This is a genomic window from Bacillus sp. JJ1609, from assembly GCF_036967045.1.
Lineage (GTDB): Bacteria > Bacillota > Bacilli > Bacillales > Cytobacillaceae > Mesobacillus.
The window spans coordinates 1580-58046 of the sequence record NZ_JBALSS010000047.1; the positions used below are offsets into that span (position 1 = coordinate 1580).

The 56467-nt window shown below is 42.9% G+C and carries 72 protein-coding genes and 1 other annotated feature (1 of these 73 only partly in view); of the genes, 4 read left to right on the plus strand and 68 right to left on the minus strand.

Annotated elements, in window-relative coordinates; genetic code table 11:
• Positions 1 to 97 precede the first annotated feature (97 nt).
• A complete protein-coding gene (locus V7654_RS23085) occupies positions 98 to 763 on the minus strand; it encodes a KinB-signaling pathway activation protein (RefSeq protein WP_335433219.1) in 666 nt (221 codons plus the stop codon).
• Positions 764 to 909: 146 nt separating this feature from the next.
• Between V7654_RS23085 and gerD the strand changes: the two genes are divergently transcribed.
• On the plus strand, positions 910 to 1551 hold the full coding sequence (gene gerD / locus V7654_RS23090) for a spore germination lipoprotein GerD (RefSeq protein ID WP_335433221.1): 642 nt from the start codon (positions 910 to 912) through the stop codon (positions 1549 to 1551).
• A gap of 88 nt (positions 1552 to 1639) precedes the next feature.
• Here gerD and V7654_RS23095 read toward each other — a convergent pair whose 3' ends face one another.
• From V7654_RS23095 to V7654_RS23105, 3 genes are all read right to left on the minus strand, one after another.
• Positions 1640 to 2692: a P-loop NTPase gene (locus tag V7654_RS23095; RefSeq protein WP_335433222.1), complete on the minus strand. Its 1053-nt coding sequence runs from the start codon at positions 2690 to 2692 to the stop codon at positions 1640 to 1642.
• 157 nt (positions 2693 to 2849) lie between these two features.
• Complete coding sequence (gene cwlD, locus V7654_RS23100) at positions 2850 to 3566, minus strand: N-acetylmuramoyl-L-alanine amidase CwlD (RefSeq protein WP_335433223.1); 717 nt, start codon at positions 3564 to 3566, stop codon at positions 2850 to 2852.
• A gap of 81 nt (positions 3567 to 3647) precedes the next feature.
• Positions 3648 to 4091, minus strand: coding sequence for a YbaK family protein (locus V7654_RS23105; RefSeq protein ID WP_335433224.1), 444 nt, complete (start codon positions 4089 to 4091; stop codon positions 3648 to 3650).
• 281 nt (positions 4092 to 4372) lie between these two features.
• On the opposite strand from V7654_RS23105, the gene V7654_RS23110 reads away from it, so the two are divergent.
• The 3 genes from V7654_RS23110 (at position 4373) to V7654_RS23120 (ending at position 7076) form a co-directional block, all read left to right on the plus strand.
• Complete coding sequence (locus V7654_RS23110) at positions 4373 to 5338, plus strand: S8 family peptidase (protein WP_335433226.1); 966 nt, start codon at positions 4373 to 4375, stop codon at positions 5336 to 5338.
• Positions 5335 to 6138 carry an endonuclease I family protein gene (locus tag V7654_RS23115; protein ID WP_335433227.1) on the plus strand — a complete coding sequence of 268 codons (804 nt, stop codon included), beginning with the start codon at positions 5335 to 5337 and terminating at the stop codon, positions 6136 to 6138. Before V7654_RS23110 ends, V7654_RS23115 begins: the two co-directional genes overlap by 4 nt.
• Positions 6139 to 6365: 227 nt before the next feature.
• Positions 6366 to 7076: a hypothetical protein gene (locus V7654_RS23120; protein ID WP_335433228.1), complete on the plus strand. Its 711-nt coding sequence runs from the start codon at positions 6366 to 6368 to the stop codon at positions 7074 to 7076.
• A gap of 67 nt (positions 7077 to 7143) precedes the next feature.
• Here V7654_RS23120 and V7654_RS23125 read toward each other — a convergent pair whose 3' ends face one another.
• From V7654_RS23125 to radA, 64 genes are all read right to left on the minus strand, one after another.
• Positions 7144 to 7509: a hypothetical protein gene (locus V7654_RS23125; protein WP_335433229.1), complete on the minus strand. Its 366-nt coding sequence runs from the start codon at positions 7507 to 7509 to the stop codon at positions 7144 to 7146.
• Between the two features lie 275 nt (positions 7510 to 7784).
• Complete coding sequence (gene rpsI, locus V7654_RS23130; RefSeq protein WP_207503058.1) at positions 7785 to 8177, minus strand: 30S ribosomal protein S9; 393 nt, start codon at positions 8175 to 8177, stop codon at positions 7785 to 7787.
• Between the two features lie 20 nt (positions 8178 to 8197).
• The gene (gene rplM, locus V7654_RS23135) at positions 8198 to 8635 is read right to left on the minus strand and encodes a 50S ribosomal protein L13 (RefSeq protein WP_207503059.1); all 438 of its coding nucleotides are present in this window, start codon (positions 8633 to 8635) and stop codon (positions 8198 to 8200) included.
• Positions 8636 to 8812: 177 nt separating this feature from the next.
• The gene (truA, locus tag V7654_RS23140; RefSeq protein WP_335433230.1) at positions 8813 to 9577 is read right to left on the minus strand and encodes a tRNA pseudouridine(38-40) synthase TruA; all 765 of its coding nucleotides are present in this window, start codon (positions 9575 to 9577) and stop codon (positions 8813 to 8815) included.
• Between the two features lie 9 nt (positions 9578 to 9586).
• Positions 9587 to 10384, minus strand: coding sequence for an energy-coupling factor transporter transmembrane component T family protein (locus tag V7654_RS23145; RefSeq protein ID WP_335433232.1), 798 nt, complete (start codon positions 10382 to 10384; stop codon positions 9587 to 9589).
• Positions 10381 to 11250, minus strand: a complete 870-nt coding sequence (locus V7654_RS23150) for an energy-coupling factor ABC transporter ATP-binding protein (RefSeq protein WP_335433234.1) — start codon at positions 11248 to 11250, stop codon at positions 10381 to 10383. The genes V7654_RS23145 and V7654_RS23150 overlap by 4 nt, the downstream gene beginning before the upstream one ends.
• A complete protein-coding gene (locus V7654_RS23155) occupies positions 11226 to 12065 on the minus strand; it encodes an energy-coupling factor ABC transporter ATP-binding protein (RefSeq protein WP_335433235.1) in 840 nt (279 codons plus the stop codon). Before V7654_RS23155 ends, V7654_RS23150 begins: the two co-directional genes overlap by 25 nt.
• A gap of 408 nt (positions 12066 to 12473) precedes the next feature.
• Entirely contained in the window at positions 12474 to 12836 is a 363-nt protein-coding gene (gene rplQ / locus V7654_RS23160) for a 50S ribosomal protein L17 (RefSeq protein ID WP_335433236.1), read from the minus strand.
• 79 nt (positions 12837 to 12915) lie between these two features.
• Positions 12916 to 13860, minus strand: coding sequence for a DNA-directed RNA polymerase subunit alpha (locus V7654_RS23165; protein ID WP_335433237.1), 945 nt, complete (start codon positions 13858 to 13860; stop codon positions 12916 to 12918).
• Between the two features lie 175 nt (positions 13861 to 14035).
• Positions 14036 to 14425: a 30S ribosomal protein S11 gene (gene rpsK, locus V7654_RS23170; RefSeq protein WP_335433238.1), complete on the minus strand. Its 390-nt coding sequence runs from the start codon at positions 14423 to 14425 to the stop codon at positions 14036 to 14038.
• Between the two features lie 24 nt (positions 14426 to 14449).
• Complete coding sequence (gene rpsM / locus V7654_RS23175) at positions 14450 to 14815, minus strand: 30S ribosomal protein S13 (RefSeq protein WP_335433239.1); 366 nt, start codon at positions 14813 to 14815, stop codon at positions 14450 to 14452.
• 23 nt (positions 14816 to 14838) lie between these two features.
• A complete protein-coding gene (gene rpmJ, locus V7654_RS23180) occupies positions 14839 to 14952 on the minus strand; it encodes a 50S ribosomal protein L36 (protein WP_003156543.1) in 114 nt (37 codons plus the stop codon).
• Between the two features lie 34 nt (positions 14953 to 14986).
• On the minus strand, positions 14987 to 15205 hold the full coding sequence (gene infA / locus V7654_RS23185) for a translation initiation factor IF-1 (RefSeq protein WP_075980338.1): 219 nt from the start codon (positions 15203 to 15205) through the stop codon (positions 14987 to 14989).
• A 231-nt stretch (positions 15206 to 15436) separates the two neighbouring features.
• A complete protein-coding gene (map, locus tag V7654_RS23190) occupies positions 15437 to 16183 on the minus strand; it encodes a type I methionyl aminopeptidase (protein WP_335433240.1) in 747 nt (248 codons plus the stop codon).
• A complete protein-coding gene (locus V7654_RS23195; protein WP_335433242.1) occupies positions 16183 to 16833 on the minus strand; it encodes an adenylate kinase in 651 nt (216 codons plus the stop codon). Before V7654_RS23195 ends, map begins: the two co-directional genes overlap by 1 nt.
• A gap of 58 nt (positions 16834 to 16891) precedes the next feature.
• Complete coding sequence (secY, locus tag V7654_RS23200) at positions 16892 to 18187, minus strand: preprotein translocase subunit SecY (RefSeq protein WP_335433243.1); 1296 nt, start codon at positions 18185 to 18187, stop codon at positions 16892 to 16894.
• Positions 18187 to 18627, minus strand: a complete 441-nt coding sequence (rplO, locus tag V7654_RS23205; RefSeq protein ID WP_207503069.1) for a 50S ribosomal protein L15 — start codon at positions 18625 to 18627, stop codon at positions 18187 to 18189. The genes secY and rplO overlap by 1 nt, the downstream gene beginning before the upstream one ends.
• 33 nt (positions 18628 to 18660) lie before the next feature.
• Positions 18661 to 18843: a 50S ribosomal protein L30 gene (gene rpmD / locus V7654_RS23210; RefSeq protein WP_207503070.1), complete on the minus strand. Its 183-nt coding sequence runs from the start codon at positions 18841 to 18843 to the stop codon at positions 18661 to 18663.
• Between the two features lie 13 nt (positions 18844 to 18856).
• Entirely contained in the window at positions 18857 to 19357 is a 501-nt protein-coding gene (gene rpsE, locus V7654_RS23215) for a 30S ribosomal protein S5 (protein WP_207503071.1), read from the minus strand.
• 24 nt (positions 19358 to 19381) lie between these two features.
• A complete protein-coding gene (gene rplR, locus V7654_RS23220) occupies positions 19382 to 19741 on the minus strand; it encodes a 50S ribosomal protein L18 (protein ID WP_335433244.1) in 360 nt (119 codons plus the stop codon).
• Positions 19742 to 19773: 32 nt separating this feature from the next.
• Positions 19774 to 20310: a 50S ribosomal protein L6 gene (gene rplF / locus V7654_RS23225; RefSeq protein ID WP_335433245.1), complete on the minus strand. Its 537-nt coding sequence runs from the start codon at positions 20308 to 20310 to the stop codon at positions 19774 to 19776.
• Between the two features lie 31 nt (positions 20311 to 20341).
• A complete protein-coding gene (gene rpsH / locus V7654_RS23230) occupies positions 20342 to 20740 on the minus strand; it encodes a 30S ribosomal protein S8 (RefSeq protein ID WP_335433247.1) in 399 nt (132 codons plus the stop codon).
• A 30-nt stretch (positions 20741 to 20770) separates the two neighbouring features.
• Complete coding sequence (rpsN, locus tag V7654_RS23235; RefSeq protein WP_009499044.1) at positions 20771 to 20956, minus strand: 30S ribosomal protein S14; 186 nt, start codon at positions 20954 to 20956, stop codon at positions 20771 to 20773.
• A gap of 25 nt (positions 20957 to 20981) precedes the next feature.
• Positions 20982 to 21521, minus strand: coding sequence for a 50S ribosomal protein L5 (gene rplE / locus V7654_RS23240; protein ID WP_207503074.1), 540 nt, complete (start codon positions 21519 to 21521; stop codon positions 20982 to 20984).
• A 26-nt stretch (positions 21522 to 21547) separates the two neighbouring features.
• Positions 21548 to 21859, minus strand: coding sequence for a 50S ribosomal protein L24 (gene rplX / locus V7654_RS23245; RefSeq protein ID WP_335433249.1), 312 nt, complete (start codon positions 21857 to 21859; stop codon positions 21548 to 21550).
• Positions 21860 to 21893: 34 nt separating this feature from the next.
• Positions 21894 to 22262 carry a 50S ribosomal protein L14 gene (rplN, locus tag V7654_RS23250; RefSeq protein ID WP_335433251.1) on the minus strand — a complete coding sequence of 123 codons (369 nt, stop codon included), beginning with the start codon at positions 22260 to 22262 and terminating at the stop codon, positions 21894 to 21896.
• 40 nt (positions 22263 to 22302) lie between these two features.
• Positions 22303 to 22566: a 30S ribosomal protein S17 gene (gene rpsQ, locus V7654_RS23255; protein WP_023626421.1), complete on the minus strand. Its 264-nt coding sequence runs from the start codon at positions 22564 to 22566 to the stop codon at positions 22303 to 22305.
• 19 nt (positions 22567 to 22585) lie between these two features.
• A complete protein-coding gene (rpmC, locus tag V7654_RS23260; RefSeq protein ID WP_023626422.1) occupies positions 22586 to 22786 on the minus strand; it encodes a 50S ribosomal protein L29 in 201 nt (66 codons plus the stop codon).
• Positions 22776 to 23210, minus strand: a complete 435-nt coding sequence (gene rplP, locus V7654_RS23265) for a 50S ribosomal protein L16 (RefSeq protein ID WP_207503077.1) — start codon at positions 23208 to 23210, stop codon at positions 22776 to 22778. The genes rpmC and rplP overlap by 11 nt, the downstream gene beginning before the upstream one ends.
• Position 23211: 1 nt before the next feature.
• A complete protein-coding gene (gene rpsC, locus V7654_RS23270; protein ID WP_207503078.1) occupies positions 23212 to 23868 on the minus strand; it encodes a 30S ribosomal protein S3 in 657 nt (218 codons plus the stop codon).
• 3 nt (positions 23869 to 23871) lie between these two features.
• On the minus strand, positions 23872 to 24213 hold the full coding sequence (gene rplV / locus V7654_RS23275; protein ID WP_023626425.1) for a 50S ribosomal protein L22: 342 nt from the start codon (positions 24211 to 24213) through the stop codon (positions 23872 to 23874).
• An 18-nt stretch (positions 24214 to 24231) separates the two neighbouring features.
• Positions 24232 to 24510: a 30S ribosomal protein S19 gene (gene rpsS, locus V7654_RS23280; RefSeq protein ID WP_044393904.1), complete on the minus strand. Its 279-nt coding sequence runs from the start codon at positions 24508 to 24510 to the stop codon at positions 24232 to 24234.
• A gap of 57 nt (positions 24511 to 24567) precedes the next feature.
• Positions 24568 to 25398: a 50S ribosomal protein L2 gene (rplB, locus tag V7654_RS23285; protein WP_335433253.1), complete on the minus strand. Its 831-nt coding sequence runs from the start codon at positions 25396 to 25398 to the stop codon at positions 24568 to 24570.
• 28 nt (positions 25399 to 25426) lie between these two features.
• On the minus strand, positions 25427 to 25714 hold the full coding sequence (rplW, locus tag V7654_RS23290) for a 50S ribosomal protein L23 (protein WP_335433291.1): 288 nt from the start codon (positions 25712 to 25714) through the stop codon (positions 25427 to 25429).
• A complete protein-coding gene (rplD, locus tag V7654_RS23295; protein WP_335433255.1) occupies positions 25711 to 26334 on the minus strand; it encodes a 50S ribosomal protein L4 in 624 nt (207 codons plus the stop codon). Before rplD ends, rplW begins: the two co-directional genes overlap by 4 nt.
• A gap of 26 nt (positions 26335 to 26360) precedes the next feature.
• A complete protein-coding gene (gene rplC, locus V7654_RS23300; protein ID WP_335433256.1) occupies positions 26361 to 26990 on the minus strand; it encodes a 50S ribosomal protein L3 in 630 nt (209 codons plus the stop codon).
• 36 nt (positions 26991 to 27026) lie between these two features.
• Positions 27027 to 27335 (minus strand): 30S ribosomal protein S10, encoded by a 309-nt coding sequence (gene rpsJ / locus V7654_RS23305; protein ID WP_207503082.1) that lies wholly within the window; start codon positions 27333 to 27335, stop codon positions 27027 to 27029.
• A 911-nt stretch (positions 27336 to 28246) separates the two neighbouring features.
• Entirely contained in the window at positions 28247 to 29434 is a 1188-nt protein-coding gene (gene tuf / locus V7654_RS23310; RefSeq protein WP_335433257.1) for an elongation factor Tu, read from the minus strand.
• 124 nt (positions 29435 to 29558) lie between these two features.
• The gene (gene fusA, locus V7654_RS23315) at positions 29559 to 31637 is read right to left on the minus strand and encodes an elongation factor G (protein WP_335433258.1); all 2079 of its coding nucleotides are present in this window, start codon (positions 31635 to 31637) and stop codon (positions 29559 to 29561) included.
• A 48-nt stretch (positions 31638 to 31685) separates the two neighbouring features.
• Positions 31686 to 32156: a 30S ribosomal protein S7 gene (gene rpsG, locus V7654_RS23320; protein WP_335433260.1), complete on the minus strand. Its 471-nt coding sequence runs from the start codon at positions 32154 to 32156 to the stop codon at positions 31686 to 31688.
• Between the two features lie 40 nt (positions 32157 to 32196).
• Positions 32197 to 32619, minus strand: coding sequence for a 30S ribosomal protein S12 (gene rpsL / locus V7654_RS23325; RefSeq protein WP_023626436.1), 423 nt, complete (start codon positions 32617 to 32619; stop codon positions 32197 to 32199).
• A 102-nt stretch (positions 32620 to 32721) separates the two neighbouring features.
• Positions 32722 to 32970, minus strand: a complete 249-nt coding sequence (locus V7654_RS23330) for a 50S ribosomal protein L7ae-like protein (protein WP_335433262.1) — start codon at positions 32968 to 32970, stop codon at positions 32722 to 32724.
• 173 nt (positions 32971 to 33143) lie between these two features.
• Positions 33144 to 36746: a DNA-directed RNA polymerase subunit beta' gene (gene rpoC, locus V7654_RS23335; protein ID WP_335433264.1), complete on the minus strand. Its 3603-nt coding sequence runs from the start codon at positions 36744 to 36746 to the stop codon at positions 33144 to 33146.
• A gap of 113 nt (positions 36747 to 36859) precedes the next feature.
• Entirely contained in the window at positions 36860 to 40420 is a 3561-nt protein-coding gene (rpoB, locus tag V7654_RS23340; protein ID WP_335433292.1) for a DNA-directed RNA polymerase subunit beta, read from the minus strand.
• A gap of 246 nt (positions 40421 to 40666) precedes the next feature.
• Positions 40667 to 41269: a class I SAM-dependent methyltransferase gene (locus V7654_RS23345; RefSeq protein ID WP_335433265.1), complete on the minus strand. Its 603-nt coding sequence runs from the start codon at positions 41267 to 41269 to the stop codon at positions 40667 to 40669.
• Between the two features lie 207 nt (positions 41270 to 41476).
• Positions 41477 to 41839 carry a 50S ribosomal protein L7/L12 gene (rplL, locus tag V7654_RS23350; protein ID WP_335433266.1) on the minus strand — a complete coding sequence of 121 codons (363 nt, stop codon included), beginning with the start codon at positions 41837 to 41839 and terminating at the stop codon, positions 41477 to 41479.
• Positions 41840 to 41896: 57 nt separating this feature from the next.
• Complete coding sequence (gene rplJ, locus V7654_RS23355; RefSeq protein ID WP_335433267.1) at positions 41897 to 42397, minus strand: 50S ribosomal protein L10; 501 nt, start codon at positions 42395 to 42397, stop codon at positions 41897 to 41899.
• A gap of 32 nt (positions 42398 to 42429) precedes the next feature.
• Positions 42430 to 42567: a sequence feature (ribosomal protein L10 leader region), on the minus strand.
• A 51-nt stretch (positions 42568 to 42618) separates the two neighbouring features.
• Complete coding sequence (gene rplA, locus V7654_RS23360; protein WP_207503090.1) at positions 42619 to 43311, minus strand: 50S ribosomal protein L1; 693 nt, start codon at positions 43309 to 43311, stop codon at positions 42619 to 42621.
• 169 nt (positions 43312 to 43480) lie between these two features.
• Positions 43481 to 43906, minus strand: a complete 426-nt coding sequence (gene rplK, locus V7654_RS23365; protein WP_023626445.1) for a 50S ribosomal protein L11 — start codon at positions 43904 to 43906, stop codon at positions 43481 to 43483.
• Positions 43907 to 44078: 172 nt separating this feature from the next.
• Positions 44079 to 44612 (minus strand): transcription termination/antitermination protein NusG, encoded by a 534-nt coding sequence (nusG, locus tag V7654_RS23370; protein WP_335433268.1) that lies wholly within the window; start codon positions 44610 to 44612, stop codon positions 44079 to 44081.
• A gap of 214 nt (positions 44613 to 44826) precedes the next feature.
• A complete protein-coding gene (gene secE, locus V7654_RS23375) occupies positions 44827 to 45009 on the minus strand; it encodes a preprotein translocase subunit SecE (RefSeq protein WP_207503091.1) in 183 nt (60 codons plus the stop codon).
• A gap of 54 nt (positions 45010 to 45063) precedes the next feature.
• Positions 45064 to 45213, minus strand: a complete 150-nt coding sequence (gene rpmG, locus V7654_RS23380; RefSeq protein ID WP_207503092.1) for a 50S ribosomal protein L33 — start codon at positions 45211 to 45213, stop codon at positions 45064 to 45066.
• Between the two features lie 185 nt (positions 45214 to 45398).
• Positions 45399 to 46049, minus strand: a complete 651-nt coding sequence (sigH, locus tag V7654_RS23385; protein WP_335433269.1) for an RNA polymerase sporulation sigma factor SigH — start codon at positions 46047 to 46049, stop codon at positions 45399 to 45401.
• A 69-nt stretch (positions 46050 to 46118) separates the two neighbouring features.
• Positions 46119 to 46628, minus strand: a complete 510-nt coding sequence (locus V7654_RS23390; RefSeq protein WP_335433270.1) for an NYN domain-containing protein — start codon at positions 46626 to 46628, stop codon at positions 46119 to 46121.
• A 2-nt stretch (positions 46629 to 46630) separates the two neighbouring features.
• The gene (gene rlmB, locus V7654_RS23395) at positions 46631 to 47383 is read right to left on the minus strand and encodes a 23S rRNA (guanosine(2251)-2'-O)-methyltransferase RlmB (protein WP_335433293.1); all 753 of its coding nucleotides are present in this window, start codon (positions 47381 to 47383) and stop codon (positions 46631 to 46633) included.
• A 243-nt stretch (positions 47384 to 47626) separates the two neighbouring features.
• Positions 47627 to 48031, minus strand: a complete 405-nt coding sequence (locus V7654_RS23400; protein ID WP_335433271.1) for a Mini-ribonuclease 3 — start codon at positions 48029 to 48031, stop codon at positions 47627 to 47629.
• A 3-nt stretch (positions 48032 to 48034) separates the two neighbouring features.
• On the minus strand, positions 48035 to 49432 hold the full coding sequence (cysS, locus tag V7654_RS23405; RefSeq protein WP_335433272.1) for a cysteine--tRNA ligase: 1398 nt from the start codon (positions 49430 to 49432) through the stop codon (positions 48035 to 48037).
• On the minus strand, positions 49422 to 50072 hold the full coding sequence (gene cysE, locus V7654_RS23410) for a serine O-acetyltransferase (RefSeq protein ID WP_335433294.1): 651 nt from the start codon (positions 50070 to 50072) through the stop codon (positions 49422 to 49424). Before cysE ends, cysS begins: the two co-directional genes overlap by 11 nt.
• Before the next feature lie 427 nt (positions 50073 to 50499).
• Positions 50500 to 51957 (minus strand): glutamate--tRNA ligase, encoded by a 1458-nt coding sequence (gene gltX, locus V7654_RS23415; protein WP_335433273.1) that lies wholly within the window; start codon positions 51955 to 51957, stop codon positions 50500 to 50502.
• 80 nt (positions 51958 to 52037) lie between these two features.
• The gene (gene ispF, locus V7654_RS23420; RefSeq protein WP_335433274.1) at positions 52038 to 52514 is read right to left on the minus strand and encodes a 2-C-methyl-D-erythritol 2,4-cyclodiphosphate synthase; all 477 of its coding nucleotides are present in this window, start codon (positions 52512 to 52514) and stop codon (positions 52038 to 52040) included.
• A gap of 53 nt (positions 52515 to 52567) precedes the next feature.
• Positions 52568 to 53266, minus strand: a complete 699-nt coding sequence (gene ispD, locus V7654_RS23425; RefSeq protein ID WP_335433276.1) for a 2-C-methyl-D-erythritol 4-phosphate cytidylyltransferase — start codon at positions 53264 to 53266, stop codon at positions 52568 to 52570.
• A 157-nt stretch (positions 53267 to 53423) separates the two neighbouring features.
• Entirely contained in the window at positions 53424 to 54512 is a 1089-nt protein-coding gene (locus tag V7654_RS23430; RefSeq protein ID WP_335433278.1) for a PIN/TRAM domain-containing protein, read from the minus strand.
• A gap of 448 nt (positions 54513 to 54960) precedes the next feature.
• Positions 54961 to 56034 (minus strand): DNA integrity scanning diadenylate cyclase DisA, encoded by a 1074-nt coding sequence (disA, locus tag V7654_RS23435; protein WP_335433280.1) that lies wholly within the window; start codon positions 56032 to 56034, stop codon positions 54961 to 54963.
• Positions 56035 to 56038: 4 nt separating this feature from the next.
• Positions 56039 to 56467: the 3' end of a DNA repair protein RadA gene (gene radA, locus V7654_RS23440; RefSeq protein WP_335433282.1), read on the minus strand. The gene runs 951 nt beyond the window's last position; only the last 429 of its 1380 coding nucleotides appear in the window; its start codon lies beyond the right edge, outside the window; its stop codon occupies positions 56039 to 56041.

Consider the following 56467-nt stretch of genomic DNA (forward strand, 5'->3'; position numbering starts at 1 on the left):
AACGGAAATCAACAGACCCCTTTTACATTCCAACCAAAATAAAAAACTGTAGACAAGATCGATATCATCGAATTTGGCTACAGTCTGAACCGTCCAATTAAGCATTGGACGGTTTTTTTTGTGCTTTTTTATTCGCTTTTATGTTCCTATCAAGGGCTTTGCGCTCCTCAATCGATTTTTGATTTAACTTGTGAAGAACCAGCAGCTGATATGCGTTACAAATTAACAACGGGAAAAGCATAAGGTATAGCCAGCTATGTTCGTTAACCCGCAAAACCGGAACCCACTCTATCACTGTTACAACCACCATGAAAAATAATGCTGGGATAAATGCATCTTTGTTCGTTTGTTTTGCTTTTAGAAAAGCTGTAACAAGGCCTGCAATCAAAACAATCCCTGCAAGTCCCAAGTATGGCAGGATGCTTTCCCCTTTTTCTGCAAATGAATTAAAACGAAAATATACAAGATCAAATAATACAAAGGCAATCAAAATAAACTGCACCGCATTCCAAAGAGATCTAAAAATGCCAAGTCCAAAGCGGTGAACCGTCAAGTAAGCAAAGAACCCCATTTGGCTAAGTATGCTAAATATAAGTCCTACACCCATAAGCCATAATAAGATTGAAAGGAACTCCATAATGCTAAAATCATTTAATAACTGCTGGAACTCACTCCAGCGGACAATAAAACCAACCACGCCCGTTGTCACAGCTCCTATAACAAGGGTGGTAAGAAATAAGTTAACCCAATTACGGCTTGTCAAAATTTTTTCCCCCATAAAAAAAATAAACTGCACTACTTAATTGTACCAATGCATGTATGAAAAATCTAGGTGCCCGCTTGGTGTATAACATTTTGCCTTATAACTCATTCTAAGATTAGGGCTGTCTATGTGAAAGGGGAATGAATATGAAGAAGATGATGAAAATTGTACTCCCCGCTACCTTTTTACTTTTAGCTGCCGGCTGTGCTCCAACAGAGTCAGGCGGGGGACAAGTTGATTACGAAGAAACAAAGAAGATGGTAGTCGACATCCTTAAAACTGATGATGGCAAAAAAGCTATCCAGGAAGTGATGGGCGACGATGGCATGAAACAAAAATTAATAATGGACCAGCCGGTCGTAACCGATACAATCGAAAAGACATTAACATCTGAAAAAGGAATGGATTTTTGGAAGAAGTCCTTTGAGGATCCGAAATTCGCCGAAAGTGTCGCAAAAAGCATGAAGAAAGAAAATGAAAAACTGTTGAAAGACCTGATGAAGGATCCTGAATATAAAGGCATGATGATTGAGGTTATGAAGGATCCGGAACTGGAAAAAGAATTGACTACTCTTCTAAAGAGCAAAGAGTATCGTGAACACTTACAAAAAGTCATGTCTGAAACCTTTGAGAGCCCGCTTTTCAAGGCAAAACTGCAGGCCCTGATTGTAAAAGCAGCTGAGGAACTCCCAACTCAGAAACCTGAAGGCGGCGGAGATGGTGGCGGTAATAGCGGTGGCGGCGGAGGATCCAGCGATTCTGGCGGTGGATCTTCTGGAGGACAGTAATTCTCAGTGAATTTCACTAAAGCAGCAAAATTTAAAAAGCCTCTCCCTAATTGAACGGGAGAGGCTTCTTTTTGCGAAAGAAAACAGACTACTTGTCGAGCATATGGATGATTTCTTGGGCGATGTTCGTATAAATTGCGCCAATTTGATCATCCTCCTGGTAGATTGAAGGAGCAAAATCCTCTTCGTTCCAGGTTGGCTGGCCTAAAGGCAGCCTTCCTAAAAGCTTAGTATTTAGCTCATCAGCTAGTTTATCCCCGCCGCCTTGGCCAAAGACATACTCTTTTTCCTCAGTCAGCTTGCTTTCAAAGTAAGACATATTTTCAATAACGCCAAGGATTTCATGTTCAGTTCTTAATGCCATAGCACCTGCTCGGGCAGCAACGAATGCTGCTGTCGGATGCGGTGTTGTAACAATAATTTCTTTGCAAGTTGGCAGCATAGTATGTACATCTAATGCTACATCCCCCGTACCTGGTGGCAAATCAAGCAGCAGGTAATCAAGCTCTCCCCATTCAACCTCATTGAAGAAGCTGTTCAGCATTTTTCCGAGCATTGGCCCACGCCAGATAATCGGTGCATTGTCTTCAACAAAGAATCCCATAGAGATTACTTTTACTCCATGTCTTTCTACTGGGATAATCCTTTCTCCTCTAACAACCGGACGCTTCGTGATGCCCATCATGTCCGGAACACTGAATCCGTAAATATCAGCGTCAACTAGTCCAACTTTTTTGCCAAGACGTGCAAGTGAAACGGCAAGGTTTACAGATACAGTCGACTTACCTACTCCACCTTTACCACTTGCGATGGCAATGAACGTCGTTTTGCTATTTGGTGAAAGCAAGCCTTCCTCCTCAGGTGACGCTGTCTGGAATTTCGAAAGAACCTCCGCAGGAAGTTCAGTGAATCTTAATCCAACTGTTTCTGCCCCTGCTTCTTTTAAAAGGTTAACGATTTGCGTCTGGAGTTGCAGCTGTTCCGCTGTACCCGTTTTAGCAATCCCAATTTTAACGCTTACATGATTCTTCTCTTCTTTGATCTTAATTTCTTCGATCGCATTTATTTCTCCGAGTGTTTTATGTAAAAATGGTTCCTTAAGGTCTTTTAAAAGTTCACGTACCTTAGCTTCAGATAACATAATGACACCCTCCTCTATAAATTTTAATTCACTCACAGTATAACACATTAGAATAATTACTAAGTGTTAAACCTATCACACATTTCTGAAATATTGTTACCTGATTTTTTCAGGATAAAACCTTCCCACATAAAAAAGAAGGATCACTGACCCTTCTTTAGTTGTTCCAGAATTTTTGTTCATCGGTAAAATAGCGAAGCATTCCCTCATAGATCGAGGCTGCGACCTTTTCCTGGTAAGCCTCTTGTCTGAGGTTCGCTTCTTCCTCAGGATTGGACAGGAACCCAATCTCTAGTAACACCCCAGGTTTATTTGTATGTTTTAACAAATAGATATCATTTGCTGGCTTCGCTTTACGGTCTGTATTTTCCAGATTCCGGCGCAATTCATCCTGAATCAATTTTGCCGCCCTTTTGTTTTCTTTAAAATGGGTAGAGTAAAACGTTTGGGCCCCCTTCCATCTCGGAGAAGGGATCGCATTCAAGTGGATGGTCGCAAAAAAGTCTGCCTCTGATTCATTAATCAAATCAAGCCGCCTTTTTAAATCCTGGACCTTTCTCTTGCTATATCCCTTTAGGCCTGTATCGGCAAGGTCAACATCAGTTTCCCTTGTCATGATGACGAGCGCTCCCTGCTGTTGAAGGTAATCCCGCAATTTGAGAGCCACATTTAATGCGATATCTTTTTCAAAGGCTTCCTCTTCTCCCGCTCCAGGGTCAACGCCGCCATGGCCAGGATCAAGGTATATGATTTTTCCGGATAAAGGAAGATTCCATGATTCCCATGAATCGTTTTCAGCAAAATCATACTGCAATATAAGGAACAACACGGCCAGGCCGGCTGCAAATAAGATCATTTTAAATTTTTTCAGCATTTCTAAACCATCCTTCCCAGCTAGTCCCTGTTAATACACTATATGGGACAGGTCAATAGTTTAGAACTTATGTCATATTCTCTAATGCAGCCTTAGCTTATATTTCTTTTCACCTTTCATAAAACCCTCTCGCCACCAGCCGTCGACATACTGCTCGCATAAATAATAAAGCTCCTCCGATCCCGTACCTTCCTCACCCTTCCCCCAGAAAAGGAAAAAGTTATACAGGGTATCAATGAGGTGGCGCTCCTCTTTATCACAGCGGTACTTAACTGATTCGATCGATTCGCCAAAATAACCAAACCGGCTGAATTTCGCACCAAGCAGATACGCTTCAATCGCAACATCATAGCACGCTTCTTCTATTCCTGAATTCATCACAAGATTGGAAGTCAGCCTTGATGAACCAAAATATTGTTTCACCCTGTTCGACAGGATGTTTATTGATAATTCACGAAGCATTGATCGTTCATATTTAATTTGTTTTTCTCTTCGTTTATCTACAAAAGTCGTTACGACGTTCAAAGTATTCTCACCCCTTAGGAAATAGTGTTCAACCTTCCCGCAGGTGTAATGCAATAATAATTGACGTTTCCTTTTCCAGTTTTCTCAGCCGTTTACTGAAAAAATAATGTCTAAAAATAATCTTTTAACAATTAGGAGAAAAAGCCCAGAAACGACTCTATTTGTAAAATAAATTCTATCAAATAACACTACTATAGTTACTGTCAAATAAAATTCAGAATTGTTAGTATATTAATTACAACCAGAACTCGCTTCAATTTTATCTCTAAGGAGGGAAAGAAATGGAGCAATATGTTCGCGTTATTCCATACAAAGTGATTGAAGAGAATGAAGAAATCAATGAAGTTCCAAAGGGTGTCGAGTTAATTCAGGCACCGCAGATTTGGAATGAGACAAAAGGAAAAGGCATTACGGTTGCTATTCTGGATACTGGCTGTGAGATTTCCCATCCTGATTTGAAGGACCGCATTATCGGCGGGAGGAATTTTACCGATGATGACCGCAGCAATCCTGATCTGTATTCAGATTATAATGGTCATGGCACTCATGTTGCAGGTACGATAGCCGCGTCAGAAAATTTAGCTGGCGTCATTGGTGCTGCCCCTGAAGCAAGCTTGTTAATTGTTAAAGTACTCAACAAGGCTGGTTCAGGTAAATATGAATGGATCATTAAAGGCATCCATCATGCGATTGAGCAAAAGGCAGATATCATTTCCATGTCACTCGGCGGACCGAGCGATGTACCTGAGCTGCATGCTGCAATTCAAGCTGCCGTAGAAAATAACATCCTTGTCGTCTGCGCCGCGGGAAATGAAGGCGATGGTGATGACTCCACTAATGAATTTGCCTATCCCGGCTGCTATAACGAGGTCATTTCTGTTGGTGCGATCAACCTTGAGAGAGGTTCATCTGATTTTACAAACTCAAATAATGAAATTGATTTAGTTGCCCCAGGAGAAGGCATCCTCTCCACGTATCTTAATGGAAAGTATGCTACATTAAGCGGAACTTCCATGGCCGCTCCCCATGTTTCAGGCGCTCTTGCCTTGATAAAAACTTATGCCAACAAACATTTCGATCGTCCGCTTACTGAACCGGAGCTGTATGCGCAATTAATCAGGCGCACTGTTCCACTCGGAAATTCCCCAAAGCTTGAAGGAAATGGACTCGTTTATCTGACCGTCCCAGAGCATTTGGCCACCATCTTCGATCAAAACTTCAAAACAATGGTTTTAAATGAATTATGATCAGCATTCAAGAGGAGTGGGTCTTATCAAAGGAGGACCACCTTGATAGCATAAAAAATAAACCCTACTATGACTGTTTCCTTGATACTAGCAGAAGTAAGGAGTATTACAGCCTTATCGATTTTGAAGCAATTCATTTAGAAGAGATGCTCCATATGCATTTAGCTGCGACGCACACTGTTCTTTTGAAATACTCCCCTCACCAATACGTATATCCGTGGGTGGATCTGCAGGAAGATGGCCAGCTGAAAAGCTTATACTCCGGGCAGCAGCTGGATCCGCTGAAAATGATTGAAGACGATTTAAGACAATACAAGCTGCTTCAGGAAGGCAGATTTTCCGGTACCGAGGGGTTGATTTATAATTGTGAGCACGTTGTACCCCAGTCATGGTTTGATGGGGACGAGCCTATGAGAGGAGACCTGCACCACCTCTTCGCATGCGAACCATCGTGCAACAGGATGAGAAGCAATTTTCCATTTTATGATTTTGAGTCATACGCTCCTGAATTTACAGCCAATGTGATCCGAACAGGCTGCGGAATGGCTGAGAACCAGAAATTTGAGCCGGAATACGGGAAAGGAGTCGTAGCAAGAGCTGTGTTTTACTTTTCATTAAGGTATAAAGGAGTGATTTCACTTAAGGACCGAATGGATTCAAGACTATTGCTAAAATGGCACGAAGCTCAGCCTGTCACACGATATGAAAAGCACAGGAACGCTGCCATTCAAGAGCTGCAAGGAAACCGGAACCCCTTCATTGATTTTCCGGAAGAAGCAGAAAAGATGCTTGGGATGTAAGAGATTAGACCGCCTGTGAAAGGCGGTTTTTTTATTACCTTAAACAAAGAAGTAATGCATTGAGCTATATTGAGACTCTTTTCTCTGTCTTCCAATATTTAAAACTCGATGAAAGTGTTCAACTAGAAATACACATTCAAATCCTGCAATTACCTTACACTGTCACAAAAGAAATTCTAATGTATTGGGTAAACTAATCCAGATTACCGATGAAAGGACGGATTGCTATGTCAATGGAATGGTTTGACCGTGTAGTTGGAGAATTGCAGGACCATCTTGAATCCATATGCGAAAAATACGATCAGGAAGGCCAAATGACTGTGGAGAGAGGCTCTAAGCATCCACGTATAGAATTTTTTGTCGACTACGAAGACGGTGAAAGAGACTATTTCTACACCCTATTTTATGACCCGCACAATGAAGAATTTTATATTGAAAAGATTGATGATGAACTGGAACATCCGGCCAGAGTCATTCTTTCGGATATAGACGATATAGTGGATTCAGTTCACAAAGGTTTCCACGACTACATAAACGACGACGAAAATGGGGTTGATCTCGTTTATGCAGCAGATGATGATGACACGTTATATGTGGATACCTATGCAGATGACGAGATCGCTGACCTGGATGACGAAGAAGAAATGTACATGGCAGAATTAATAGATGAGGACGATATTCTCGAAGAAATAGATGTAGAGTGGGAAACTCCAGAGGTTACAGCGTTCCATAAAGAAGATGAGGTCGAAGTGACATACCAGTTTGGAGTAGTCCAGGAAACAGGAGATGGAGTCCTTCGTCGCATAAACCGCTTATGGACAGAAGATGACGAATTGATTAAAGATGAAACAAACTTTATCTTCACAAAGGAAGAAGCTCCTACAATCATAGCGATGATTGCAAGCCATATGGAATCATTGCAGGGATATGAAGACTGAATAAAAAAGACGGAGGCAACCATTTTTCAGCGGTTGCCTCCGTCTGATATTTTTTAACTGATATTTTTTAATCGAATACGACCAAAGAAATTCGTGCATTAAGGTTTGTATCACAACCGATCGCGCCCCGTACAATTACAATCCCGCTGTCATGCGGAACGACGTTATGAATCTCCATACTAGCTGCTCCCTGGAACGGCTTCATTTTCCCCTGAATCATTCCTATTTCTGATATCGAGGCAAACACCTTACTTTCCGAATTTACTATTCCTCCCAAGTTCAATTTCTTTTCGAAACCTTGATGGTCAACAATGTCAAAAGAGAATGACTCACCTATCCGAGAGTGACCTGCTTCACGAGGCTCATAAGTTAGCTCGTCTTTTTTATACGTCAGTTTTCTGCTGTTTTGAGAATACGGATTATAATAAGCCATTTGGACACGTTCCCCCTTCTATATTTTCCGTATAGAAGTATTCTCTGAGTCCCTGCAATATGCATTCCCTATCTAAAAAAAGTTCATAAGTCCCTTTTTTATAATGGTCAATCAGAATGTGGTCAAACTGTTTTTTAAAACATAGCTCTGTTAACCTTAACTTTTGATTTCCACTCCAATCAACATACTAAAAACACCATTTACCTTTAACAGAGCCTAAAAACATAAAAAAGACCCCCAACCGAAATGGTTGAGAGTCTTTGAAGCGCCAAAAATTAACGCTTTGAGAACTGAGGTGCACGACGAGCGCCTTTAAGACCGTATTTCTTACGTTCTTTCATACGAGCGTCACGAGTTAATAGTCCTGCACGCTTAAGTGTTGGACGGAATTCTGGGTCAGCTTGAAGTAACGCACGAGCGATACCGTGGCGGATTGCGCCAGCTTGACCAGTGTATCCACCGCCATTTACGTTTACAAGGATATCGTAGCTTCCTACAGTTTCAGTAGCAACAAGTGGCTGCTTAACTACTTCACGTAATGCTGCGAATGGGATATAGTCTTCGATTTCACGATCGTTGATTGTAATTTTTCCAGTGCCTGGTACTAAACGAACTCGTGCAACGGAGCTCTTACGACGACCGGTACCGATATATTGAACCTGTGCCAAGTTAATTACCTCCTTAATAATTATCCGCGAAGTTCGTAAACTTCAGGTTGTTGTGCTTGATGTGGATGCTCGTTACCAGCATATACATGAAGCTTTCTAAACATTTGGCGTCCAAGAGAATTCTTTGGAAGCATACCTTTGATTGCTAGCTCAAGCATTTTTTCAGCGTAGTTAGTACGCATTTCAAGAGCCGTTCTTTGCTTCAAACCACCTGGGTGCATCGTGTGGCGGTAGTAGATTTTGTCAGTAAGTTTCTTACCTGTAAGTTCAATCTTAGAAGCATTGATAATGATGACATTGTCACCAGTGTCAACATGTGGTGTGAAAGTTGGTTTATGTTTACCACGTAGAATAGCTGCAACTTCAGTTGAAAGGCGACCAAGAGTCTTGCCTTCAGCGTCAACTACGTACCATTTACGCTCGATATTGTTGGCATTTGCCATAAACGTTGTACGCATGAGTTTCCCTCCTAAATAGTCAAAAAAAAATCAAGTTTAAATTTGTTGAATATATTTTCAAACACGAAAGCTCTTCCGGGGCTGATCGTGGGTTTAAAATACATACACATGATATATTAACCTGTGGTAGAGAGATTGTCAACACCAGGATTAGTTGTCATAATGATTTTTTCAAATTTATTTCCTATTTTCTAATGAATCTTCTTCATAGAAAACCTTCCATAGATACAGTCCGTGACCAGGTGCTGTCTTGCCCGCCAGTGTGCGGTCTTTTTTTTCGAGAAGCTCTGGTATCGAATCTGCAGGTCTCCTGCCTGTGCCGATCTCCAGAAGCGTACCTACGAGAATCCTTACCATGTTGTAAAGAAAGCCATCCCCGACAAACCTGAAGATAAACTGGCCGTTCTCTTCGGAAAAATCGATTTCCTTCAATGTCCGGACCCTGTCCTCAACTTCTGTTTTAGCAGAGCAAAAACTAGTAAAATCATGAGTCCCGAGCAAATGTTTGCTAGCTGCCCTCATCACCTCAAAATCAAGGCTAAAAGGAAACTGGTACGCAAAGTTCCTTTGGAACGGATCTCGATGTTTTGATAGCAGCATAAAGTATCGATATTCTTTGCTGACAGCGTTAAAGCGCGCATGGAAATCAGGCGCCGCCAATTCAACAGTATGAATGGCAATATCAGAAGGCAGCAAGGAATTAAGCGCAATCTGCCACCTGGCAGGCTCAATTTCGAGCATGGTATCAAAATGGACAACCTGCCCCCGCGCATGCACTCCCGCGTCTGTACGGCCCGATGCGCTTATTCTGATGCCTTTACCCTTATTAAGCTTCTCAAGAGCCTTTTCAATTTCTCCCTGGACCGTCCTTTTGCCAGGCTGGACCTGGTAGCCGGAAAACATCGTGCCATCGTATGAAACTGTACATTTTAATCGCGGCATTTTAATACCCTACCCTCTTAATACAATCAATAGAATCGTGACGAGCGCCAGAAATAGAATCATGCTCGTATCAGCAGTTCCCCACTTAAGCTGGCGATACTTTGTCCGGCCTTCCCCGCCTTTATAGCCTCTTGCCTCCATAGCGACAGCAAGCTCCTCAGCCCGTTTGAATGAGCTGATGAATAGCGGGATCAATAACGGTACGATTGCTTTGATTCTCTCTTTGACCGGGCCGCTGTTATACTCAACGCCCCTTGCCGTCTGGGCCTTCATGATTTTATCTGTTTCCTGCATGAGCGTAGGAATGAATCGCAATGAAATGGACATCATCAAAGCCAGCTCATGAACAGGGAATTTCATCTTTTTCAAAGGATTAAGCAAAGTTTCCAAGCCATCTGTTATTTCGATCGGTGTCGTTGTCAGTGTTAAAAGTGAGGTGATAAGAATCAGCAGGAAAAAGCGCAAAGAAATAAAAATCCCTTGTTTGATTCCTTCTTCATAGATTTTCAGCCAGCCTATATCTAAAACGAGCTCTCCACCCTTTGTCATGAAAACATGCAGCAGGAATGTGAAGACTACTAGCAGTAAAATGGGTTTTAACCCACCGTAAAGGAATCGCACTGGTATTTTTGACATACCTACCATCAAAAGCGTATAAATTGCTAAAACGCCATATGTCCATGCGTTATTTGCAATGAAAACAACACAGACAAAAAGAAATACAATGATCAGCTTCGAACGGGGATCCATCCGATGTAAAATTGACTCTCCTGGCACATATCGGCCAAAGATCATGTTCTCCATCATTTCTGGCTGCCCCCTTCCAAAAAGCCCGCTACCATCTCGGCTAGCTCATCCTCAGAAAGGCTAATCCGGCTGAACTTAGTCTGAAAGGCTTTTTCAATCCTTAACTGCAGGCCGACTACCTCAGGAACATCCAAACCTAAATCAATCAGTGCCTGCGGATTTGAGAAAATCTCTTCAGGTGTCCCTTTTGTAAACACCTTCCCTTGATGCATGACAACAATTTTATCGGCATAACGAGCAGCGTCTTCCATGCTGTGTGTTACCAGGATCGTAGATAGGTTTTTCTTTTTATGAAGTGTATAAAATAAGTCCATAATTTCTTTTCTGCCCCTAGGATCAAGTCCTGCGGTCGGCTCGTCCAATACGATAACCTCTGGTTCCATCGCCAATACCCCAGCAATCGCAACGCGGCGCATTTGGCCGCCAGAGAGGTCGAACGGGGATTTTTCAAGAATGTCTTCAGACAGACCGACCAGCTGAATGGCTGCCCTCGCACGTTCTTTGGCTTCGTTCTCTGAAACACCAAAGTTCATCGGTCCAAAGCAAATATCCTTTTCCACTGTTTCTTCAAATAACTGGTGTTCGGGAAACTGAAAGACAATTCCAACCTTTTCACGAACACCCTTTAAATTCTTTTCTTTACGGTTCGCCTTGATCTCCCTGCTGCCAATCACAACAGAACCTTTTGTCGGCTTAAGGAGAGCGTTCAGATGCTGCAGTACCGTTGACTTCCCTGACCCAGTATGCCCGATGATCGCCAAATACGTTCCTGAAGGAATGTCGATGGATACGTCAGAAACGGCAAGACGTTCGAAAGGAGAATTAGCCTGGTAACGATATTCTACATTTTTGAGTGAGATGTCCATAATTCCGTCACCAGCTCTTCTTCAGTTAAATATGATTTTGATAGCCCAATTCCTTTTTCCCGCATTAATTTGCTCATTTTAACGGGGAACGGAATATCCAGGCCAAGTTTGATTAATTCTTCATCCATCTGAAAAATTTCTTCGGGTGTTCCTTCACGATACAGCTTCCCTTTATTCATGACGAGGATTCTGTCAGCCTTGGCTGCTTCCTCAAGATCATGTGTAATCGAAATGACCGTAATATTTTCCCGGCTTTTTAATTCACGTACTGTTTCAATGACCTCTGCACGGCCTCGAGGATCCAGCATCGAGGTAGCCTCATCAAGGATGATGATTGAAGGCTGCAGGGCAAGTACACCTGCAATTGCTACACGCTGTTTTTGGCCGCCGGACAGATGGTGCGGCTCTTGATTTAGAAAGGTTCCCATTTTGACTTTTTCAAGTGAATTTTGAACGCGCTCTACCATTAATTCTCTTGGCACGCCGTGATTTTCCAGACCAAAAGCCACATCATCCTGAACAGTTGTTCCAACGAACTGGTTATCAGGATTTTGAAAAACCATTCCGACATTTTTCCGTATATCCCAGACAGTGTCCTCCGAAAGGGTAATCCCGCATACGGATATTGAACCTTCCTGTGGAAATTGCAGCCCATTTAACAATTTGGCAAGGGTCGACTTACCCGAACCATTATGTCCTACGATGGCCAGCCATTCCCCTTCAAAAATATCAAAACTGACATTATTTAAGGCGGGCGCATTTTGTCCATCATAGCTAAAAGATACATCTTGGATGCTAACAAGGAGCTTTTTCATCTCCGTCCTCCTCTCAACTCTTCTTAACTAGCTCTTCTCTAATTTATTGCGTTCTTTATGATATAAAAAGTTTTAGAATATAAAAAAAGCCTGCACCTCTTCCCGGGCGGAAACGTTCCGCGAATTGCTGGGTCCTTAAAGGACTGGGAAGAAGTGCATGAGCTAGACGAGACAGGCAGGAAAAGCTCCGCGAGTGAATCTGGCATCAGATCCTCGCAGCAGGACGTCAATTGCATCCTGGCGTTCCTGGCCTAATGGACAGTGAGCAATCCCTCTTTTAAAGCCTGCTCATCATAACGCTCGTTTTGGCTTGTGCTGCTTTTTTCAGTTTTCGAAGTGTAAGAAAAAAAGGGGATGAAACAAGTTTGTATAAACTGTCCATCGCCCTTGCCCGAGTGTTTAAAGATATTAAACTAACTCGATAATTACCATTGGCGCACCGTCACCGCGGCGAGGTCCAAGTTTCATAATACGAGTGTATCCACCTTGGCGCTCAGCATAGCGTGGAGCGATGTCAGCGAATAATTTTTGAACTGCATCTTGGTTTGTTTCAGCGTTTGCAACTTCCTTGCGAACCCAAGCAGATGCTTGACGGCGAGCATGAAGGTCTCCGCGCTTTCCAAGAGTAATCATTTTTTCAACAACTGAACGAAGTTCTTTTGCACGTGTTTCAGTCGTTTCAATACGCTCATTGATAATCAAATCTGTTGTTAAGTCACGTAGCATTGCTTTACGCTGGGCACTTGTGCGTCCTAACTTTCTGTATCCCATGAGTGTTTCCCTCCTTTGTTGAAGTCATAAGCTGGCATTTTCAGTCTGACAGCAAAATGCCTAGTTAATCTGCAATTAACTAGTCATCTTTACGTAAGCCTAAGCCTAGCTCTTCTAGTTTTGCTTTTACTTCTTCTAGTGATTTTCTGCCTAGGTTACGAACCTTCATCATATCTTCTTCTGTCTTGTGAGCAAGCTCTTGGACAGTGTTGATTCCAGCGCGCTTCAGGCAGTTATATGAACGAACAGAAAGGTCTAGTTCTTCAATAGTCATTTCAAGAACTTTTTCTTTTTGATCTTCTTCTTTTTCAACCATGATTTCAGCATTTTGAGCTTCATCAGTCAAACCGACAAAAATATTCAAATGCTCAGTCAGGATCTTAGCACCGAGTGCAATAGCTTCCTTAGGACCTGTGCTGCCATCTGTCCATACGTCAAATACCAGCTTGTCATAATTCGTCATTTGCCCAACGCGAGTGTTTTCTACTTGATAAGATACACGTGAAACCGGTGTGTAGATTGAGTCGATTGGAATAACACCGATCGGCTGATCTTCCCGCTTGTTTGAAACAGCAGGTGTATAACCGCGTCCTCTTCTTGCAGTCAAACGCATACGCAATGAACCTTTGCTAGAAAGAGTCGCAATGTGAAGATCCGGATTAAGGATTTCAACATCACTGTCATGCGTGATACTTCCTGCAGTAATTGGACCTTCGCCCTGTAAATCGATTTCGAGTGTCTTCTCTTCATCAGAGTAGATTTTCAATGCTAATTTCTTAACATTTAAAATGATTGATGTAACATCTTCTACGACGCCTTCAATTGTTGAGAACTCATGAAGTACTCCATCGATTTGAATCGATGTAACAGCTGCACCTGGGAGTGAGGATAATAGGATACGACGTAAGGAGTTACCCAAAGTTGTACCATATCCACGCTCAAGCGGTTCTACGACAAACTTGCCGTACTTGGCATCATCGCTGATCTCAACCGTTTCGATTTTTGGTTTTTCTATTTCGATCATCAAATATACCCTCCTTCAAAACGTCGAAACCCCGGCTGGTTATTCACCACACCGAAAGTCCCCCATGTATACGTTCCCGTCTGTGCACAACAACTGGATTAATGATTTCTGTATACTAGAAAATATTTGTATCATATCCCATTATAGACAGGACTACAAATTCTATACAGAAAAATTAAACACGGCGACGTTTTGGCGGGCGGCAGCCGTTATGTGGAACTGGAGTTACATCTTTGATCGCTGTAACTTCAAGACCTGCTGCTTGTAAAGCACGGATAGCTGCTTCACGGCCAGCACCTGGTCCTTTAACAGTTACCTCTAAAGTTTTCAAACCATGTTCCATAGAAGTTTTAGCTGCAGTTTCTGCTGCCATTTGTGCTGCGAATGGAGTGGATTTACGTGAACCCTTGAAACCAAGCGAACCAGCACTAGACCATGATAATGCATTACCATGTACGTCTGTAATTGTTACGATAGTATTGTTAAAAGTTGAACGAATATGCGCAACTCCACTTTCGATATTCTTTTTGACGCGGCGTTTGCGTGTATTAGTTTTACGAGCCATTTAAATGTTACCCTCCTTTACGGATTATTTTTTCTTGTTAGCTACAGTCTTACGAGGACCTTTACGAGTACGTGCGTTGTTCTTCGTGTTTTGTCCGCGAACAGGCAAGCCACGACGATGACGCAAGCCACGGAATGAACCGATTTCGATTAGACGTTTGATGTTTAATGAAACCTCACGGCGAAGGTCACCTTCAACCTTTAATTTATCGATAAGATCACGAATCTTAGTAAGTTCTTCTTCAGTAAGATCGCGAACACGAGTGTCTTCAGAAACACCAGCTTCAGCAAGTACTTTTTCAGCAGTTGGTCTGCCAATTCCGAAAATGTATGTTAAAGAAATAACTACACGCTTTTCACGTGGAATATCTACACCAGCAATACGTGCCATCTAGATGCGCACCTCCTTTTTTATTAACCTTGTTTTTGTTTATGTTTAGGGTTTTCACAGATCACCATAACTTTGCCTTTTCTGCGAATAACTTTACACTTTTCGCAGATTGGCTTAACAGATGGTCTCACTTTCATTACTCTAACCTCCTTGATAGTACGGAGTCACGGTTTATTTAAAGCGGTAGGTAATTCTTCCGCGAGTCAAATCATATGGAGAAAGCTCTACTGTTACTTTATCTCCAGGCAAGATACGAATGAAGTGCATTCTGATTTTGCCGGAAACATGAGCCAACACTGTATGACCATTCTCTAATTCTACCTTAAACATTGCATTAGGCAAAGTTTCAGTTACTGTGCCTTCGATTTCAATTACATCATCTTTCGCCATAAACTGGTCTCCCTTCTTAATTCAAATACGTATTTAAATCTTATGCCCCGCATTGGCGAAGCTTAGCTTTCCATTTTTGACACGGCCTATACAGCAATGCATTTGAGATAATTGCTGAGAAAAATACTCAACCTTATGATTATACCATAAAGCTGGCATCCCGTCCGCATAGAAATTACAATTTGGCCTATTTTAAGACTAAAAACAGAATCAGGTGTCCGACACTTTCTATCAGGCTTTAGTTAATATCTCGAAGCCAGTTTCAGTGATCGCGATTGTATGCTCAAAGTGAGCACACACTTTACCGTCAACCGTTACGACAGTCCAATCATCGGCTAACGTTTTAACATAGCGGCTTCCTGCATTCACCATCGGTTCTACACATAGAACCATTCCAGGCCTTAGCCTTGGACCCTTGTTAGGAGGGCCGTAATGAGGAATTTGCGGGTCCTCATGCAATTCTTGCCCAATTCCATGGCCGACATACTCGCGAACAATAGAAAAACCTTCAGATTCCACATACGTTTGAATAGCATGGGAGATGTTCGAAAGATGTTCTCCTGGCTTGGCTTCTTTCAAGCCTCTGAACAAAGACTCTTCGGTCACGTCTAAAAGACGCTGAGCTTCCTCATCAATATTGCCTACCGGATAAGTCCAAGCAGAGTCCCCGTGGTATCCGTTGTACTTCGCACCGATATCGATACTGATGATGTCGCCTTCTTTAAGAACCCGTCCGCCAGGAATCCCGTGAACTAGTTCGTTATTGACAGATGCACAGATGCTGCCGCGAAAACCATTATAACCTTTAAAAGAAGGAGTAGCACCTTGTTTGCGTATAAAATCTTCTGCAATGGCATCCAATTCTTTAGTTGTAATGCCAGGAGCAACATGCTTCTTCAACTCCTGGTGAGTCAACGCTACAATGCGACCTGCTTCTCGCATAATTTCTATTTCACGAGGGGTTTTACAAATGATCATTAATTTAAGCCCCCAAGCAATTCTTCGATATCAGCAAAAACTTTATCAATATCCTGCTGACCGTTGATATTGCGTAAGTAACCTTTATCTTCATAGAAGTTTAACAGAGGCTTTGTTTGCTGGATGTTGACATCCAGGCGATTTTGAACTGTTTCGGCATTATCATCAGCACGCTGATAAAGTTCTCCGCCACATCGGTCGCATACGCCTTCCTCAGAAGGTGGATTGAACACGAGGTGGTAAGTAGCCCCACAGTTTTTACAAATCCTGCGTCCTGTTAAACGCTCCATTAGAATACTTTGATCTACATCGATATTGATGACAAAATCGATTTTTTTATCAAGATCAGCAAGCATAGTGTCCAGTGCCTCAGCCTGGGCAACAGTGCGCGGGAATCCATCTAAAAGGAAACCTTTGCCACAGTCATCCTTGCTTAAGCGCTCACGGACGATCCCAATCGTTACTTCATCAGGAACTAGCTCTCCCTTGTCCATAAACGATTTTGCTTTTAATCCAAGTTCCGTTCCTTCTTTGATAGCTGCACGGAACATATCTCCTGTTGAGATATGAGGGATGTTGTATTTCACAACAATTTTATCGGCTTGCGTGCCCTTACCGGCACCCGGAAGCCCCATCAGAACCAAATTCACAAGATTTCCCCCCTCAGTCTCTATTTAAAGATTCAGGGAACAAAGGGTCCCCTAAATCTTATTTAATAAAGCCTTTATAATGGCGTTTTACAAGTTGAGCTTCAAGCTGCTTCATTGTTTCAAGCGCAACGCCGACAACAATCAGCAAACTTGTTCCGCCAATCTGTACTGATTGAGGCAGACCAGCAAATTTAATGAATAATACTGGCAGCACAGAGATTACTGAAAGGAAGATCGCGCCAACCAAAGTCAGGCGATACAGAACCTTAGTCAAGTATTCTTGTGTGTTTTTGCCAGGACGGATGCCTGGAACATATCCACCTTGCTTCTTCAAGTTTTCAGCAACCTGTTCAGGATTCACCTGGATGAACGCATAGAAATACGTGAACGCAATGATCAGAGCCACATACACGACCATACCGATCGGCTGTGTGTAATCGAACGTCTTCTGAATCCAAAGTGTAACATCATTGGTGCCGAAGAATTGAGCGATTGTCGGAGGTGTAACGACAAACGAGATTGCAAAGATAACCGGGATAACACCAGCTGCATTCACTTTCAAAGGAAGGTGAGTGTTCTGGCCGCCAACCGAATTATTTCCTGCACTCATGCGTTTAGCGTACTGAATAGGTATTTTACGTGTTGCCTGCTGAATGAAAATGACACCAACGATAATAGCGATAACAGCTATCAGAATTAACAGGACAGTAACAATGCGAAGGAACAACGCCTCACCTGCATCTTCAAATTGCTGAGCATAAATCTGGTTTGCCATAGTCGGAATTCCAGCAGCAATACCTGCAAAGATAATGATTGAGATACCGTTTCCTACTCCCTTTGCCGTGATCTGCTCACCTAACCACATTAAGAATGCAGTTCCGGCAGTCAAGACCGTAGCGATCAGCAAGTAAGTTCCGATACCTGAGCTTTGGATTAATAATCCGCCAGCCATATTATTAAAGCCATAAGACATACCGAGTGCCTGGATAAAACCAAGAACGATCGTGAAATAGCGGGTAAACTGAGCTAATTTACGGCGTCCGACTTCTCCTTGCTTGGACCATTCAGTAAACTTAGGCACAACATCCATCTGTAATAGTTGAATGATGATGGAAGCGGTGATGTAAGGCATGATTCCCATTGCGAAAATGGAGAAATTCTTCAGCGCACCGCCGCCAAATGTATTTAGCACTCCGAAAACACTCATGTCATCTTGTGCTCTTAAAATATCTGCATTTACGTTCGGAACAGGAATAAATGAGCCGAGACGAAATACAATCAACATTAAAAGGGTGAAGAAGATTTTATTTCTAATTTCACCCACGCGCATAAAATTGGAGATTGTCTGGAACATTAAATCACCTCAGTTTGACCGCCAGCAGCTTCGATAGCTTCTTTGGCTGTAGAGGAGAACTTATGAGCTTTAACAGTTAGCTTCTTGTCTAAGCTTCCTTTAGCAAGTACTTTCACACCTGCTAATTCTTTCTTAACAAGACCTGTTTCGATTAAAAGTTCTGGAGTCACTTCAGTTCCATCTTCGAATACGTTTAGAGCATCAAGGTTAACGACTGCATATTCTTTGCGGTTGATGTTTGTGAAACCGCGTTTTGGCAAGCGTCGGAATAAAGGAGTTTGACCACCTTCAAAACCAAGGCGAACACCGCCGCCAGAACGTGCGTTTTGACCTTTATGACCCTTACCAGCAGTTTTACCTTGGCCAGAACCGATACCACGTCCTAGACGCTTACGTTCTTTACGAGAACCTTCTGCAGGCTTTAATTCATGAAGTTTCATGTTGGCACCTCCTTATTTTAAAGAAGAATAAAATTATTTTTCGTTTACTGAAACAAGATGAGAAACTTTGTTGATCATGCCGCGGATTGCTGCATTATCAGCTTGCTCAACTGTTTGGTTAACTTTACGTAGACCAAGAGCCTTAACTGTTTCGCGCTGATCTTGCGGACGGCCGATCAAGCTGCGAGTGAGGGTAATTTCTAATTTGTTAGCCATTTGATTTCCCTCCTTATCCTAACAGTTCTTCCACAGATTTACCGCGTAACTTTGCTACGTCTTCTGCACGCTTAAGTTGTTTTAATCCGTCAAGAGTTGCACGAACCATATTAATTGGTGTGTTTGTTCCTAATGATTTAGAAAGGATGTCAGCAACACCAGCTAATTCTAGAACCGCACGAACTGGTCCACCAGCGATAACTCCTGTACCTTCAGAAGCAGGCTTCAGAAGGATTTCACCAGCACCAAAGTGTCCGATAACCTGGTGTGGAATTGTAGTACCAACCATAGGTACTTGGATTAGGTTCTTCTTCGCATCTTCGATAGCTTTGCGAATCGCTTCAGGTACTTCTTGAGCTTTACCAGTACCGAAACCGACATGACCGTTTTTATCTCCTACTACTACAAGAGCAGAAAAACGGAAACGGCGTCCACCTTTAACAACTTTCGCAACACGGTTAACCGTAACTACGCGTTCTTCAAGTTCAAGTTTGTTTGGATCAATACGACGCATCTTTTTGTGTCCCTCCTTTTTCTATTAAAATTCTAAGCCGTTTTCACGAGCAGCATCAGCAAGGACCTGGATGCGGCCATGATAGAGGTATCCGCCACGGTCAAATACTACTGATTTATAACCTTTTTCCACAGCACGCTTAGCGATAAGTTCACCAATTGTCTTAGCTGCTTCAAGGTTATTGCCTTCAACATTAACTTCTTTATCTAAAGTAGAAGCACTTGCTAAAGTTACTCCCTTTACATCGTCAATTAATTGAGCGTAAATGTGCTTGTTAGAACGGAACACATTTAGACGAGGACGAGCTTCAGTTCCGCTAAGTTTCGCACGAACACGACCATGTCTTTTACGGCGAGTAGCGTTTTTATCAGCCTTCGTAATCATTTACGTCACTCCTTTCGTTAACCTATGCGACCTTACTTACCTGTTTTACCTTCTTTACGGCGTACAAATTCGCCTTCATAACGAATACCTTTACCTTTGTAAGGCTCTGGCGGACGTACGTCACGGATGTTAGCAGCTAATGCGCCAACACGCTCTTTGTCAGTTCCTTTTACAATTACCTTAGTGTTTGCAGGAACTTCGATCTCGATGCCAGTTTCTGGCTCGATTTCTACTGGATGAGAATAACCTACGCTAAGTACAAGCTTGTTGCCTTGCTTAGAAGCACGGTAACCGACACCTACTAGCTCAAGAGTTCTTTCAAATCCTTTAGATACACCTTCAACCATGTTCGCAAGGACCGCGCGAGTCGTTCCGTGCAATGCACGATGTTCTTTTGCGTCAGATGGACGAGAGATGTTGATTACGTTATCTTCAACCTTAATTTCGATATCAGCGTGAAAAGTACGAGACAATTCACCTTTTGGTCCTTTAACTGTTACGTTGTTGTTATCAAGAGTAACAGTAACACCAGCTGGAATTTCAATTGGTTTTTTACCTACGCGTGACATTTGTTGCACCTCCATTCATTCAGAAAATCTATTACCAAACGTATGCTAGAACTTCTCCGCCAACTTGCTTTGCGCGAGCTTCTTTGTCAGTTAAAACGCCGTTTGAAGTTGAAACAAGAGCAATACCTAAACCGTTAAGTACCTTAGGTACTTCAGTTGATTTTGCATAAACGCGAAGTCCTGGCTTGCTGATTCTCTTAAGACCAGTAATAACACGCTCGTTGTTTGCACCGTACTTCAAGAAGATACGGATGATACCTTGTTTGTTATCTTCGATATATTCAACGTCACGTACGAAGCCTTCACGCTTAAGAATCTCAGCGATTTCTTTTTTCATGTTAGAAGCAGGTACTTCTAATTTTTCGTGACGTACCATATTCGCATTACGAATACGAGTAAGCAAATCTGCAATCGGATCTGTCATGACCATTTAATTTACCTCCTTCCAGAGCTTTCAGTTTTACCAGCTAGCTTTTTTCACACCAGGAATTTGTCCTTTGTATGCTAATTCACGGAAACAAATACGGCAAAGCTTAAATTTGCGGTATACAGAGTGCGGACGGCCGCAGCGCTCACAGCGAGTGTACTCTTGTACTTTATATTTAGGCGTGCGTTTTTGTTTCGCAATCATTGATTTCTTAGCCACGTTTTCGCCTCCCTCTTATTAGAGATTACTTTTGAAATGGCATTCCGAATTGTGTTAATAGTTCACGAGCTTCTTCATCAGTGTTAGCAGTCGTTACAATAACAATGTCCATGCCACGAACTTTATTTACTTTATCGTAATCAATTTCAGGGAAGATCAATTGTTCTTTAACACCAAGAGTGTAGTTACCGCGTCCGTCGAAAGACTTCTTAGAGATACCGCGGAAGTCACGTACACGTGGTAAAGAAACTGAAATTAACTTGTCGATGAATTCGTACATGCGCTCTCCGCGAAGAGTTACTTTCGCGCCGATCGGCATACCTTCACGAAGGCGGAAACCAGCGATTGATTTCTTAGCGCGAGTCACGACTGGCTTTTGGCCTGTGATTGTTGCTAATTCTTCAACTGCAGTATCAAGAGCTTTAGCATTGGCAACAGCTTCACCAACACCCATGTTGATTACGATCTTTTCAAGCTTTGGTACTTCCATAATTGATTGATAGTTGAATTTGCTCATTAGAGCAGGAGTAATTTCATTGTTGAACTTTTCTTTTAGGCGGTTCATCGATTGTACCTCCCTTCTTCAATAGACTATTTATCTAGAACTTCACCGGATTTTTTAGCAACGCGTACCTTCTTGCCGTTTTCAACTGTGTAACCAACTCGGGTTGGCTTACCAGACTTCGCATCGATAGGCATTACGTTTGATACATGGATTGGTGCTTCCTGGTTTAAGATTCCACCTTGTGGATTCACTTGTGAAGGCTTAGCGTGCTTTTTCACGATATTGATTCCTTCAACAAGAACACGGCTTTGCTTAGGAAAAGCTTCAAGGATGATCCCTGTTTTGCCTTTGTCCTTACCAGAGATGACCATTACTTTGTCACCTTTTTTTACATGCATCTGTGTGCACCTCCTTAAAGGCATTTGAAATAGATTATAGTACTTCTGGTGCTAATGATACGATTTTCATGAAGTTGTTTTCACGAAGCTCACGTGCAACCGGTCCAAAGATACGAGTTCCACGAGGACTCTTATCGTCACGGATGATTACACAAGCATTCTCGTCAAATTTGATGTATGAGCCGTCAGTACGGCGCATACCAGTCTTTGTACGAACAATTACTGCTTTAACAACGTCACCTTTTTTAACAACGCCACCTGGTGTTGCCTGTTTCACTGTGCAGACGATAATGTCACCAATATTAGCAGTCTTGCGGCCAGAACCGCCTAGAACTTTAATAGTTAGAACTTCACGGGCACCTGAATTATCAGCAACTTTTAAACGTGTTTCCTGTTGGATCATGCGAGTAACCTCCCTTCGGAATAAACCTTAATCCGAACAATTAGATAATAACAGCTTTTTCCACCACTTCTACAAGGCGGAAACGTTTTGTGGCAGATAGCGGACGAGTTTCCATGATACGTACTACGTCGCCGATCTTTGCCTCATTTTGCTCATCATGAGCTTTGAATTTCTTAGAGTATTTAACACGCTTGCCGTATAAAGGATGCTTTTTGTATGTTTCAACAAGTACTGTGACAGTTTTGTCCATCTTATCAGAAACTACGCGTCCAGTATAAACTTTGCGTTGGTTGCGTTCACTCATTGTGAGAACCTCCTCTCAATTATCTGTTAACGCCGATCTCTCGTTCACGAATTACAGTTTTCATGCGAGCAATCGCTTTGCGTACTTCACGAATGCGAGCTGTGTTTTCAAGTTGTCCAGTCGCTAATTGAAAGCGCAGGTTGAAAAGCTCTTCTTTTAAAGATTTAACTTTTTGTTCAATTTCAGCAGTGGTAAGGTCACGAATGTCATTAGCTTTCATTAGATTCACCACCAATTTCTTCTCGTTTAACAAACTTGCACTTGATAGGAAGCTTGTGTGCAGCAAGGCGTAATGCTTCGCGTGCGACTTCTTCAGAAACGCCAGCGATTTCGAACATTATTTTGCCTGGTTTAACAACTGCTACCCAGCCTTCAGGTGAACCTTTACCGGAACCCATTCGGACTTCAAGAGGCTTTGCAGTATATGGCTTGTGAGGGAAAATTTTGATCCAAACTTTTCCTCCACGCTTCATGTAACGAGTCATCGCGATACGAGCAGATTCGATTTGGCGGTTTGTGATCCAAGAAGCTTCTAAAGCTTGAAGGCCAAATTCACCAAATGTTACTTCTGCGCCGCCTTTCGCTTTTCCGCGCATTTTTCCGCGGTGCTCACGACGATATTTAACGCGTTTAGGCAATAACATATTATTTGCCTCCTTCCTCAGATTTCTTCTTTGTAGGAAGGACCTCTCCACGGTAAATCCATACTTTTACGCCAAGTTTTCCGTAAGTTGTATCTGCTTCAGCAGTAGCGTAATCGATATCAGCACGAAGAGTATGAAGTGGAACTGTTCCTTCGCTGTAATGTTCAGAACGAGCGATATCTGCTCCGCCAAGACGGCCGGATACCATTGTCTTGATACCTTTAGCGCCTGCACGCATAGCACGTTGGATAACTTGCTTTTGAGCACGACGGAAAGATACACGGTTTTCCAACTGGCGCGCAATGTTTTCCGCAACCAATTTCGCATCGATATCAGCTTTTTTAATTTCAAGAATGTTTATATGAACACGTTTGCCAGTAAGTTGGTTTAACGCTTTGCGAAGAGCTTCAACCTCAGTACCGCCCTTACCGATAACCATTCCTGGCTTAGCAGTGTGGACAGTTACATTTAAACGGTTTGCAGCACGTTCGATCTCTACTTTAGAAAGAGAAGCATCGCGTAAACGCTTTGTGATGTACTCACGAACCTTAAGGTCTTCGTGTAAAAGATCAGCGTAGTCTTTGCCTGCGTACCATTTAGATTCCCAATCACGGATGATCCCGACACGCAAACCGACTGGATTTACTTTTTGACCCACTGATTATCCCTCCTTCTTTTCTGATAAAACGATAGTAATATGACTAGTACGTTTGTTAATTGCACTTGCACGGCCCATAGCACGTGGACGGAAACGTTTTAACGTTGGTCCTTCATTTGCATACGCTTCGGATACGACAAGATTATTAACATCCATTTCATAGTTGTGTTCTGCGTTCGCTAATGCAGATTTCAACACTTTATCTACGATTGGAGAAGCTGCTTTTGGGGTAAGGTTTAAAATAGCTACCGCTTCACCAACTTGCTTTCCTCGAATTAAATCTAAAACTAAGCGAGCTTTACGAGGAGCAATACGAACTGTTCTTGCAACAGCTTTAGCTTGCATGTGGATGCCCTCCTCTCATTAACGTCTTGTTTTCTTATCGTCATTACCATGACCTTTGTAAGTACGAGTTGGAGCGAATTCTCCAAGCTTGTGGCCTACCATGTCTTCAGTGACATATACAGGTACATGTTTACGACCATCGTAGACAGCAATAGTGTGTCCGATGAATTGTGGGAAGATCGTAGAACGGCGAGACCAAGTTTTTACAACTTTCTTGCCTTCAGTTTCATTTAACTTTTCGATCTTTGTGATTAAGTGCTCATCAACAAAAGGTCCTTTTTTTAAGCTGCGACCCATGATTGAACCTCCCTTCGTGATTGCCCTACGGTTCCCGCGAACCGTAGCTCAATCCCGTTATTTTTTACGACGACGTACGATAAACTTGTCGGATTTGTTTTTCTTCTTACGAGTCTTGTAACCAAGAGTCGGCTTGCCCCATGGTGACATTGGTGATTTACGTCCGATTGGTGAACGTCCTTCACCACCACCGTGTGGGTGATCGTTAGGGTTCATTACAGATCCACGAACTGTTGGGCGCTTGCCTAACCAGCGTGAACGACCTGCTTTACCGATATTGATCAATTCGTGTTGTTCGTTACCAACTTGACCAATAGTTGCACGGCACTCAGAAAGAATCATACGTACTTCGCCAGAGTTTAAACGCACTAATACATATTTGCCTTCTTTACCAAGAACCTGTGCTGAAGTTCCTGCAGAACGAACTAATTGTCCGCCTTTGCCAGGCTTCAATTCGATGTTGTGTACTACAGTACCAACTGGGATGTTTGTTAGTGGAAGAGCGTTACCTACTTTAATGTCAGCTGTTGGGCCAGACATAACTTCCATACCTACTTCTAGGTTTTTAGGAGCTAGGATATATCTCTTTTCACCATCTACGTAGTTAATTAATGCAATGTTTGCAGAACGGTTTGGATCATACTCAATTGTGGCAACGCGTCCAGGAATGCCATCTTTTGTACGCTTAAAGTCGATGATCCTGTATTGACGCTTGTGGCCGCCACCTTGATGACGAACAGTTAACTTACCTTGGTTGTTACGACCGCCTTTTCTGTGCAACGGAGCAAGCAAGGATTTCTCCGGCTTGTCAGTTGTAATCTCAGCAAAATCAGATGCTGTCATATTACGACGACCGTTGGAGGTAGGTTTGTACTTTTTAATCGCCATTTCGTTTCCCTCCTCTTCTATTCAAGTTTTATACTTCGAAGAATTCGATTTCTTTGCTGTCTTGTGTAAGTTTTACGATTGCTTTACGGCGTTTGTTAGTGTATCCGCCGAACTTGCCCATACGCTTAAACTTACCTTTGTAGTTCATGATGTTAACTTTTTCAACTTTAACGCCGAAAATAGTTTCGATCGCGTCTTTAACTTGTGTTTTGTTCGCTCTTGTATCAACTTCGAAAGTGTACTTCTTCTCAGTCATAAGATCTGAAGAACGTTCTGTAATAACGGGGCGCTTAATGATATCGCGTGCATCCATTATGCAAGCACCTCCTCTACTTTTTCAACAGCTGCTTTTGTCATGATCAGCTTATCATGATTTAAAACATCCAACACGTTAATTCCATCAGCAGCAACAACAGTTACTCCAGGAATGTTACGAGCTGAAAGTGCAACGTTTTCGTCTAAACCTGCTGTTACGATCAAGGCTTTAGTGTTAACTGAAAGGCCTTTTAGTACGTTTGTGAATTCCTTTGTCTTTGGAGCTTCGAATGCTAGGCTCTCAAGTACTAGGATGCTTTCAGCTTGTACTTTAGATGATAGAGCAGATTTGATCGCTAAACGACGAACTTTTTTAGGCAATTTATAGCTGTAGCTGCGTGGAACTGGTCCGAATACAGTACCGCCTCCGCGCCATTGTGGGGAACGGATAGATCCCTGACGAGCACGTCCAGTACCTTTTTGTTTCCAAGGCTTACGTCCGCCGCCCGCTACTTCAGAACGAATTTTAGTTTTATGAGTTCCTTGACGTAATGAAGCTCTCTGCATGACAACTGCTTCGAACATTACGTGGTTGTTAGGCTCAATACCAAATACTGATTCGTTTAGTTCGATTTCGCCAACTTGTGAACCAGCTTGGTTAAATAATGCTACTTTCGGCATTCTTGTTTCCTCCTTTCCTGTAAAAATTACTTAGCTTTTACAGCACCTTTAATTTTTAGAAGGGCTTTTCTAGCACCAGGAACGTTTCCTTTGATTAGTAGAAGGTTACGTTCTGCGTCAACTTTAACGATTTGCAAATTTTGAACAGTGATTTGCTCTCCACCCATGCGTCCAGGTAATAATTTACCTTTGAATACACGGTTTGGAGCAACAGGACCCATTGAACCAGGGCGGCGGTGGTAACGAGAACCGTGAGCCATTGGTCCGCGAGATTGTCCGTGGCGCTTGATTACACCTTGGAAACCTTTACCCTTAGAGATTCCTGTAACATCTACCATTTCGCCTTCTGCGAAAATATCAACTTTGACTTCCTGACCAACTTCATACTCTGCTAAGTTAACTCCGTTGATTTCTTTCACGAAGCGCTTAGGAGCAGTGTTTGCTTTGCCAACGTGGCCTTTTTCTGGTTTGTTAGAAAGCTTTTCGCGCTTGTCTTCAAAGCCAAGCTGTACTGCTTCGTAACCATCTGTCTCAACAGATTTCACTTGAAGCACTACGTTTGGAGCAGCTTCTACTACTGTTACCGGGATAAGGTCGCCGTTTTCAGCAAATACTTGAGTCATACCAATCTTTCTTCCTAAGATTCCTTTGGTCATTTCAGTCACACCTCCTGTATGTTTTAATATTTATTTTTAAAGTTTGATTTCGATATCTACACCTGATGGCAGGTCTAAACGCATTAATGAATCGACCGTTTGTGGAGTCGGATTGATGATGTCAATCAGACGCTTATGCGTACGCATTTCAAACTGCTCACGAGAATCTTTGTACTTATGCACCGCACGAAGAATTGTGTAAATCGTCTTTTCAGTAGGTAGTGGGATTGGACCAGACACCGCCGCACCAGAACGCTTTGCTGTTTCAACAATTTTTTCTGCAGATGTATCAAGAATTCTGTGATCATAAGCTTTTAAACGGATACGAATTTTTTGTTTTGCCATTACTTTCCCTCCTTTTCGCCTATTTTTAAAATAGACATTCTCAGCGAAAATTTCCCACACACTCGCCATGGCAAAGCGGCCGGGTGTGTCAGCAACCTTTCGCATCATCGCAGTCAAAGACCAACATTGTCTATTATACATAAAACATAACTCAAACGCAACATTAATTCCGCAATTTCATTATGTTTAACACACTTTTACTATTATAGCGGGCATTTCGTTATTTTACAAGTCGTTAACAAGATTTCTAACTATTTAAAACCTGTGCAAATTATTCCTGTCATACTTAAAGGTGATTTAAGTGAATTGAATTAAAAAGAAACAATATTATATAGAAGAAAGTCGATCGGTTATTCTTTTGAGGAAGCTCAATAACAATGTTTATTATATAGAAGAAACATGGTTTGAGTATAGAGCATGTGATTGGAATTAGTGGCAGATACTTGGTCTGCAGAGAATTCTGTTATTGACGGTAAATTAAAGTTATGTGGGTTTGTTTATTTGGTTCACATATTTAATATAGAAAGGTTCTGTTATTATTCATTGTTTTTAATTTATGTATGAGAATCCATAGGCGGAGAATTTTCTGCTATTGTATGTAGAGAAATCTTAAGAACCAGACATAAGCGGAGAATTTTCGATTAACTGCTTAAAATAGATCAAAATCTAAAGGTTTGGATAATATAGACGGAAAAGCTTCCTTTATTTTTATGGGAATATGGCTATTTCCCAATTTAAACGGAATTTATCCGTTTATTTTTTCAAACACATTGAAATCAACATTCAGTTATAACAAAGCCTATAAAAAAGAAAAACTGGGATCACCTCAATAGTCTCCCATCCTCATTTCTTGAAAAAATACAAAAAAAAAGCAGCTGGATCGTCATCCAGCTGCTTTTGCGTTTTAAAAATTATTCTTGGATTGTAGCTACTACGCCAGCGCCTACAGTACGGCCGCCTTCACGAATAGAGAACTTAGTTCCTTCTTCGATAGCTACTGGAGCGATTAGTTCAACAGTCATTTCGATGTTGTCGCCAGGCATAACCATTTCTACGCCTTCAGGAAGGTTACAGATACCTGTAATATCAGAAGTACGGAAATAGAATTGTGGACGGTAGTTAGTGAAGAATGGAGTATGACGTCCACCTTCTTCTTTAGAAAGAACATAAACTTCCGCTTTGAACTTTGTGTGTGGAGTGATTGATTTTGGCTTAGCCAATACCTGTCCACGCTCGATTTCTTCACGTGCTACACCACGAAGAAGTGCACCGATGTTGTCTCCAGCTTCTGCATAGTCAAGAAGCTTACGGAACATTTCAACACCTGTTACAGTTGTAGATTTAGGCTCTTCAGTGAAACCTACGATTTCGATAACGTCACCTACGCGTACTTGTCCACGCTCAACACGGCCTGTAGCAACTGTTCCACGTCCTGTGATTGAGAAAACGTCCTCAACAGGCATCATGAATGGCTTTTCAGTGTCACGAGTTGGAGTTGGGATGTACTCATCAACAGCGTTCATTAGTTCAACGATCTTCTCTTCCCAAGCAGCTTCGCCTTCAAGAGCTTTAAGAGCAGAACCTTTGATAACTGGGATGTCATCGCCAGGGAAGTCGTATTCAGAAAGAAGGTCACGTACTTCCATTTCTACTAACTCAAGAAGTTCTTCGTCATCAACCATATCACACTTGTTCATGAATACTACAAGGTGAGGTACACCTACCTGACGAGAAAGAAGGATGTGCTCACGAGTTTGTGGCATTGGGCCGTCAGTTGCAGATACAACTAGGATTCCGCCGTCCATTTGTGCAGCACCAGTGATCATGTTCTTAACATAGTCAGCGTGTCCTGGGCAGTCAACGTGTGCATAGTGACGAGTTGCAGTTTCATACTCAACGTGTGCAGTTGAGATTGTGATTCCACGCTCGCGCTCTTCTGGAGCAGCGTCGATTTGGTCATAACCTTTTGCTTCAGCACCGCCAGCTTTTGCAAGAACAGAAGTGATAGCAGCTGTTAGAGTTGTTTTACCATGGTCAACGTGACCAATTGTACCAATGTTAACGTGTGGCTTCGAACGATCGAATTTAGCTTTTCCCATTAGAAAAATCCTCCTTTAATATATGAAAATTAAGTATATTTTAATGAGCTGTGAAATAGGTACCCCTATTCCACAGCATTATGCTTACATTAGTAGTTATACTTGATTAAAAGATGAAAATCAATTATTCACCTTTATTTTTTTTGATGATTTCTTCTGAAATTGATTTTGGTACTTCTTCATAGTGATCGAAGTGCATTGAGAACACACCGCGGCCTTGCGTGCTAGAACGCAACGCTGTAGCGTAACCAAACATTTCAGATAGAGGGATCATCGCACGAACTACCTGTGCGTTACCACGAGCGTCCATACCTTCTACACGTCCACGACGAGCAGTAACTTGGCCCATGATATCACCTAGATATTCTTCAGGGATAACAACTTCTACTCTCATGACCGGCTCAAGAATTACTGGCTTACACTTTGAAGCAGCGTTTTTAAGTGCCATTGATGCAGCGATCTTAAACGCCATTTCAGAGGAGTCAACATCATGGTAAGATCCATCAAACAATCTTGCTTTAATGTCAACCAATGGATAGCCTGCAAGAACACCACGGTCAAGTGAGTCTTCCAATCCAGCTTGTACAGCTGGAATGTATTCACGTGGAACTACACCACCAACGATGCCGTTCACGAATTCAAAACCTTTTCCTTCTTCGTTTGGAGAGAATTCAATCCAAACGTGTCCGAATTGACCACGTCCACCAGACTGACGTGCGAATTTACCTTCAACAGAAGCTGATTCGCGGAAAGTTTCACGGTATGCAACCTGAGGTGCACCAACGTTTGCTTCCACTTTAAATTCACGACGCATACGGTCAACGATGATGTCAAGGTGAAGTTCTCCCATTCCAGCGATGATAACCTGGCCAGTTTCCTGGTCAGTATGAGCGCGGAATGTTGGATCCTCTTCTTGAAGCTTTTGTAGTGCAGTAGTCATCTTGTCCTGGTCAGCTTTTGACTTAGGCTCAACAGATAACTGGATTACTGGCTCAGGGAACTGCATTGATTCCAAGATAACAAGGTTCTTTTCATCACATAGAGTGTCACCTGTAGTAGTATCCTTTAGACCTACAGCTGCTGCAATATCACCCGCGAAAACCTTAGAGATTTCCTGACGGCTGTTTGCGTGCATCTGAAGGATACGTCCGATACGCTCACGCTTTCCTTTAGTTGAGTTCTGAACATAAGATCCAGACTCAAGAGTTCCAGAGTAAACGCGGAAGAACGTTAACTTACCAACATAAGGGTCAGTCATAACTTTGAACGCAAGAGCCGAGAATGGCTCGCTGTCATCTGAATGACGCTCAACTTCTTCATCTGAATCCGGAAGAGTACCTTTGATTGCAGGTACATCAAGCGGAGATGGAAGGTAGTCGATTACTGCATCAAGCATTAACTGAACACCTTTGTTTTTGAATGCTGAACCACAGATAACTGGGTAGAATTCAACGTTTGTAGTACCTTTACGGATAGCTGCTTTGATCTCTTCGATTGTAAGCTCTTCTCCGCCAAGGTATTTTTCCATTAATTCTTCATCAAGCTCAGCTACCGCTTCAACTAGCTTTTCACGGTATTCTTCAGCTTGTGCTTTGTATTCTTCTGGAATTTCACCTTCAGTAATTTCTGTACCAAGGTCATTACCGTAGAAGATAGCCTTCATTTCGACTAAGTCGATGATTGCTTCGAACTCATCCTCAGCACCGATTGGCAACTGAATTGGGTGAGCGTTAGCTTGAAGACGGTCATGAAGAGTTTTAACAGAATATAGGAAGTCAGCACCTAGTTTATCCATTTTATTAACGAATACAACACGTGGTACCCCGTAAGTTGTAGCTTGACGCCAAACTGTTTCTGTTTGCGGCTCAACACCTGACTGTGCATCAAGTACTGCAACTGCTCCATCAAGTACGCGAAGTGAACGTTCAACTTCAACTGTGAAGTCTACGTGTCCTGGCGTATCAATGATGTTAACGCGGTGTTCTTTCCAAGCAGCTGTTGTTGCAGCAGAAGTGATCGTGATTCCACGCTCTTGTTCCTGCTCCATCCAGTCCATTTGAGAAGCACCTTCGTGAGTTTCACCGATTTTATGAATACGGCCTGTATAATATAGAACACGCTCAGTTGTTGTTGTTTTACCAGCATCGATGTGAGCCATGATTCCAATATTACGAGTTTTTTCTAAGGAGAACTCTCTTGCCATTTGGTCTTTCTCCTTCCTAGTATGAATGTTTTTAGATTGAAGGTAATTCTACCAACGATAGTGAGCGAATGCTTTGTTTGCTTCCGCCATTTTGTGTGTATCTTCGCGCTTCTTAACAGAAGCACCAGCGTTGTTGGCAGCGTCTAGAATTTCGTTAGCAAGACGCTCTTCCATTGTCTTTTCCCCACGAAGACGTGAGTAGTTGACCAACCAGCGAAGACCAAGAGTTGTACGGCGGTCTGCACGCACCTCAACTGGTACTTGGTAGTTAGCTCCACCTACACGGCGTGCTTTTACTTCTAGAACAGGCATGATGTTCTTTAGAGCTGCATCGAATACTTCGATAGGCTCTTTGCCTGAACGCTCACGAATGATATCAAAAGCTGAATAAAGGATCTTTTGTGATTTACCTCTCTTGCCGTCGATCATCATCTTGTTGATAAGACGAGTGATAAGCTTTGAATTGTAAATCGGATCCGGTAATACGTCTCTCTTTGCAACTGGACCTTTACGTGGCATGTAATTTCCTCCTTTCAAAAAGGGTTATTAGTTTGGTTTATTATTTCTTAGCTGCTTTTGGTCTCTTAGTACCGTACTTAGAACGGCCCTGCATACGGTTGTTTACACCAGCAGTATCAAGAGCACCACGTACGATGTGGTAACGTACACCCGGTAAGTCCTTTACACGTCCTCCGCGGATAAGAACAACACTGTGCTCTTGAAGGTTGTGCCCGATACCTGGGATATAAGCTGTTACCTCGATTCCGTTAGTCAAACGTACACGAGCGTATTTACGCAACGCTGAGTTCGGCTTCTTTGGAGTCATTGTACCAACACGAGTACATACACCACGTTTTTGTGGAGATGATACGTTTGTTTGTGCTTTTTTGAAGCTGTTATAACCTTTGTTTAGCGCAGGAGATTTTGACTTCTCCTCTTTTGAGCTACGTGGCTTGCGCACTAATTGGTTAATTGTAGGCATGTTTTTTTCCTCCCTTCACTTTTTTTGTAAGCCCACACATCCAGGTGGTTCATTTTTTTACAAAAAACAAAGTTCTTGTAGGTCTTCCTACAAAAACAGTTTTTACTTTGTTATCGCTACAGCCGCAGCACTTACTGCAATACCACAAGCCTTACCTAATTTTTTCATAGATTCGACATAGGTGATGGCGGTTTTCATTTCCCTGGCTGTACGCAATAGTTCTGCCGTCACTTTCGCGTCTGCATCTTTTGCAATCACCAGTTCCATTACTTCGCCTGCTTTAAGGGCTTTAACTGTTTGCTTTGATCCTACTATAAACTTATTAGCCTGCGCTACTTTTTCATAAGACATAAAATCCTCCAAAGCAACAGGTAAATAGGAGCACCTTTGAAATATTAACATCTCTATCAAATGATGTCAACATTATTCGTGATTTTTTTTATTAAAGTAAAAATACTTTATACATATTACTTTAAAAACGCGGTACTTCCTATCTTAATAGAAAGCACCGCGCATTCATAAATTTACTCTACAGTAATTGCATCTTCGGCATTTTCTTCTTCCATAACGATCGGTTCAGCTCTTCTGTAGCGCTGCATACCTGTTCCCGCTGGAACCAATTTACCGATGATAACATTTTCCTTCAAGCCGAGAAGCTCATCGCGTTTGCCTTTGATCGCCGCATCGGTAAGTACTCTTGTTGTCTCCTGGAAGGAAGCTGCAGACAAGAATGAATCAGTCTCAAGTGATGCTTTAGTGATACCAAGCAGCACCGGACGTCCAGTTGCCGGCAATTTGCCTTCAAATAGCGCTTTGCGGTTTGCATCAGTGAACTGGTGGATTTCAAGCAATGTGCCTGGCAATACATCTGTTTCACCTGCATCAATAACCCTTACCTTACGCATCATTTGGCGCACCATTACTTCAACGTGCTTATCGCCAATTTCAACACCCTGCATACGGTATACCTTTTGAACTTCTTTCAATAGGTACTCCTGCACGGATTGAACATCTTTTACTCTCAAGAGTTCTTTAGGGTCGATTGAACCTTCTGTAAGCTCTTGGCCGCGTGCTACATGGTCATTTACAGCAACCTTTAAGCGGGCTGTATATGGAGCCGTGTAAGTACGGCTTTCGATTTCACCCTGGACAACAATTTCCTGCTGGCGGTCTTTGCCCTCGTTGATGCCAACTACGACACCTTCAAGTTCAGTGATAATTGCTTGCCCTTTAGGATTACGTGCTTCAAACAATTCCTGGATACGCGGAAGACCTTGTGTGATATCGTCTCCTGCAACACCGCCGGTATGGAATGTACGCATCGTAAGCTGTGTACCAGGTTCTCCGATAGATTGGGCAGCGATGATACCGACTGCTTCGCCTACTTCAACTTCCTGGCCGGTAGCAAGGTTGCGACCATAACATTTCTTACATACGCCGTGGCGAGTGTTACATGTAAATGCAGAACGGATCCACACTTCCTCAATTCCAGCATCCACTACTTCTGTAGCAAGATCTTCAGTAATCAAGCCATTTTCAGGAACAAGCACAGCCTTTGTTTCAGGATGTTTGATTGCCTTTCTTGCATAGCGGCCAATTAGACGCTCATCAAGTGGTTCGATTACTTCAGTGCCATCTTTAAGGGCTTTGATAAATAGGCCTCTGTCAGTTCCACAATCATCTTCACGGACGATGACATCCTGGGCTACGTCAACAAGACGACGAGTCAGGTAACCTGAGTCAGCTGTTTTAAGTGCAGTATCCGCAAGACCTTTACGCGCACCGTGAGTGGAAATGAAGTATTCCAATACTGTTAAACCTTCACGGAAACTTGATTTGATTGGTAACTCGATGATCCGTCCAGCCGGGTTGGCCATCAGACCACGCATACCAGCAAGCTGAGTGAAGTTGGACGCGTTACCACGGGCTCCAGAGTCACTCATCATGAAGATTGGGTTTGAATTATCAAGTGATTTCATCAGTTTGGCCTGGATTACATCCTTCGCCGCACTCCAAATTGAAATAACTCGGTCATAACGCTCATCCTCGGTAATTAAACCGCGTCTGAACTGTTTAAGAACATTATCAACTTTTGTTTGTGCTTCAGAGATAATCTCTTGCTTTTCTTTAAGAACCACGATATCAGCCACACCAACCGTAATACCCGCTTTAGTGGAGTATTGGAAGCCTAAGCCCTTCATACGGTCTAGCATTTTTGAAGTTTCCGTGATTTTGAATTTCTTGAACACTTCAGCAATGATGTTTCCAAGAATCTTCTTCTTGAAAGGATCTACCAATGGCATACCTTTGATAACTTCCTTAATATCTGCGCCTTTTTCTACAAAATATTTCTCAGGAGTTTTCTCCTCAAGGTTTTGTTTTGAAGGCTCATTGATATAAGGGAATGACGCTGGAAGGATTTCGTTGAAAATCAGCTTACCAACAGTCGTGATCAAGAGCTGGCCATTTTGCTCTTCAGTAAATGTCTGGTTGCCAAGAGCTGAAGCGGCAACTGCAACACGTGTATGAAGATGAACATAGCCGTTTTGGTATGCAATCAATGCTTCATTCGTATCCTTGAAGACCATACCTTCCCCAACAGCGCCTTCTCTTTCCAAAGTCAGGTAGTAGTTACCTAAAACCATGTCCTGGGATGGAGTAACAACTGGCTTTCCGTCTTTCGGGTTAAGGATGTTCTGAGCAGCAAGCATTAATAGACGTGCTTCTGCTTGAGCTTCAGCGGATAGCGGAACGTGAACGGCCATCTGGTCACCATCGAAGTCAGCGTTATAAGCTGTACATACAAGCGGGTGAAGGCGGATTGCGCGTCCTTCTACTAATGTTGGCTCAAACGCCTGGATTCCCAATCGGTGAAGAGTCGGGGCACGGTTAAGCAATACTGGGTGCTCTCTGATTACATCTTCTAGAACATCCCAAACCTCAGGACTTACACGCTCAATTTTACGTTTAGCAGACTTAATGTTATGTGCTAGACCCTTTTGTACTAGTTCTTTCATTACGAACGGCTTGAACAACTCAAGAGCCATTTCCTTAGGCAGTCCGCACTGGTACATTTGCAGGTTTGGACCTACAACGATAACTGAACGGCCAGAGTAGTCAACACGCTTACCTAGAAGGTTTTGACGGAAACGACCTTGCTTACCCTTTAGCATATGCGAAAGAGATTTCAACGGACGGTTACCTGGTCCTGTTACCGGACGGCCGCGGCGACCGTTATCAATCAATGCATCAACAGCTTCCTGAAGCATACGCTTTTCATTCTGGACAATGATGCTAGGAGCACCAAGGTCAAGAAGACGCTTTAGGCGGTTGTTACGATTGATTACACGGCGGTACAAATCATTCAGGTCGGATGTCGCAAAACGTCCTCCGTCTAACTGTACCATTGGACGAAGCTCCGGAGGGATGACAGGAAGTACATCAAGGATCATCCATGATGGCTCGTTGCCTGATCCACGGAACGCTTCAACTACTTCAAGGCGCTTGATCGCTCGAGTACGGCGTTGTCCTTGAGCAGTTCTTAATTCTTCTTTAAGCATATCGGCTTCTTTATCTAGGTCGAGATCTGAAAGCAGCTTTTTAATCGCTTCTGCTCCCATCGCCGCCTGGAATTTGTTACCGTACTTTTCACGGTATGCGCGGAATTCTTTCTCTGATAATAACTGCTTCTTTTCAAGGGCAGTATCGCCAGTTTCCGTTACTACGTAAGAAGCAAAGTAAATGACTTCTTCCAGTGCACGCGGAGACATATCCAGGACAAGTCCCATTCGGCTTGGAATACCTTTGAAATACCAAATGTGAGAAACAGGAGCTGCAAGCTCTATATGCCCCATTCTTTCACGGCGGACTTTAGCACGTGTTACTTCAACACCGCATCGGTCACAGACAACGCCTTTGTAGCGAACTCTTTTGTACTTTCCGCAATGACATTCCCAGTCCTTCGTTGGTCCGAAGATACGCTCACAGAATAAGCCGTCTTTTTCTGGTTTTAAAGTACGGTAGTTGATTGTTTCCGGCTTTTTAACTTCACCAAAAGACCATGAACGAATCTTGTCCGGTGAAGCAAGGCCAATTTTCATGTACTCAAAATTATTAACATCTAGCAAGGGGCCTACCTCCCTTTTAATCTAGGGTTTTACCCTTATGGCCTTCTAAAGAGGAACACACGTGGACAATACTGTTATTCAACTGTTTGTACACGTGTGCCAATTAGATGGACCTATTCTTTCATTCCTACTTTTTCAGAACCCATTTCTTCTGATTCTGGTGCAATTGTCAATGTTTCTGCATGCTGCAACTCTTCTTCATCGTCGAAGTCGCGCATTTCGATTTCTTTTTCATCGCCTGAAAGGATTTTGACGTCCATACCCAAACTCTGAAGTTCTTTCATCAATACCTTGAATGACTCAGGTACGCCTGGTTCAGGTACATTTTCACCTTTTACAATTGCTTCATATGTTTTAACACGTCCGACAACATCATCAGACTTGACAGTTAAAATTTCTTGCAATGTGTAAGCAGCACCGTACGCTTCAAGTGCCCAAACCTCCATCTCCCCGAAACGCTGTCCGCCGAACTGGGCTTTACCGCCAAGTGGCTGCTGCGTAACAAGTGAGTATGGTCCAGTAGAACGAGCATGAAGCTTATCGTCTACCATGTGAGCAAGCTTGATCATGTACATGACACCGACAGATACACGGTTATCAAATGGCTCGCCTGTACGTCCATCGTATAGGATCGTTTTCGCATCACGAGCCATGCCAGCTTCCTGAATCGTCGCCCATACGTCTTCCTCCCGGGCACCGTCAAATACAGGAGAAGCAACATGGATTCCTAGGTAGCGAGCAGCCATACCAAGGTGGAGTTCAAGCACCTGACCGATATTCATACGCGAAGGAACCCCTAGTGGGTTAAGCATGATATCGACTGGCGTACCATCTGGAAGATAAGGCATATCTTCTTCTGGAAGGATTTTTGAGATAACCCCTTTGTTTCCGTGTCGTCCAGCCATCTTATCTCCTTCAGAAATTTTACGCTTCTGAACGATATAAGCACGTACCAGCTGGTTTACACCTGGAGGAAGCTCATCGCCATCTTCACGGTTGAACACTTTGACGTCGAGGACAATTCCACCGCCGCCGTGTGGCACACGCAATGATGTATCACGGACTTCCCTTGCTTTTTCACCGAAGATTGCATGCAGAAGGCGTTCCTCAGCTGTCAATTCAGTAACCCCTTTAGGTGTTACCTTACCAACTAGAAGGTCTCCATCCTTCACTTCAGCACCGACACGAATGATTCCACGCTCGTCAAGGTTTCTTAAAGCATCTTCCCCGACATTTGGAATATCACGTGTGATTTCTTCAGGTCCAAGCTTTGTATCACGAGACTCTGATTCATATTCTTCTATATGGATCGATGTATAAACATCGTCTTTAACAAGGCGTTCACTCATGATGATGGCATCTTCATAGTTATAGCCATTCCATGTCATGAATCCAACAAGAACGTTACGTCCTAATGCCAGTTCACCTTTTTCCATTGATGGTCCGTCAGCAAGGATTTCTCCTTTAACTACACGGTCACCAAGGCTTACGATTGGGCGTTGGTTATAACAAGTACCCTGATTGGAACGAATGAACTTAAGCATACGGTATTTATCAAGGTCACCCTTAACTTCCTGACCGTCTACTTCAGTAACACGGCGAACCCATACTTGACGCGCTTCAACGTGTTCAACAATTCCTTCATGCTTACAGATTACTGCAGCACCAGAATCCTTTGCATTCACGTGCTCCATTCCCGTACCTACGATTGGTGCTTCCGGCTGCATTAACGGAACAGCCTGACGTTGCATGTTCGCACCCATTAGCGCTCGGTTGGAGTCATCGTTTTCCAAGAACGGAATACATGCAGTCGCTGCGGATACAACCTGCTTAGGTGATACGTCCATGTAATCGACGCGGTCACGTTTGACAACAGTGTTTTCACCACGGAAACGGGCGATAACTTCTTCATCAATGAAAGAGCCGTCTTCAGCTAGGCGCGCATTTGCCTGTGCAACAACATAGTTGTCTTCTTCATCAGCTGTTAAGTAATCAAAGTGGGTTGTCACTTTTCCTGTTTCAGGATCAACACGGCGGTATGGAGTCTCAATGAAACCAAAGCGGTTTACCTTCGCAAAGCTGGAAAGTGAGTTGATCAAACCGATGTTCGGACCTTCCGGCGTTTCAATCGGACACATACGTCCGTAGTGGGAGTAGTGAACGTCACGCACTTCGAATCCAGCACGTTCACGCGTAAGACCACCGGGTCCCAATGCAGAAAGACGCCTTTTATGTGTTAATTCAGCCAGCGGATTCGTCTGATCCATGAACTGTGAAAGCTGGGAGCTTCCAAAAAACTCTTTAATGGATGCGATAACCGGGCGAATATTGATCAATTGCTGTGGTGTAATCGTGTTCGTGTCCTGGATGGACATTCTTTCACGAACTACACGCTCCATACGGGATAGACCAATCCTGAATTGGTTCTGAAGCAGTTCACCTACTGAACGAAGGCGCCTGTTTCCTAAATGGTCGATATCATCCGTATCGCCTACACCATGCAGCAAGTTAAAGAAGTAGCTGATGGAAGAAATGATGTCAGCAGGCGTGATGTTTTTGATTGGTTCAGGAACATATGCATTTCCAAGAACATTGATCTCTTTCTCGCCTTCATCATTTGGAGCATATATCTTGATAGATTGCAGAGTGACATCCTCTTCAACCACGCCGCCATATGGGCTGAAATTCTTGAAGCCAACATTCTTCTCCAAAGCAGGGATAATCTTATCTAAAGTACGGCGGTCCAAAGTGACGCCTTTTTCAGCAATGATTTCTCCTGTCTCAGGATCCACTAATGTTTCAGCAAGCTTCTGCCCGAATAAACGGTTTTTAATATGAAGCTTTTTATTAATTTTATAACGCCCTACATTTGCAAGGTCATAGCGCTTTGGATCAAAGAATCTTGATACCAGCAGGCTCTTTGCATTATCAACTGTAGGCGGTTCGCCAGGACGGAGACGCTCATAGATTTCCAGAAGCGCTTTTTCCGTGCTTTCCGTATTGTCTTTTTCAAGTGTGTTTCGGATATATTCGTTATCACCGATCAAATCAATGATTTCTTGATCAGAACCGAACCCTAATGCACGCAAAAGAACCGTAACAGGGAGCTTCCTCGTACGATCTATCCTTACATATACAACATCCTTGGCGTCTGTTTCATATTCAAGCCAAGCGCCGCGGTTTGGAATAACGGTAGCGGAGAATCCCTTCTTCCCGTTCTTATCCAGCTTCCCACTGTAGTATACGCTCGGTGAACGCACTAGCTGGGAAACGATAACCCTTTCAGCACCATTGATAACAAACGTTCCAGTTTCTGTCATAAGCGGGAAATCGCCCATGAAGACATCCTGGTCCTTAACTTCACCTGTTTCTTTATTAACAAGGCGGACCTTTACTCTTAATGGAGCAGAGTAAGTGACGTCTCTTTCCTTAGATTCTTCCACTGGATATTTCGGTTCGCCAAGACTGTAATCGATAAACTCTAGCGATAAGTTACCAGTAAAGTCTTCAATCGGTGAAATGTCCTGGAACATTTCCCGGAGGCCCTCATCAAGAAACCACTGATAGGAAGAGGTTTGAATTTCAATTAAATTCGGCAATTCCAAAACTTCACTGATGCGAGCATAACTTCTACGTTGGCGGTGTCGTCCATACTGAACAAGTTGACCTGTCAACTGATTCACCCCTCAAATCAAGCGTTATTATTCATCTATCCCTGTCTTGTCCATGAAGTTTCCTCCATTTCAAAAGACAAAAAGAAAAAGGGTTTTCACTTCAAAAACCACATTTCCTGCAACGAACAATTATTTTGTTAGTTTTCCCTTAATGCCCAAAATTATACAACTTTTCGATGAAATTAGCAGACGAAAGGAAACTAATATATTGGCATTTTATAATATTAACATAGCGGTTTTCTCGCGTCAACATTTTACAGATTTGAGAATAAAGTAACCTTTACTTTTTGCCACTACTTCAACTTCACCAAATAATTCTTTCATTTTTTCCATCGCGGATGGCGCACCCTGCTTTTTTTGGATTACCACCCAAAGTTCACCGCCCTCAGCTAAATGAAGGAAGCTTTGTTCAAAAATATCATGAACTACTTTTTTTCCTGCACGGATCGGAGGATTAGTAAGGATTGCATCGAATCCCTTCTCTTCCACATCTAGCAGGCGGTCACTTTCGTAGATTTTCACATTTTCTACTTTATTCTCCGCCGCATTTTCCTCAGCAAGCAAAATCGCTCTTTCATTAATATCCACCATATGAACCACCGTATCAGGAAAAGCTTTCGCAAGGGAAAGTCCAATAGGCCCATATCCACAGCCAACATCCAGGATGATTCCTGCATCTTTCTTCAGTTCAAAAGTATCAATTAATAATCGGGAACCAAAGTCGACTTCGCTTTTCGAAAAAACGCCGCTGTCCGTTTTGAAGCGGAAGTTATTCCCTTTTAATTCACTTTGCCATTTTACAGGATTGCTTTCGGTATTGGGTTTGCGGGAGTAATAATGTTCAGTCAAAATCTCTCACCTCCACGGGGAATCAATTGAAGAATGCGATCGCGGATTGCATTGCTACTGCGGTATTATAAAATAATAAATTACAAAAAGCAAAAATTGCAGAGGAAAACTCACAACTAACATGTTTATATAGTTTTCACACTGACCCTTTATATGCTTTAAAGTAAAAAAAGCTCGCTGTAGCAGCGAGCTTTTAATGTAAGATGATTACTTAACTTCGACGTTAGCGCCAACTTCTTCAAGTTTAGCTTTGATTGCTTCAGCATCTTCTTTAGAAACGCCTTCTTTGATAGCCTTTGGAGTGTTATCAACAAGTTCTTTCGCTTCTTTAAGGCCAAGACCTGTGATTTCGCGAACAACTTTGATAACCTTGATTTTTTGGTCTCCTGCGCTAGCAAGAACTACGTCAAACTCAGTTTTTTCTTCAACAGCAGCAGCGCCAGCTCCGCCCATCATTGCTACTGGAGCAGCAGCAGTTACGCCGAATTCTTCTTCGATTGCTTTTACTAGGTCGTTAAGCTCTAAAACAGTCATGCTTTTAACTGCTTCAATGATTTGTTCTTTAGTCATGATTTGTTTCCTCCTTGATATTGGTTAGTTTTTTTTTATTCTTAAACCGCAATTAACTTACGCGCCTTGTTCTTCCTTCTGTTCCGCAACTGCTTTTGTAGCAAGAGCAAGATTGCGAATTGGTGCTTGAAGTACGCTGAGTAGCATAGAAAGTAGACCTTCGCGAGACGGTAGGTCTGCAAGTGCCTTGATTTCTTCTACTGTAACGATGTTGCCTTCAACCACACCCGCCTTGATTTCAAGAGCGTCATGCTTTTTAGCGAATTCGTTAAGAATCTTTGCTGGTGCAACTACATCTTCAGCACTGAACGCGATTGCGTTAGGACCAGTTAGTGATGCGTTTAGGTCAGCAAGCTCAGCAGCTTCAGCAGCACGGCGTGTCATAGAGTTTTTGTAAACCTTGAATTCAACGCCAGCTTCACGAAGTTGCTTACGAAGTTCAGTTACTTCAGAAACTGTAAGTCCGCGGTAATCAACAACAACTGTTGATTTGCTTTCTTTAAGTTTGCCAGCAATTTCGTCAACGATTTGCTTTTTTACTTCAATAACTTTGCTCATCATTACACCTCCTGTAGATTTCTGCATTTATACCGATCAAATAAAAACCTCCGCATCAAGACAGACACGGAGGAAGTATACAATAGCAAGTAGTGTTGATCTATCGTATGACCTCGGCAGGTTATTAAGCTATATGCCCCTGCTGTCTGCGGTACAAATGTTATTTTATTATTACAACAAGAAACATTATAAGTTAATGCCTCTTAAATTGTCAAATACTATTATTTTACAGTTGAAGGATCTACTTTAACGCCAGGTCCCATAGTAGTAGAAACTGTAACGTTCTTCATGTAAGTTCCTTTAGCTGCAGATGGCTTTACCTTCATCATAGTTTCGAAGATCGTGTTGAAGTTTTCAACAAGCTTTTGGTCTTCGAATGAAACTTTTCCGATAGGTACGTGGATGTTACCTGATTTATCAACGCGGTATTCTACTTTACCAGCTTTGATTTCGTTAACAGCTTTAGTTACATCGAAAGTAACTGTTCCTGTTTTAGGGTTTGGCATTAAGCCTTTAGGTCCCAATACGCGACCAAGCTTACCAACTTCACCCATCATGTCAGGTGTAGCAACGATTACATCAAAGTCGAACCAACCTTGTTGGATTTTGTTGATGTATTCTGCATCGCCAACATAATCTGCACCAGCAGCTTCTGCTTCTTTCATTTTTTCGCCTTTAGCGAATACTAGAACACGCTGAGTTTTACCAGTTCCGTTTGGAAGCACAACTGCTCCACGGATTTGCTGGTCAGCTTTCTTAGGGTCAACGCCTAAACGGAAAGCAGCTTCAACAGTCGCGTCGAATTTCACAGTGCTTGTCTTTTTAGCAAGCTCAACTGCTTCTTGGATTGTATATGCTTGAGAGCGATCTACAAGCTTAGCAGCTTCTAGATACTTTTTGCCTTTTTTAGCCATTTTTATTTCCTCCTAGAATGTGGTTTTAACGGAATAACCTCCCACGATGAAAGGCGAGCAGCCTAACAACGAAAAAGCAAAGGCGCTTCAGGAGCGCCATATCGGACAGATAAAAGGTTGCGAGTGAAATCCATCAACTTCGCAACCCCATCAATCTACTGTAGCAGAATTAGTCTTCGATCGTGATACCCATGCTGCGAGCAGTACCTTCAACCATGCGCATTGCTGCTTCAACGCTAGCTGCGTTAAGGTCAGGCATTTTCTGTTCAGCAATTTCACGTACTTTATCACGCTTAACTGTTGCTACTTTATTACGGTTTGGTTCACCAGAACCAGACTGGATTCCAGCTGCTACTTTCAAAAGAACTGCAGCAGGAGGAGTTTTCGTAATAAATGTAAATGAACGGTCTTCAAAAACCGTAATTTCAACAGGAATGATTAATCCAGCTTGATCAGCTGTACGAGCATTGAACTCCTTACAGAATCCCATGATATTAACACCGGCTTGACCTAGTGCAGGTCCAACTGGTGGTGCCGGATTGGCTTTACCAGCAGGGATTTGTAATTTAACCATCTTAATTACTTTTTTAGCCACGAGACACACCTCCTTAAAGTCCGTGATGTGGTAATAGGGGATTACCCCTCCCACTCATAACAAAAGTCTTTATATGAAAATAAAGAACTTGACATATATCTGTCAATCGTCCAAGACATACTGACCTATGAAATAGTAACACTTTTCGAATCTGATTTCAAGCTATTTCAAATTATAATTTTTGAATCTGTGAAAATTCAAGCTCAACTGGGGTGTCACGGCCAAACATATTGACGAGAACCTTAAGCTTCGCTTTGTCCTTGTCGATTTCTTCGATCGTACCAGTAAAGTTAGTAAATGGTCCTTCGCTGACCTGGACAGTTTCCCCAAGCTCGAAGTTGATGTCGATTTTCTTCTCTTCAACACCCATGCGTTTAAGGATAAATACGACTTCTTCCTCCAATAGCGGAGTAGGCTTTGAGCCTGCACCTGAAGAACCGACAAACCCAGTAACGCCAGGCGTGTTACGCACAACATACCATGAATCGTCTGTCATTACTAATTCGACAAGCACATACCCAGGGAATGTTTTACGCTTAACTACTTTCTTTTTGCCATTTTTGAAATCTGTTTCTTCTTCTTCAGGTACGATCACACGGAAGATCTTATCTTGCATGCCCATTGTTTCAACACGCTTTTCAAGATTCGTCTTTACCTTATTCTCGTAACCTGAGTAAGTATGAACTACATACCAGTTTTTTTCCATCATTGAGGACTAAATCGTCCGTCCCTCCCCACTTCAAAATGCATAGACGCATCGTTAACCGAAACACTGCAACCAGAACAGAAAAGCGCAGCGGCCGCGCGCCGAGGCTAGACAATCTGAATGCGATTTTTTCAACCAAATAAAAAACCCGTTATCCGGGCTTTTAACTTGTCCTGCGTTTTATATTCTCCATTATACCATGAGTGCTCAGTGGTTATTCAAGAATTAAGCGAATCAATTCAGAAATACCAAGGTCCAACACTGCAAAGAAAAGAGCAGCAAAAGCAACAGTAGACAAAACCGTAATTGTATAACGAGTCAGCTCTTTGCGCTTTGGCCAGCTGACCTTTCTCATTTCACGTCCAACTTCACTGAAAAAATTAGTGATGCGCTGCATTTTGTAACCTCCAACTTATCGGAATTCCATATGATGATGATCTATCTGAAAACCTTATTTAGTTTCCTTATGAACTGTATGGGCACCGCAATTGCTGCAGTACTTTTTCAGCTCCAAGCGTTCTGTTTGCGTTTGCTTATTGCTCGTTGTAGAATAATTCCGCGAGCCGCATTCTACACAAGCAAGAGTCACTTTTTTATTCATATCGACACCTGCTGACTAGCTCTCTCATAAAGCTTGGTGGTTATACAGTCTTATTACAGAGTAAACTACCAATACGAAATAGCCATCTATTATATCTTTAAAAATGTAACACGGCTGCTAGATTGTGTCAATAAGTGGTTCTAAGATTAAAAGTCAGTTTTGTGGCTATTTTTCGGCAATTCAACCTACACTGACAGCTCTCTCAGCTCCAGATATCTCTCAAGCTTACGTTTCACTCTTTGGAGAGCGTTATCGATTGATTTGACATGCCTGTTGAGTTCTTCGGAAATCTCCTGATAGGATTGACCATCCAAATATAACGCCAGTACTTTTCTTTCCAGGTCACTCAGCAGCTCAGCCATTTTCACTTCAATTTGGTCAAATTCTTCCTGGTTAATAAATAATTCCTCGGGGTCCATCACTTTCGCGCCAGATAAAACATCCATCAGCGTCCTGTCAGATTCCTCATCGTAAATCGGCTTGTCCAAAGAAACGTAGGAATTCAAAGGGATATGTTTTTGCCTGGTAGCTGTCTTGATTGCCGTAATGATTTGTCGAGTAATGCATAGCTCGGCAAAGGCTTTAAAAGACGTAAGCTTGTCCTCGCGAAAATCACGAATCGCCTTATATAAGCCTATCATTCCTTCTTGTACGATATCTTCTTTGTCGGCACCAATCAAAAAATAGGAACGCGCCTTAGCCCGAACAAAATTCCTGTATTTGTGAATCAGATAATCAAGCGCATCACTTTCTCCTCTGTGCACCGCTTCTACAATCTCTTCATCCTCTAACAATATATAGGCTTCATTCAAACGATTACCGATGTCAGCACTCATCTTGATCCCCCCGCCCCGTACATACAGATAGAAATATTATACAGCAGGCTTTTTTAAGGCGTCAACAGGTCATTGCTCTCCTCTGCGCCATTTTTCAAAAATTTCTGCCACTTCTTCTGTTAGCGGTATCTTAGAACTGGGTTTTTTTTCTTGAATGATCTTCACGCGTTTTTCTATTTTTTTCTCAATCAGGTTTGTTTCTGTCAGCAGTTCCCTTGCTGATTTCCTTAAGGCACCCTGTCCAAAAATGGCCCATTGTTCGGTATAATCGGAAGTCGCTACATGGACTTGCGTTTTTCGGTTGCTGAGAGCGATCGCTAATTTTTCGATTCGTTCATCAGCTGTTTCACTTTCTTTTGTAAAAATAACTTCAACCTTGTAGTTTTGATATTTCTTTTGTGTGCCTGAAACAAAATACGCATCGAACACAATGATTACCCGATAGCCTGTATAGGCTTGATATTCAGCCATGATTTCCACCAGCCGGTCCCTGGCGGCAGAAAGCTCTTTCTTTTTCAAGCTGTTCAATTCCGACCAGGCACCGATAATGTTGTAGCCGTCAACAAGCAGGATATCCATGTCTATTCCCCTAGCGGGTGCCGTTTACGGTGTACTTCATACATCAGCAACGATGCAGCAACAGATGCGTTCAAGGAAGTTACCTTCCCAACCATCGGAAGACTTAATAGGAAATCACACTTATCGCGGATGAGTCTGCCCATTCCTTTTCCTTCACTGCCAATCACGAGGCCCAGAGGCAATGTCCCATCCAAAGCTCGGTAGTCTTGTTTCGCCGAAGCATCAGTCCCGGCAATCCAGACACCTTTTTCTTTTAATTCATCGATTGTCCTTGCCATATTTGTCACTCTTACGACCGGTATATACTCGATCGCTCCAGTGGAGGCCTTGGCAACCGTTGCAGTCAGACCCACTGCTCTTCTTTTTGGAATAATAATTCCATGAGCTCCTGACGCGTCCGCAGTTCTCATGATTGATCCTAGGTTATGAGGATCTTCAATCTCATCTAATAGCAAAAAGAACGGTGCCTCATTTTTCTTTTCTGCGGCTGCAAATAAATCCTCGATCTCCGCATATTCATAGGCTGCCACCTGGGCAACAACACCTTGATGATTGCCATCGGCAATTTGGTCGATTTTCTTCTTCGGAACGAATTGGACGATGACATTTGCTTCCTTTGCCATCCCAATAACCTGCTGCATTTGTCCGCCCTGGGAACCTTCAGCGATAAGAATTTTATTAATATCCCGCTCAGATTTCAGCGCTTCAATGACTGGGTTTTTCCCGATAATGTAATCCTGGTTCGGGTCCTGGATTTCGATTGGGTTCTGGTCATGCTTCTGCCTAGTGCCCTTGTCTGGTCTCTGCACTTTGTATTGGTCCTGTTTTTGATATGGCTTCTTGTCCCGTTCCTGGCTTTGTTTCTGATTTTGTTCCTGAGTTTTTTTCGGGCTGCGGTTCAGATCCTGTTTTTGGGTCTGGAACTGATCCTGTTTCTTATTCTGTTTCGGGTTCCGGCTCTGTTTCTGTTTCTGGCTCATGTGGAATGTTCCTCCCATCTATTCTTCAGCAAGTGCAAATATCGTGGTAATCAATTCTTCTATCCGTTCCTCATTGCCTGCAAGATACAAAGAACCGATCAGTGCCTCAAATGCTGTGCTGTAACGGTAAGTTTGGACATCGGTGTTTTTCGGGACAGATCCTGATTTCGCATTGCGGCCTCTTTTTACAATCGTTACTTCTGATTCGGACAATGCCTCCATCTCAAACAGTTTATGGAGAAATTTCGCCTGTGATTTTGCCGATACATACGCTGTCGCTTCTTTATGCAGCTGGTTTGGCCTTACCTTACCGCTTTGCAGCAGGTGATGCCGGACATAAAGTTCAAATACGGCATCTCCCATATAAGCAAGCGCAAGACTATTCAATTGTTTTTCATCAACTTTTTGTTCATAATGCAGCATCATTTAGCCTCTTTTCCATCTGATGCCTTGCGGAGTATCTTCAATGATGATGTTCATTTCCTTCAGCTGATCGCGAATCTCATCCGCAAGCTTGAAGTCCCTGTCTTTTCGGGCCTGTGTCCGCTTTTCGATCAGCGCTTCAATTTCTTCATCAAGCAGTTCTTCGTCCTTTAATGACAGGCCAAGAACACCAAATAGTGTTTCAAATTCATTCATGAATGCTTTTATTACTTCTACAGCCGTATTTTTCTCCATCAAATACAAATTCGATAACTTAGAAAGCTCAAATAGGTTCGATACTCCATTGGCAGTATTGAAATCGTCATCCATATCCTTGATGAATTGCTCATGGAGCGATGCAATATTACCAAGCCATTCCTGATTATTCTCGGTAAGATTAGCACTGGCATCCATTCGGTGCTTTAAGTTCTGGTAAGATGTTTTCAAGCGTTCAAAGGCAGCCTTTGTATTTTCGAGCAGCTCTTCGCTGTAGTTAATCGGATTGCGGTAATGCACCGAAAGCATGTAGAATCTTAGAACCTGTGGATCATGCTTTTTAATGATGTCATGCACTGTGACAAAATTGCCAAGTGATTTTGACATTTTTTCATTGTCGATATTGATATAGCCATTGTGCATCCAATAGCGGGCAAATGTCTTTCCAGTTAAAGCCTCTGACTGGGCAATCTCATTTTCGTGGTGAGGGAACGCTAAATCCTGTCCGCCAGCATGGATATCGATTGTATCTCCTAGATATTCCCGCGCCATAGCCGAGCATTCGATGTGCCAGCCTGGACGGCCTTTGCCCCACGGGCTATCCCAGGAGATTTCTCCTTCCTTCGCTGTTTTCCAAAGCACGAAATCAAGGGCATCCTGCTTCTTTTCTCCAACCTGAATTCTTGCTCCTACCTTCAATTCATCAATCGACTGGTGTGAAAGCTTCCCGTACTCATTGAACTTCTTCGTGCGGTAATAAACGTCCCCGCCTGATTCATATGCAAAGCCTTTATCGATCAAAGCACTGATAAAACCAATGATCAGGTCCATTGTTTCAGTTACCCTTGGATGAACATCTGCTTTCTTGCAGCCAAGAGCGTGGACATCTTCAAAATAGGCATTGATGAAACGTTGTGCGATTGCCGGAACGTCTTCACCCAATTCATTTGCAGCCTTGATCAGCTTATCATCCACATCTGTGAAATTTGATACAAAACGGACATCATAGCCACGGAATTCCAGATAGCGCCGAACCGTATCAAAAACAATAGCCGGACGGGCATTTCCAATATGAATGTAATTATAGACAGTAGGTCCGCAAACATACATTTTAACTTTTCCCTCTTCTAGAGGGATAAACTCGTCTTTATTTCTCGTTAATGTGTTATAGATTTTAATACCCATTTCCCATGCCCCTTCCTTGCTTCGCTTCTTCCAGTTCTTTTCCCAGTCTAGACAACTCTTCCTCGATATCCTTGCATCTGTCAGATACCGGATCCGGCAAATCCCGGTGATTCAGGTCCTTTTTGATCCTGACGCCATCTTGGATGACGATTTTGCCCGGTATCCCGACGACGGTTGAGTTTGGCGGTACATCCTTGAGAACGACAGACCCTGCACCCACCTTAGAATTTTCTCCAATCGTAATCGAACCTAATACCTTTGCACCTGTCGCGATCAGCGCATTGTCTTTTACGGTCGGGTGTCGTTTGCCTTTTTCCTTCCCTGTTCCACCAAGGGTAACTCCCTGGAATACTGTTACATTATCGCCAATTTCACATGTCTCCCCGATGACGACTCCCATCCCGTGATCGATGAAGAAACGCCTGCCAATCTTGGCTCCCGGGTGGATCTCAATCCCCGTGAAAAAGCGGCTGATTTGCGAAATGACTCTCGCGATAAAATAAAATTTTCGTTTGTAGAATGCATGTGCCAATCGATGAGACCAAATGGCATGCAATCCGGAATAAGTAAGGATCACTTCCAGAGCGCTTCTGGCTGAAGGATCCTGGTCAAAGACCACATCTATATCTTCCTTGATCATTTTAAACAAGGTGAAATCCCCCTTTATTAAGCATTTTCTCGACTGCCGGACAGCCTTAAATAAAATAAAAAAGCGCCTCTGTCGTTAGACGACAGAGACGCTTGGATGCGCGGTTCCACTCTGTTTAGGTCCGCAACATAAATTGATGCAGCCTCAACTTTAGCCTGTTAACGGGGGGTCCCGCCCAATACTACTAAGACAGCTGCTGTCTGTTCGTAAAAGGACTCAGAGGCGCATTTCAAACAATGAGAGGCCTGAACCACTTTCAGCCGGTGATGGTTCTCTCTAATAAGCGTCATTCTTCTACTTTTCCTCTTCAACACTTTAAGATTTATGGAATTACTCTTACTATATTATATTTTTGTTCATCTGTTAACTAAAAGACTTAAAAAATTTATTAGCCTATGCTGTCGCCCTAAAGAGCCTATTATCCTAACAGCTTTGTGACTCTTTCCATCACTTTTTGTTTTCCGATCAGTTCCATCGCAAGCATCAGGTCTGGACCATGAGTCTGTCCAGTCGCAGCCGCTCTGACAGGCATGAATAGCTTTTGGCCTTTTTGGCCTGTCGCTTTTTGAACAGCCTTAACCGCTGCTTTGATTGCGTCAGCCTTGAATTCCTCAAGTTGCTCGATTTCTGCAAGGAATGCTCTTAAAACTTCTGGAACCTGCTCACCAGCAAGGACTTCTTTTGCTTCCTCATCATAGTTTACCTCATCGCGGAAAAATAAATCCGACATCTCAACGATTTCTGCTCCGAAGCTCATTTTATCGTGATACAGGGAAATGAGGCTGCGAACCCATGCATTCTCTTCCTCAGTACGGTTTTCATTGACCTTTCCAGCTTTCACGAGGTGAGGAAGTGCAAGTTCAACTACCCGGTCCAAATCAGCTTTTTTCATGTACTGATTGTTCATCCATGCAAGCTTTTGCTGATCAAACAAGGCAGGTGATTTCGAAAGCCTTGCTGGATCAAAAATCTCAATGAACTCTTCCTTAGAGAAGATTTCTTCTTCACCTGAAGGAGACCATCCAAGCAAAGTGATGAAATTAAATAGTGCTTCAGGCAGGTATCCAAGCTCTTCATACTGCTCAATGAACTGGATGATCGATTCGTCACGCTTACTTAGCTTCTTGCGGCTCTCATTGACGATCAGCGTCATATGTCCGAACACTGGCGGCTCCCAGCCAAATGCTTCATAAATCACAAGCTGCTTCGGAGTGTTTGAAATATGGTCATCCCCGCGAAGAACGTGAGAAATCTTCATCAAATGATCATCAAGGACAACAGCGTAGTTATAAGTAGGCGTGCCGTCCTTCTTTACGATGACAAAGTCGCCCATTCCATCAGATTCAAAGCTTACCTGGCCTTTAACCATATCTTCGAAAGCGATGATTTTGCCTGCAGGCACTTTGAATCGAAGACTCGGCTGGCGACCTTCTTTTTCAAACTGCTCCTGCTGCTCTGGAGTCAAATGGCGGCACTTGCCGGAATAATGAGGAGTCTCATTGCGGGCAGCCTGTTCTTCGCGTTCCGCCTCCAACTCTTCCTCCGTGCAGTAACACTTATAAGCAAGACCTTTTTCAAAAAGCTCCTGATTGTATTTTTCATAAATATGGTTACGTTCAGACTGGCGGTATGGACCATATTCTCCGCCTACATCCACGCTCTCATCCCAGTCGATGCCAAGCCATTGAAGGTACTTAAGCTGGCTTTGCTCTCCACCTTCGATATTGCGTTTCTTGTCTGTATCTTCAATGCGGATAATGAACTTTCCGCCTCTGTTGCGTGCGTATAAATAATTAAAAAGTGCTGTACGGGCGTTCCCGATATGTAAATGCCCAGTCGGACTCGGCGCATAACGCACTCGAATATCTGATGACATAGTGAATCCTCCTCTAATATTGCTATCCATTATTGTATCATTTCCTATGGGAAAAACGGAAGTAGCTCGGATGATTGGTTTTACACTTTTTTCAGTAAAACAACAGCCTGGGCGGCAATGCCTTCTTCCCTGCCTGCGAAACCTAGTTTTTCTGTAGTCGTCGCCTTAACATTCACCTGGTCAGGAGTTCCCTCCAACAGAGCGGCAATCCTTTGACGCATCGGCTCGATGTGCGGTGCCATCTTTGGTTTTTGGGCGATGATCGTGCAATCGATATTCACAAGCTCATATCCTTTTTCCTTAACGATTCCCCATACATGCTCAAGCAATTTAGCGGAATCCGCATCCTTGAATTCAGGGTCAGTATCCGGGAAATGCCTGCCGATATCCCCTTCCCCAATCGCTCCAAGACATGCATCTGCAACTGTATGTAAAAGTACATCCGCATCCGAGTGGCCTAGCAGACCTTTTTCATAGGGAATGGTTATACCGCCAATAATCAACGGGCGTCCTTCCGTCAGCTGGTGTACATCGAATCCTTGCCCAATACGAAACATATAACTAACTCCTTTTAAGGCTTTATTTTATTAACGTTAATCCTGCAATGAATCTATTTAATTCCTGCCTCTTTCCGTTTGCGCAAGATGGCTTCAGCAAAATATAAATCCTCAGGTGTGGTCAGCTTTATATTATCATAGTCACCTTCAATGATGGCGACTTGATGTGGAAGCCTTTCGACAAGACTGGATTCGTCCGTCCCAATAAATTGTTCGCTCACAGCTTTGTTATGCGCTTCAAGCAAAATGGAAACGCGAAAAGCCTGCGGGGTCTGGACTGCCCACAAGCTTGAGCGCTCAACCGTTTCGATTACCTGGCTGTTCACCGCTTTTTTGATCGTATCTTTAACCGGAACCGCAACGATTGCGCCGCCCTCTTTGCTTGCTGCTTCCACTAGTGCATGGATCGTTTCAGCTTTTATAAAAGGCCTCGCCGCATCATGCACAAGCACAACACCCTCAAATGATCCAAGCACCTTCAGCCCGTTATAAACACTGTCCTGCCGTTCCTTCCCGCCAATGACGAGTGAGGATACTTTATGAATCCCGTATTCTTTCAATAATAGCTTAAATTCAGCCTCATCATCCGGATGGATGGCGAGAATGATACCCGAGCATTCCAAATCGGCATTAAACACCTTTAATGTATGGATGAGGACAGGTACTCCTTCAAGTGTTAAAAGAAGCTTGTTTTTTCCTGCTCCCATTCTCTTGCCCTGTCCCGCTGCCGGGATAATGACCTGATAAGGCATACGAAAACTCCAATCTATTTTTTACAGATGAACGGGCAGCTAAGACCCCAGCTTCAGTCCTTCAAGAAGGTAAGCGGGACATAACTGCCCATACATACTGATTCATCCATTTAGTCATGACGGGGAGAAACCCGAAACTATAAATGGCTGAATCAAACTATAATGCTTTTTCCAATAATTTTGGCTTCGCAAAAATCATCCTGCCTGCAGATGTCTGCAGCACACTCGTTACAAGCACATCAATTCGCTTACCGATGTAGTCGCGACCTTCCTCGACAACGATCATCGTGCCGTCGTCAAGATATGCGACACCCTGATTGTGTTCCTTTCCATCCTTGATTACCTGGATGTTCATTTCTTCCCCAGGAAGGACCACGGGTTTTACCGCATTTGCAAGGTCATTGATATTCAGCACCGCAACCTTTTGCAATTCACATACCTTGTTCAAATTGAAATCGTTCGTTACTACAACACCATTTGTCAGCTTCGCCAGCTTTACAAGCTTGCTGTCTACTTCCTGAATATCATCAAAATCGCCTTCATAAATCTCTACCTTAATCCTAAGCTCCTTTTGGATACGGTTAAGGATGTCCAATCCGCGGCGGCCGCGATTTCGCTTTAGCGCGTCGGATGAATCAGCAATATGCTGCAGTTCTTCAAGGACAAATTGCGGGATTACGATAATACCTTCAAGAAAACCAGTTTGGCAGATATCAGCAATCCTTCCATCAATAATCACACTTGTATCAAGAATTTTCCATTCTCTTGCACGCTCTTCTTTCTCAACCTCTTCTTCTTCACTGCCTTTTTTCTTTGATTTGGAAAATAAACCAAGCAACTCATCACGTTTCTTAAATCCCACCTGGAATCCAAGATAACCAAATAAAAGAGTAAGGAGCGTTGGGGCAACTGTATTTACAATCGGTACCTGGATTGCATTAAGGGCAAAGCCAACTAAAAAAGCTACTAGCAAACCAAAGAAAAGACCCACACTGCCAAAAATAACATCAGTGATTGGCGCCTTGAGCAGCGATTCTTCAGCCCACTTCACAAAATTGGTCACATGGTCAACAGCCCAAAAAGTAAGAAGATAAAAAATAAGTGCGCCCAATACAGCAGTAACATAAGGATTATTGATGAGAGTCATGTCTCCCATTTTCATTAACGATAATAAATCAGGAATTAAGAATATACCAAGCGTTCCCCCAATGATCAGGAAGCAGGCTTGAATGATACGTCTTAACATCCTTTCACCTCCTTTTACTCATTATAAACAACTTCTAAAATTTGAAACCCTGCTTATGGATAAGATTTTTTTAATTGCCCATTCCGCAACAAGGCTGTGGTCCTTGATGAGCCTTAAAGTATTGCGGTGTTAAACTTGTCTGTTGATCTCCGCTCCAATCAACAGGTGCTAAAAATCAACATCCACCTTCATCGCAGCATAAGCATTAAAAACTCCAAATAAATACATGTAAAATCTTAATTATCTCCTTGCCTGCAAACCAAGTCTATTTGTCCAAATCACTGGCCCAAAAGAATATACGTTTTAATTGGCATAAAAGTTACGTAAACAGCCTAACTATTTTAAGAAAAAATAATCATCCTGCTATTTCCAGGATTCACTCTCCCTTAAAAGTAGCATCGGGCTATACGGGTGTCAATTTAAAAGCAGTTCCGCCAAATAGTGTGAATTACATCTGGCGGTCTGCCATCAGCTGGTCCCTGATCAGCTTAAAGCCTTCTTTAATTTTCCGGGCTCTGACTTCACCAATTCCTTCAACGTCATCTAAATCTTCGACCGATGCCGAAATCAAATTTGTGAACTTATTGAACCTTTTGATCAAATTTTCGACGATGATCATCGGCAGTCTTGGAATCTTGTTCAGCATCCTATAGCCTCTTGGGCAAATAAATTCATCCATATGGACATACCCCTGGTAGCCTAGCAATTTTAAAATCGTCGTATCTTCAATGACGCCAGCTTTTGAAAGCTCCTGGAAACGCGCCAGCACTTCCTCTGCCTTCACATCGCTCTCTGCAGAATAATCCTTGATGACCAGCAGGGCCTCTTTCTCGATTTCAGACAGAAGCTCGTGCATCTGCAGACGAATCAGCCTGCCCTCCATCCCCAGCTCACTCAAATAAGTTAAAAGCTCAGTCTTGATTCTTAATACCATTTCGAATCGATGGATGACCTGCAGCAAATCATTATAGGTAACCAAATCTTCGAATTCCAGGATTCCAAGATTAGTAATGCTTTTCTCAAGAACGACCTTGTACTTCTCAAGCGTCTGGATTGCCTGATTTGCCTTCGTTAAAATAACCCCGATTTCCTTCAAGGCATAGCGAAGGTTCCCCTGATACAGGGTAATGACATTCCGCCGCTGGGATATCGCAATGACAAGAGCTTTCGTCTGTCTTGCTACCCTTTCCGCCGTCCTGTGCCTCATCCCGGTCTCCGTCGATGGCACGCCCGTATCAGGAGCAAGCTGTGCATTTGCGAACAGGATTTTACTGCCAGTTTCATTCAAGATAATCGCGCCATCCATCTTTGCAAGCTCATATAAAAAACTCGGACTGAATCTGCAATTGATTTCAAAGCCGCCATCCAGAAGGCTTTTGACTTTTTCATTGTAGCCAAAGACAATCAGCCCGCCCGTATTGGCACGGAGTACATTATCGATGCCATCCCTGACTGGTGTTCCCGGAGCGATAAATTGTAGGATTTCACCTAATTCCTTTTCTTCGAGGCTTTTATTCTCCAATCCATCAACCCCCTAAGGTGACTTTTAACGCGTGGCTGACAGATGAGACACCGATTAACTCTACTCCCCTAGGTGGAGTCCATCCGCCAAGATTGTTTTCTGGTAAAATAATTCTCTCAAAACCAAGCTTCGCAGCCTCCTGAACACGCTGCTCAATCCTTGAGACCCTTCTGACTTCCCCAGTCAGTCCTACCTCGCCAATAATACAATCGGAAGCACGGGTTGGTTTATCCCTGAAGCTGGAAGCGATGCTGACAGCGACAGCAAGATCGATTGCCGGTTCATCCAATTTCACTCCGCCGGCTACCTTCAAATAAGCATCCTGGTTCGCCAGCAGCAGTCCGACCCGTTTCTCAAGTACAGCCATCAGCAGCGAAACTCGGTTGTGGTCAATTCCGGTCGCCATTCTCCTTGGGTTCCCAAAACTGGTAGG

Coding starts and splice junctions, on each gene's coding strand:
- cwlD (WP_335433223.1), bottom strand. CDS start 3,566: ATGCTGAAAAAATTTAAAATGATCTTATTTGCAGCCGGCCTGGCCGTG.
- rplC (WP_335433256.1), bottom strand. CDS start 26,990: ATGACCAAAGGAATCTTAGGAAGAAAGATTGGTATGACTCAAGTATTT.
- rpsE (WP_207503071.1), bottom strand. CDS start 19,357: ATGCGTCGTATTGATCCAAACAAACTTGAACTTGAAGAACGCGTAGTT.
- rpsG (WP_335433260.1), bottom strand. CDS start 32,156: ATGCCACGTAAAGGTCCAGTTGCAAAGAGAGACGTATTACCGGATCCG.
- sigH (WP_335433269.1), bottom strand. CDS start 46,049: ATGAGTGCTGACATCGGTAATCGTTTGAATGAAGCCTATATATTGTTA.
- V7654_RS23125 (WP_335433229.1), bottom strand. CDS start 7,509: ATGGCTTATTATAATCCGTATTCTCAAAACAGCAGAAAACTGACGTAT.
- ispD (WP_335433276.1), bottom strand. CDS start 53,266: ATGCCTTATCAGGTCATTATCCCGGCAGCGGGACAGGGCAAGAGAATG.
- rpsQ (WP_023626421.1), bottom strand. CDS start 22,566: ATGAGTGAACGCAACCAACGCAAAGTTTATACTGGACGCGTAGTTTCT.
- truA (WP_335433230.1), bottom strand. CDS start 9,577: ATGCCGCGATTAAAATGTACAGTTTCATACGATGGCACGATGTTTTCC.
- V7654_RS23095 (WP_335433222.1), bottom strand. CDS start 2,692: ATGTTATCTGAAGCTAAGGTACGTGAACTTTTAAAAGACCTTAAGGAA.
- V7654_RS23400 (WP_335433271.1), bottom strand. CDS start 48,031: ATGCTGCATTATGAACAAAAAGTTGATGAAAAACAATTGAATAGTCTT.
- rpmG (WP_207503092.1), bottom strand. CDS start 45,213: ATGAATAAAAAAGTGACTCTTGCTTGTGTAGAATGCGGCTCGCGGAAT.
- V7654_RS23330 (WP_335433262.1), bottom strand. CDS start 32,970: ATGTCTTATGAAAAAGTAGCGCAGGCTAATAAGTTTATAGTAGGATCA.
- rplX (WP_335433249.1), bottom strand. CDS start 21,859: ATGCATGTAAAAAAAGGTGACAAAGTAATGGTCATCTCTGGTAAGGAC.
- V7654_RS23120 (WP_335433228.1), top strand. CDS start 6,366: ATGTCAATGGAATGGTTTGACCGTGTAGTTGGAGAATTGCAGGACCAT.
- V7654_RS23150 (WP_335433234.1), bottom strand. CDS start 11,250: ATGGACATCTCACTCAAAAATGTAGAATATCGTTACCAGGCTAATTCT.
- V7654_RS23390 (WP_335433270.1), bottom strand. CDS start 46,628: ATGGATATCCTGCTTGTTGACGGCTACAACATTATCGGTGCCTGGTCG.
- gltX (WP_335433273.1), bottom strand. CDS start 51,957: ATGTCATCAGATATTCGAGTGCGTTATGCGCCGAGTCCGACTGGGCAT.
- map (WP_335433240.1), bottom strand. CDS start 16,183: ATGATCATTTGTAAAACCCCTCGTGAAATAGAAATTATGCGAGAAGCA.
- rpsL (WP_023626436.1), bottom strand. CDS start 32,619: ATGCCTACAATTAACCAATTAGTGCGCAAGCCACGTAGCTCAAAAGAG.
- rplD (WP_335433255.1), bottom strand. CDS start 26,334: ATGCCGAAAGTAGCATTATTTAACCAAGCTGGTTCACAAGTTGGCGAA.
- secE (WP_207503091.1), bottom strand. CDS start 45,009: ATGCAGCGCATCACTAATTTTTTCAGTGAAGTTGGACGTGAAATGAGA.
- rpmD (WP_207503070.1), bottom strand. CDS start 18,843: ATGGCTAACAAATTAGAAATTACCCTCACTCGCAGCTTGATCGGCCGT.
- tuf (WP_335433257.1), bottom strand. CDS start 29,434: ATGGGAAAAGCTAAATTCGATCGTTCGAAGCCACACGTTAACATTGGT.
- fusA (WP_335433258.1), bottom strand. CDS start 31,637: ATGGCAAGAGAGTTCTCCTTAGAAAAAACTCGTAATATTGGAATCATG.
- rpsS (WP_044393904.1), bottom strand. CDS start 24,510: ATGGGTCGCAGCTTAAAAAAAGGACCTTTTGTTGATGAGCACTTAATC.
- rplV (WP_023626425.1), bottom strand. CDS start 24,213: ATGCAAGCTAAAGCTGTTGCAAGAACAGTTCGTATTGCTCCTCGTAAA.
- rplJ (WP_335433267.1), bottom strand. CDS start 42,397: ATGAGCAAAGTTATTGAAGTAAAAAAGCAAATCGTTGACGAAATTGCT.
- rpsK (WP_335433238.1), bottom strand. CDS start 14,425: ATGGCTCGTAAAACTAATACACGCAAACGCCGCGTCAAAAAGAATATC.
- cysE (WP_335433294.1), bottom strand. CDS start 50,072: ATGATCAAGGAAGATATAGATGTGGTCTTTGACCAGGATCCTTCAGCC.
- rplP (WP_207503077.1), bottom strand. CDS start 23,210: ATGTTATTGCCTAAACGCGTTAAATATCGTCGTGAGCACCGCGGAAAA.
- nusG (WP_335433268.1), bottom strand. CDS start 44,612: ATGGAAAAAAACTGGTATGTAGTTCATACTTACTCAGGTTACGAGAAT.
- infA (WP_075980338.1), bottom strand. CDS start 15,205: ATGGCGAAAGATGATGTAATTGAAATCGAAGGCACAGTAACTGAAACT.
- rplO (WP_207503069.1), bottom strand. CDS start 18,627: ATGAAACTTCATGAATTAAAGCCTGCAGAAGGTTCTCGTAAAGAACGT.
- rplQ (WP_335433236.1), bottom strand. CDS start 12,836: ATGGGATACAGAAAGTTAGGACGCACAAGTGCCCAGCGTAAAGCAATG.
- cysS (WP_335433272.1), bottom strand. CDS start 49,432: ATGGGTATTAAAATCTATAACACATTAACGAGAAATAAAGACGAGTTT.
- V7654_RS23165 (WP_335433237.1), bottom strand. CDS start 13,860: ATGATCGAAATAGAAAAACCAAAAATCGAAACGGTTGAGATCAGCGAT.
- V7654_RS23115 (WP_335433227.1), top strand. CDS start 5,335: ATGATCAGCATTCAAGAGGAGTGGGTCTTATCAAAGGAGGACCACCTT.
- rplA (WP_207503090.1), bottom strand. CDS start 43,311: ATGGCTAAAAAAGGCAAAAAGTATCTAGAAGCTGCTAAGCTTGTAGAT.
- rplM (WP_207503059.1), bottom strand. CDS start 8,635: ATGCGTACAACGTTTATGGCAAATGCCAACAATATCGAGCGTAAATGG.
- V7654_RS23110 (WP_335433226.1), top strand. CDS start 4,373: ATGGAGCAATATGTTCGCGTTATTCCATACAAAGTGATTGAAGAGAAT.
- gerD (WP_335433221.1), top strand. CDS start 910: ATGAAGAAGATGATGAAAATTGTACTCCCCGCTACCTTTTTACTTTTA.
- rplN (WP_335433251.1), bottom strand. CDS start 22,262: ATGATCCAACAGGAAACACGTTTAAAAGTTGCTGATAATTCAGGTGCC.
- secY (WP_335433243.1), bottom strand. CDS start 18,187: ATGTTCCAGACAATCTCCAATTTTATGCGCGTGGGTGAAATTAGAAAT.
- ispF (WP_335433274.1), bottom strand. CDS start 52,514: ATGTTTCGTATTGGGCAAGGATTCGATGTACACCAGCTGACGGAAGGA.
- rplR (WP_335433244.1), bottom strand. CDS start 19,741: ATGATTACGAAGGCTGATAAAAACGCTACTCGCCGTAAAAGACATGGT.
- rplL (WP_335433266.1), bottom strand. CDS start 41,839: ATGACTAAAGAACAAATCATTGAAGCAGTTAAAAGCATGACTGTTTTA.
- rpmC (WP_023626422.1), bottom strand. CDS start 22,786: ATGAAAGCTAATGACATTCGTGACCTTACCACTGCTGAAATTGAACAA.
- V7654_RS23145 (WP_335433232.1), bottom strand. CDS start 10,384: ATGATGGAGAACATGATCTTTGGCCGATATGTGCCAGGAGAGTCAATT.
- rpsJ (WP_207503082.1), bottom strand. CDS start 27,335: ATGGCAAAACAAAAAATTCGTATCCGTTTAAAAGCTTATGATCACAGA.
- rpmJ (WP_003156543.1), bottom strand. CDS start 14,952: ATGAAAGTGAGACCATCTGTTAAGCCAATCTGCGAAAAGTGTAAAGTT.
- V7654_RS23155 (WP_335433235.1), bottom strand. CDS start 12,065: ATGAAAAAGCTCCTTGTTAGCATCCAAGATGTATCTTTTAGCTATGAT.
- rpsM (WP_335433239.1), bottom strand. CDS start 14,815: ATGGCACGTATTGCTGGTGTAGATATTCCACGTGAAAAGCGTGTAGTT.
- rplE (WP_207503074.1), bottom strand. CDS start 21,521: ATGAACCGCCTAAAAGAAAAGTTCAACAATGAAATTACTCCTGCTCTA.
- V7654_RS23430 (WP_335433278.1), bottom strand. CDS start 54,512: ATGTTAAGACGTATCATTCAAGCCTGCTTCCTGATCATTGGGGGAACG.
- rpsH (WP_335433247.1), bottom strand. CDS start 20,740: ATGGTCATGACAGATCCGATTGCAGATTTGCTTACTCGTATTCGTAAT.
- rplF (WP_335433245.1), bottom strand. CDS start 20,310: ATGTCACGCGTAGGTAAAAAACCAATTGAAATTCCAGCTGGTGTTACT.
- rplB (WP_335433253.1), bottom strand. CDS start 25,398: ATGGCGATTAAAAAGTACAAACCTACCTCCAACGGTCGTCGTAATATG.